This is a genomic window from Rhodopseudomonas parapalustris (genome assembly GCF_053772255.1).
Map to the genome: position 1 here is coordinate 56,761 of NZ_JAMKBZ010000020.1, position 41,542 is coordinate 98,302.

Sequence of the window (41,542 nt, forward strand, 5' to 3'; positions counted from 1 at the left end):
GTCGCCGGCACGGCGAGCAGCAGCGGAAGCAGCCAGATACGAGCGAGACGGCTACGGCTCATCGCAGCGGCTCCGCTCAGTATTTGGTACGCAGCGGGCGCTGGTCGGCGCCATACGGCACCCAGCGGCAGGCGAACGAGACGTAACCGCCGTAATTGGCCTGAACGCCGAGCAGTTTCACCACCTTGCCGTAGCGGGCGCAGTGGTCGATCGCCATCGCGCGGATGTCGGCGTGGCCGATCAGATTGGTGGAGATGATGCCGCCGGTATCATTGCCCGTGAACGGCGGGACGTAGTCGGCGCGTGCCGCCGTGCTCGCCAGCACCGCACCCAGAATGGCCCAGCCCGCGGCCCCCATCAATCGCATCGCAATCTCCTCATGTCGTTGCATTCGAGTCTAGAACGCCCCTGCGAGAATGAAAAGAACGCGCGGCTGTTCCGCATCGGGTTGTGCGGAAGGTGTGGCCGCGCCGCACTTGACCTCGGCATGGCTTCGCGGCACCGTCCGCCGCATCGAATTCCGGTGGATGACCCATGCGATTCATTTCGACGTTGAAGACGCCCATCGCCGCGGTCGCGGTTCTGCTCGGCCTGTTTGCGCTGGCGCCAGTCGCGCAGGCGGCCAACCCGCTCGAGATGAACTTCTGGCTGTCCGGCCCGCGTTACGACGGAAATCTGCCGCCGTGCGAAGCGGCGCTGCCGTCGATCACCCACCAGTTCGCCGAGAAGGAAGGCACCTTCTGGAATTCGGAGCTGCGGATCACCGCCTACGGCAAGATTCGCGACATCGCGTTCCGGCCCTGGCAGAGCGACAACATTCCGCGCCGCTATTGCGCCGGCGAGGTTGTGCTGAACGATCACACCACGCGGCCGGTGTATTTCTCGATCGTCGAGGATGGCGGTCTGGCCGGCTTCACCGATGGCGTCGAATTCTGCGTTGTCGGGCTCGATCGCGACTGGGCTTTCAATCCGGCCTGTAAGGCTGCAAAGCCCTGAGCCGGGTGACGCTGCCACGCCGCGGCGTCATCGACCTTAGAGGTTCTTGAAACGTTCCTGAGCCCTGGTAGGCTTTTCGCATTCCAGCAGCAGGGCCTTGTCACATGCTTGGATTTGTTCGTCGACGACGGTCGCTGATCGCCGCCTGCGCGGCAATCGCGGCTCTGTTTGCCGCCACTGCGAAGGCGCAGGACCATCGCCAGAACGCGCCCGGCGAGTTCGACTTCTACGTGCTGGCGCTGTCGTGGTCGCCGTCTTATTGCGCGCAGGCCTCCGAGCGAGGCCTTACCGGCCGCTCCCAGCAGTTGCAGTGTGGCGGCCGGCCGTTCGCCTTCGTGGTGCACGGGCTGTGGCCGCAATACGAGCGCGGCTTTCCGGAATATTGCGAGCGCCCGGCGCCGCGGCTCGATCGCCGCATCGTCGATTCGATGCTCGATCTGATGCCGGCGCCAGGGCTGATCTACAACGAGTGGGACAAGCACGGCACCTGCGCGGGGCTGTCGCAGCGCGGCTATTTCGAGCAGATCCGCAAGGCTCGCGCCGCGGTGCGGATTCCGCCGGAGTTCATCGACGCCAAGGAGCCGCGCACCGTCACCCCCGACGAGGTCGAGGACGCCTTCATCAAGGTCAATCCGGGGCTGTCGAATGCGGCGATTGCGGTGATGTGCGATCGCAAGCGGGTCAGCGAAGTGCGGATCTGCATGAGCAAGGATCTGCAGTTCCGGGCCTGCCAGGAGATCGACCGCCGCGCCTGCCGCCGTGACCGGCTCGAAGTGCCGCCGCTGCGCGGTGGCTGAGGGGCGGCTCCCTGCTTCGGGGCCTTTTTCGGAACGTCGGCCTTGGTCGCGCAACGGCTTGACACCGTGCGCGCCTCCGCGTCACGGTCCGGGTCCCTCCTGAAAGCGATGAACTGAATCCGAAATGACAGGCTTTGCCGTAATCCGCGACGACACGCCGACGGCCGCGATCCCGAAAGGCGCGGTGGTGGCGATGGGCAATTTCGACGGCGTCCACCGCGGCCATCGCGCCGTGATCGGCGCCTGCCTCGACATGGCGCGGATCAAGAAGGCGCCGGCCCTGGCAGTGACGTTCGAGCCGCATCCACGCAAGTTCTTCAGCCCCGACGTCCCGCAATTCCGCCTCACCGACGAGACCGCCAAGCTGCGGCTGCTCGCCGGCACCGGGCTCGACGGCGCGGTGATCCTGAGCTTCGACGCGCGCCGTGCCGCGACCACGGCGCACGACTTCATCCAGCACGAGCTGATCGGCCGGCTCGGGGTGCAGGGCATCGCGATCGGGTATGATTTCCACTTCGGCAAGGGCCGCGGCGGCTCGCCGTCGATGCTGGTGGCCGAGGCGCCGTCGCTCGGCATCGAGGTCGACGTACAGCCGCATGTCGATTTCGGCGACCATCCGGTGTCGTCGAGCGCGATCCGCAAAAGCCTGGAGGAAGGCCACATCGCCGCCGCCACCGAAATGCTCGGCGGGCCGTGGTTCGTCACCGGACAGGTGATCCATGGCGACAAGCGTGGCCGCGACCTCGGCTATCCGACCGCCAATATCCGGCTCGATCCAGAGTGCAGCCTGAAGCACGGCATCTATGCGGTGCGGGTCGGTCGCGGCGGAAAACACTACGACGCGGTGGCGAATTTCGGCCGCCGCCCGACCTTCGACAACGGTGCGCCGCTGCTCGAAGTGTTCGTGTTCGATTTCAATGAACCGCTGTACGGCGAGACGCTCGACATCGCCTTCATTGCCTTCATCCGCGACGAGGAGAAGTTCGAGAGCATCGAGGCGCTGATCCGGCAGATGGACGACGACTCGTCCCGCGCCCGGGCCGCGCTCGCCGCCGACCACGGCGCCTTCCCGAAGCTCGGAACGCTGCGATGAGCCGGACCGAGAAGGAGAAGATGCTGGCGGGCGAACTGTATCGCCCCGGCAGCCCGGAGCTCGCCGCCGACGAGGCCGCCAACAAGGCCTGGATCGTCCGCTACAACGCGTCCGGCGCGCAGCCTGCTGCGGAGCGCCATGCGCTGCTGTCGGAGCATTTCGGCCACGTCGGCAAAAGCGCGGTGGTGCGGCCGCCGTTCTTCTGCGACTGCGGCTACAACATCTTCCTCGGCGACAATGTCTTCCTGAATTTCAACTGTGTGATCCTGGACATCATGCCGGTCCGGATCGGCGACCGCACCCAGATCGGTCCGGCCGTGCAGATCTATGCTGCCGATCACCCGCGCGACGCCGCCACCCGCCGCGAGGGCCTGGAATTCGGCCGCCCGGTGACGATCGGGGCCGACGTCTGGATCGGCGGCGGTGCCATCATCCTGCCCGGCATCAGCATCGGCGACGGCGCCGTGATCGGTGCCGGCAGCGTGGTCACCCGCGACGTCGAACCCCACGTCATCGTCGGCGGCAATCCGGCCAGGCCGCTGGGGAAGGGCTGAAACAGCTCTATTCGCCGATCAGTCGCAGATCGAACGGGGCACGGATAATCTCCGCGATCGTGATGTCTGCCGCGTCGGGGTGAGCCGGATTGAGCAGGTAGTTGACGGCCTGCGGCACGATGACTGAGGGCACCCGGAGCAACGGGCGCGACCCGTGATCGAGCCAATTGTCGCCGACCCGGCGACTCACTTCGAGCTGATCGGCCCAATCCAAAGGCAGCTCGTCAGACGTGATGACATCCGTTTCGACCGAGCTCGGGATCGCGATGCGGAGCAGTTGGTAGGTCTGCGGTAGAAACTCGCGATCCATGTGGACGAGCATTTCCAGCACCGCGCTCGACGGATGATCGGCCAGATAGACGATCCGCCGCCCGCGGCTGTGCCATCGGCCGCTGGCTCTGAGGCCGCCTGTTCCGGTCAGGTCTGCATAATTCGAGATCCGCCAGAGCTCCACGGCAGGGGACTCAGGCGAAGATTCCGTGGTCGATCTGCTCCAGCTCTTCGCGAACGACCGCAGCGCCGAGTTCGTCACGCAGCAGGTCCACGGGACGCTGTCCGTTCAAACTGCGGTTCGGACGGTTGAGCCAGCCCTCTGCCTTGGCAGGATCGGCAAAGACCCGGTCCGCCAGGGCACGGATTTCGAGTGTGCGGATCAGGCTGATGGTGGAGTCGGCCGGTCCCCGAAGTGCCTGTCGGGCATCGTCCAGCAATTGGTCGAGCGGCGGGCTGTCCCCCTCGCGGCGAAGCCTCTTCAATTCTTCAAAGACTTCCGCAGGCGGCCTGACCGACATGGAATTCCTCCATCGATCAATAGATTAGTCTTTTGGAGGGCGGCTGCAACCGGCACCTTGCGGGCATGCCGCAAACGGCGCATCTCGGGGCAAATTCGACCGCCGGGACAGTTCAATCGGGTTTCCGAAGCCCTCCAAAACCGCTATTCACGCCGCCATGACCGACACGCCCGCAAAAGACGCCGCCCAGGGCGGCAACGACTATTCCAAAACCCTCTTCCTGCCGCAGACGGAATTTCCGATGCGTGCCGGGCTGCCGCAGCGCGAGCCGGAGATGCTCAAGCGCTGGGAGGAGATGAACCTCTACGGCAAGCTGCGCGAGAGCGCGAAGGGGCGCGCCAAGTTCGTGCTGCACGACGGCCCGCCCTACGCCAACGGTCACATCCATATCGGGCACGCGCTCAACAAGATCCTCAAGGACGTCGTGACCAAGAGCCAGCAGATGCTCGGGTTCGACTCCAACTACGTGCCGGGCTGGGACTGTCACGGCCTGCCGATCGAGTGGAAGATCGAGGAAGAGAATTACCGCTCCAAGGGCAAGCCGAAGCCGAACTTCAAGGACTCGGCCGCGATGGTGGCGTTCCGCAAGGAATGCCGCGCCTATGCGCAGAAATGGCTCGACGTTCAGCGCGAGGAGTTCAAGCGGCTGGGCGTGATCGGCGACTGGGAGCATCCCTACGCCACCATGAACTACTTCGCCGAGGCGCAGATCGCCCGCGAACTGATGAAGTTCGCCGCCAACGGCACGCTGTATCGGGGCAGCAAGCCGGTGATGTGGAGCGTGGTCGAAAAGACCGCGCTGGCCGAAGCCGAGGTCGAGTACGAGGACTACACCTCGGATACGGTGTGGGTGAAGTTTCCGGTGAAGACCGGCGATGCGTCGACCAAGGACGCCGGCGTCGTGATCTGGACCACGACGCCGTGGACCCTTCCGGGCAACCGCGCGATCAGCTTCTCGTCGAAGATCGGCTACGGTCTCTACAAGATCACCGATGCGCCGGCTGATAACTGGGCCAAGACCGGCGACCTGCTGATCCTGGCGGATGGGCTCGCCGAGAGCGTATTCAAGCAGGCGCGCGTCGTCGCGTATGAGAAGGTTTCGGACGTCAGTGCCGACGTGCTGAAGGCGAGTGAGTGCGCCCATCCGCTGCGCGGCCTCGCCGGCGGCTACGAGTTCACCGTGCCTCTGCTCGACGGCGACCATGTCACCGACGACACCGGCACCGGCTTCGTCCACACCGCGCCGGGCCACGGCCGCGAGGACTTCGATATCTGGATGCACAATGCGCGCGCGCTCGAAGCGCGCGGCATTTCGTCGGTTATTCCCTACACCGTCGACGAGAACGGCGCGCTCACCGAGCAGGCGCCGGGCTTTGTCGGCAAGCGGGTGATCAACGACAAGGGCGAGAAGGGCGATGCCAACGAGGCGGTGATCGGCGCGCTGGTCGAGCGCGGCATGCTGCTGGCGCGCGGCAAGCTGAAGCACCAGTATCCGCATTCGTGGCGCTCGAAGAAGCCGGTGATCTTCCGCAACACGCCGCAATGGTTCATCGCGATGGACAAGGACATCGTCGATGACGGCGTGGCCAAGCCCGGCGACACGCTGCGGGCCCGCGCCCTGCAGGCGATCTCGGTCACCCAATGGGTGCCGCCGGCCGGCCAGAACCGCATCAACGGCATGATCTCCGGCCGTCCCGACTGGGTGATCTCGCGGCAGCGCGCCTGGGGCGTGCCGATCGCGGTATTCATCAAGGACAAGGGCGACGGCTCGGTCGACATCCTGCAGGACGAGATCGTCAACCAGCGCATCGCCGAAGCCTTCATGCAGGAAGGCGCCGACGCCTGGTACGCCGACGGCGCTGCCGAGCGTTTCCTCGGCGCGCGCGCCGCGGAGGGCTGGCAGAAGGTCGACGACATTCTCGACGTCTGGTTCGACTCCGGTTCGACCCACGCCTTCGTGCTGGAAGACGCGCAGAACTTCCCCGGCCTCGCCGGCATCCGCCGCAAGGTCGACGGCGGCGCCGACACGGTGATGTATCTCGAAGGCTCGGACCAGCATCGCGGCTGGTTCCATTCGTCGCTGCTGGAGAGCTGCGGCACCCGCGGCCGCGCGCCCTACGACGTCGTGCTGACCCACGGCTTCACGCTCGACGAGCAGGGCCGCAAGATGTCGAAGTCGCTCGGCAACACCACCGATCCGGCCAAGGTGATCGCGTCGTCCGGCGCCGACATCCTGCGGCTGTGGGTGTGCGCCACCGACTATGCCGACGATCAGCGCATCGGCCCCGAGATCCTCAAGAACGTGGTCGAGACCTACCGCAAGCTGCGCAACTCGATCCGCTGGATGCTCGGCACGCTGCATCACTATCACCGCGACGAGGCGGTGGCGTTTGCCGACATGCCGGAGCTGGAGCGGTTGATGCTGCATCAGCTCGCCGAGCAGAGCGCCGTCGTGCGCGCCGCGTATGCCGAGTTCGACTACAAGACCGTGGTGTCGTCGCTGGCGGCGTTCATGAACACCGAGCTGTCGGCGTTCTATTTCGACATCCGCAAGGACACGCTGTATTGCGACCCGCCGTCGTCGCTGGCCCGCAAGGCGGCGCTGACCACGATCGACATCATCTGCGATGCGATCCTGAAATGGCTGGCGCCGGTGCTGTCGTTCACCGCGGATGAAGCCTGGACCATGTACCGGCCCGACGCCGAGCCGAGCGTGCACCTGACGCTGTTCCCGCTCGATCTCGGCGAGTATCGCGACGACGCGCTGGCCAAGAAGTGGACGCTGATCCGCGCGGTGCGCCGCGTCGTCACCGGCGCGCTGGAAGTCGAGCGCGCGGCGAAGCGGATCGGCTCGTCGCTCGAAGCCTCGCCGATGATCTATCTGCCGGAAGCGTTCATGGGCGACATCTTCGACGTCGACTGGGCCGAGATCTGCATCACCTCGAATGCGATGGTCGAAATCCTGCGCGGCAACGACATGCCGCCCGCGGATGCGTTCCGTCTGCCGGAGCTGGCGGATGTCGCAGTCGTGGTCGAACGCGCCCAGGGCACCAAATGCGCCCGCTCCTGGAAGATCCTGTCCAGCGTCGGCAGCGATGCCGACTACCCCGACGTCTCCCCCCGCGACGCCCAGGCGCTGCGCGAATGGAAGGCGCTGGGGGCTCCGGTCTAAAGCTCTCGTCGTCCCCGCGCAGGCGGGGACCCATAACCCCTGGCGCCTGCGTTCGAGGCCAAGCCCATGACTGATGCCTCGTCTCAACCGAACCGACACGGCGTATGGGTCCCCGCCTGCGCGGGGACGACGCTTCGTGACAGGGCGGCGGCATCATGACCCCCGTCCGCCTCGGCATCCTCGCCGCCGTCGTCGCTCTGGCGCTCGATCAGGCCACCAAGCTGTGGCTGCTGTACGGGTTCGAGCTGGCACGGAAGGGCGTGGTGCCGGTGACCTCGTTCTTCGATTTGGTGCTCGCCTGGAACACCGGCATTTCCTACGGCTGGTTCGCCGGGCAGGGGCCGACCGGGCAGATGCTGATGCTGGCGTTCAAGGCGGTGGCGATCGTGGCGCTGGCGATCTGGATGGCGCGCTCCACCACCAGGCTTGCGACGATCGGTCTCGGGCTGATCATCGGCGGCGCGATCGGCAATGCGATCGATCGGCTGGCCTATGGCGCGGTGGTCGATTTCGCGCTGTTTCACGTCGAAATCGCCGGAAAAACCTACAACTGGTACGTGTTCAACATCGCCGACGTCGCGATTGTTGTCGGGGTGGCGGCCCTGCTGTATGACTCCCTCATAGGGCTACCCGCCGCAAAAGCGCCCTGATCCCGGCCGATACCGACCGCGCGGAATTGGGGCGCCTTCCGGGTTGCGGCCAGACCGCAAGACGTGAATAGGATCAACGCCATGCGCCAGACCGACAGCCGCCTTTCGACGCCGGAGACGTCCACCGCCGCGTTGCTCCGCACCGCCCGGGTCGCCGCCGTTGCCCTCGGGGTCGGCATCGTGCTGACGGCCGGGATCGCCCGCGCTCAGGAAGAGCAGGACGACTCCACCTTCGAGGAAAAGATCATCAAGGGCCTGATGTCCGGCATCGGCGCCACCAACATGGACAATTCCGGCATCAACTATCGCGAGCGCTCGCCGCTGGTGGTGCCGCCGAAGCTCGATCTGCCGCCGCCTGAAACCGCTTCGACGGCGGCGCCTGCGCCGAACTGGCCGAAGGACGCCGATCTGCAGCGCCGCAAGGAGATCAAGGCGGCCGAGGCCAAGTCGAAGCCGACGCCGTGGGAAGCCGCCCAGCCGCTCTCTCCGTCGCAGCTCAAATCGGTTCGCGCCGATTCCAACAAGGGCGGCAACGATCCGATGCAGCCCGGCAACCAGCAGAACAATCCGATGCTGAGCCCGTCGCAGCTCGGCTTCAACGGCTCGCTGTGGAGCGTGTTCGGCGGCAACAAGACCGAAACCGCGACCTTTACCGGCGAACCGCCCCGCGAGAGCCTGACCGAGCCGCCGGTCGGCTATCAGACGCCGTCGTCGAACTTCGCTTACGGCACCGGGCCGAAGGAAGCGCTCGGCAACAAGCGGATCGACATCATGACGGGCAAAGAAACCAGCAATTGAGTCTGGTTGCCGTCCGTCACGCTCCAATTCGGCCCGCCGCCTCGCGCGGCAACTCCGTGTCTCGTGTCGTCGAAAGCGCGCACGTCCGTGCCGCCGCGGACGCGTCGCGCCCGTTTCAGTCGGGCGCGCGTCCGGCTTGATCCGTCCTCCAGCCAGGATGATGCCTGATATGAACGCATCCGCCGTCTCGCGCCGCCGCCCGCTCGCAGCACTCGCCGTTCTCGCCGCCCTGCTGGTCGGTGCGCCGGCTGCTGCGCAGACCGTCACCGCCGTACCGCCGACGACCTTCACGCTGCAGAACGGGCTGCGGGTGGTGGTGATCCCGGATCACCGCACCCCGGTGGTGACACAGATGATCTGGTACAAGGTCGGCTCGGCCGACGAGACTCCGGGCAAATCGGGGCTGGCGCATTTCCTCGAACATCTGATGTTCAAGGGCACCGAAAAGCATCCGGCCGGCGAGTTCTCGCAGACCGTGCTGAAGATCGGCGGCAACGAGAACGCCTTCACCTCCTACGACTTCACCGGTTACTTCCAGCGGGTGCCGCGTCCCTATCTCGAACAGATGATGGCGTTCGAAGCCGACCGCATGACCGGCCTGGTGTTGAAGGACGAGAACGTGCTGCCCGAGCGCGACGTCGTGCTCGAAGAATACAACATGCGCGTCGCCAACAGTCCGGATGCCCGGCTCACCGAGCAGGTCATGGCGGCGCTGTATCTCAACCATCCCTACGGCCGGCCGGTGATCGGCTGGCATCAGGAGATCGCCAAGCTCGATCGCGACGACGCGCTGACGTTCTATCGCCGGTTCTACGCGCCGAACAACGCCACGCTGGTGATCGCTGGCGACGTCGAGGCCGACGAGGTCCGTCCGCTCGCTGAACGGATCTATGGGGTGATCCCGGCGCAGCCGGCGATCCCGGCGCAGCGAATTCGCCCGCAGGAGCCGACGCCGGCCGGACCGCGCACGGTGACGCTGGCAGACCCGCGCGTCGAGCAGCCTGCTGTGCGCCGCTATTATCTGGTGCCGTCGGCCCATACCGGCGCCAAGGGCGACAGCGCCGCGCTGGAAGTGCTGGCGCAACTGCTCGGCCAGGGCAGTAATTCGTATCTGTACCGCGCACTGGTGATCGACAATCCGCTGGCGATCTCGGTCGGCGCCAACTACCAGGGCAATGCGCTCGACGACAGCTACTTCATCGTCGCCGGCACGCCGAAGCCGGGGGTCGAATTCTCGGCGATCGAGAAGAAGATCGACGAGGTGATTGCCGATCTCGTCACCCATCCGGTCCGCTCCGAGGATCTGGAGCGGGTCAAGACCCAGCTCATCGCTGCCGCGGTCTACGCCCAGGACAATCAGACCACCCTGGCGCGCTGGTACGGCCAGGCGCTGACCACCGGGCTGAGCGTGCAGGACGTGCAGAGCTGGCCCGCGCGCATCCGCGCCGTCACCTCCGACGACGTCCGCGCGGCGGCCAAACAATGGCTCGACCGCAACCGTTCGGCCACCGGCTATCTGATCAACGGACCTGCCGCCAAGCAGGAGGAGAAGCGCTCGTGAGCATCGACCTGACTTCGGCGCGGCGCCTCGCGCTCTCCGCCTGCGTCGGCCTCGCGGTCGCGCTGTCCGCCGCGCCTTCCTACGCCGCCGCGAAGATCCAGCGCCTCGTCACCCCCGGCGGGCTGGTGGCGTGGTTCGTCCAGGACGCCACCGTGCCGCTGATCTCGATGGAGATCTCGTTCGACGGCGGCTCCAGTCAGGACCCCGCCGACAAGCCGGGCGTCGGCCACATGGTCGCGAACCTGATCGACGAAGGCTCGGGCGATATGGATTCGGCGACCTTCCACGAACGGCTGGATCGCCGCGCCATCCAACTGTCCTATTCGGTGAATCGCGATCACTTCCGCGGCTCGCTGCGGATGCTGAAGGAGGATCGCGACGAGGCGTTCGGCCTGCTGCGGACCTCGCTGACCAAGCCGCGGTTCGAGCCGAAGGATGTCGAGCGGATCCGCGCCCAACTGATCTCGACGCTGCGCCGCCAGTCGCTCGATCCGAACAATCTGGCGAGCCGCAAGTTTCTCGAAGTCGCGTTCGGTGACCATCCCTACGGCCGGCCTTCGACAGGCACGCTGGAAAGCCTGCCCAAGGTGACGATCGACGACATGAAGGCCTATGTCGGCCATGTGCTGGCGAAGGACACGCTGAAGATCGCGGTGGTCGGCGACATCGACGCCGATGCGCTCGCCAAGCTGCTCGACGATACCTTCGGCAGCCTGCCGGCCAAGGCGCAGCTCACGCCGGTGCCGGACGTGGTTGCCACCAAGCCGCCGGAGCGGACCAATGTCACGCTCGACGTGCCGCAGACTGTGGTGATGTTCGGCGGGCCCGGCATCAAGCGGCACGATCCGGACTTCATGGCGGCCTACGTCGTCAATCACATCCTCGGCGGCGGCTCGCTGTCGTCGCGGCTGTACAGCGAAGTGCGCGAGAAGCGCGGGCTGGCCTACTCGATCTACGAGCAGCTGCTGTGGATGCAGCATTCGGCGCTGTTCATCGGCTCGACCGGCACCCGCGCCGACCGCGCCACCGAAACCATCGACGCCGTTACCGCCGAGGTGAAGCGGATCGCGGGCGAGGGGCCGAGCGAGAAGGAGCTGGCCGAAGCCAAGTCCTATATCAACGGCTCGCAGATGCTGTCGCTCGACACCTCCGCCAAGCTGGCTCAGGCGCTGCTGCAGTATCAGAACGACGGCATGCCGATCGACTACATCGACAAGCGCAGCGACATCGTCAATGCGGTCACGCTCGCCGACGCCAAGCGCGCCGCGCAGCGGCTGTGGTCGAACGGCCTGCTCACCGTCGTGGTCGGCCGCCAGCCGCAGGCCGCCGCCCAGCCCAACATGGTGAAACCCGCCGGCGCCCCGCCTCCGGCGCGGGCCAATTAGCAACACGCTCAGACTCGCATTCGCCGCAACCTCTCCCCGAGGCACAGTTGAACCTCTCCCCGCGCGCGGGGAGAGGGGGCGGAAGCGGCGCGACCGTGCTACACAGCGGGCCGCCGTGCGGTCCGCGCGGCATCAACCGTTTTGGTGCCCCATGCTGCGGATCAGCCGCAACCTCGTGATCGAGGACGACGACATCGAGATCAGCTTCATCCGCGCCTCCGGGCCGGGCGGGCAGAACGTCAACAAGCTCGCCACTGCGGCGCAGCTTCGGTTCGACACCGCCAGGATCGCGCTGCCGGAAGACGCGGCGGCGCGCCTCGTCGGTCTGGCCGGCCAGCGCATGACCAAGGACGGCGTCATCGTCATCCGCGCCGACCGCTATCGCACCCAGGAACGCAACAAGGCCGACGCGCTGGAGCGGCTCGAAGAGCTGCTGAAAGCCTCGCTGGTCCGCCCGATTCCCCGCCGCGCCACCCGGCCGACGCTCGGCTCGAAGAAGCGCCGCCTCGAAGGCAAGAAGCGCCGCGGCGATATCAAGGCCGGGCGCAGCGGCAAGAGCTTCGACGATTGAGTGAAAGTTCCCCTCCCCCTTGCGGGGAGGGTGGCCGGCCGTAAGGCCGGTCAGGTGGGGGTAAGCCCCAAGCGCAGTGCCCGGGGCCCCCCCCCACCCCGGCCTCCGCTTCCGCTCGGCCGACCCTCCCCGCTGGGGGGGATCGGCAGCGCTAGCGTCGCAATTCCTCCTTCGCTCCCCTAAAGTCCGCGCTCTGCCAACCGAGTCGCCGCATGCCCGTTCGCCAGCTTCCCGAAACCATCGTCAACCGCATCGCTGCCGGCGAGGTGGTGGAGCGGCCGGCGAGTGTGGTGAAGGAGCTGGTCGAGAACGCGATCGATGCCGGCGCCAGCCGGATCGACATCTTTTCGGACGGCGGCGGGCGGCGGAAGATCGTGATTGCCGACGACGGCTCCGGCATGACGGCAGCCGATCTCGCCCTCGCGGTCGATCGCCATGCCACCTCCAAGCTCGACGACGAGGACCTGCTGGCGATCCGCACCCTCGGCTTTCGCGGCGAGGCGCTGCCGTCGATCGGCGCGGTGGCGAAGCTGTCGATCACCACGCGGCACGCCGCCGAGCCGCACGCCTGGAGCCTGCGCGTCGAGGGCGGCGACAAGAGCCCCATCGCGCCGGCGGCGCTGACGCAGGGAACGCGGGTCGAGGTCGCCGATCTGTTCTTTGCCACGCCGGCGCGGCTGAAATTTCTCAAGACCGACCGCACCGAGGCCGAGGCGATCCGCGAAGTGGTGCGACGGCTCGCCATGGCGCGGCCGGACGTTGCCTTCACGCTCGCCGGCGAAGAGCGTGCGCCGGTGACCTGGGGGGCAGCGCTGCCCGGTGCGCCGGGGCAATTGATCCGGCTCGGCGATATTCTTGGCGCGGATTTCCGCGCCAATGCCATCGAGGTCCGCGCCGAGCGCGAGGGCGTGGTGGTCGAAGGCTTCGCGGCGTCGCCGGCGCTGACCAAGGCCAATGCGCTCGGCCAGTATCTGTTCGTCAACGGCCGCCCGGTGCGCGACAAGCTGATCTTGGGAGCGGTGCGCGCCGCCTATTCGGATTACTTGCCGCGCGACCGCCATCCGGTGGTGGCGCTGTTCGTCACGCTGGATAGCCGCGAGGTCGACGCCAACGTGCATCCGGCCAAGACCGAGGTGCGGTTCCGCAATGCGGGCCTCGTCCGCGCGCTGATCGTGCACGCGCTGAAGGAAGGCCTCGCGCGCGAAGGCCGTCGCACCGCCGCCAACAGCGCCGGCAGCGTGATCTCGACGTTTCGCCCCGCTTCGATGCCGCCGGCGAATTGGGACTGGCGCTCGTCGCCGTCCTATCCAGTCGGCGGCAGCGCGGCGCCGTCGTTCGCCGAGCGCGCGCAGGCGGCGTTCGATGTCGGCGCGCCGAGCGCCGACATCCGCCCGCAGGAAATGACGCCGGATCTGCTCGACCGGCCGCTCGGCGCGGCGCGCACCCAGATCCACGAGACCTACATCGTGTCGCAGACCCGCGATGGCTTGATCGTGATCGATCAGCACGCGGCGCACGAGCGCATCGTCTATGAGCGGCTCAAAGCCTCGCTCGACGCCAACGGCGTGCAGCGGCAGATCCTGCTGATCCCCGACATCGTCGAGATGGACGAAGCGACGGTCGAGCGTCTGGTCGCGCGGGCCGAGGAGCTGGCGAAGTTCGGCCTCGTGATCGAGAGCTTCGGCCCCGGCGCCGTGGCGGTGCGCGAAACGCCGTCGCTGCTCGGCAAGACCGATGCGTCAGGTCTGCTCCGCGATCTCGCCGAGCACATGGCCGAGTGGGACGAAGCGCTGCCGCTGGAGCGCCGCCTGATGCACGTCGCCGCCACCATGGCCTGCCACGGCTCGGTGCGGGCAGGGCGCGTGCTCAAGCCCGAAGAGATGAACGCGCTCTTGCGCGAGATGGAAGCGACGCCGAACTCCGGCCAATGCAACCACGGCCGCCCGACCTATGTCGAACTGACGCTGACCGATATCGAGAAGCTGTTCGGGCGAAGGTAGTTGCCGTCTGTGCGTCCGCGTATTGCCTGTGCCCCGAGCCCCGCGCGCTCCCTCTCCCGCCTGCGGGAGAGGGTTGGGGTGAGGGCGCCCCAGGCAGTGAGTCAGCGGTCCGCGGAGAGGAGTGCCCTCACCCGGATCGCTGCGCGATCCGACCTCTCCCGCAAGCGGGAGAGGTTGCGCTGCGGTCGGGTCTGAAGGTTGTTCCTAAAGAGATTCCGGGTTCGCTGACTTCGTCAGCGCCCCGGAATGACTCGTGACAAGGTGCCTCAGAACACCTTCTTGATCCAGCCGTGCTTGTCCTCGGCGCGGCCGTATTGGATGTCGACGAGCTGTTTGCGCAGGCCCATCGCCACTTCGCCGGCCTGGCCGCCGTTGATGGTGAAGTCGCCGTGGTTCGAGCACACCTTGCCGATCGGCGAGATCACCGCGGCGGTGCCGCAGGCGAACGCTTCCTTGAGCTTGCCGCTGGCGGCGTCGGCGCGCCACTGCTCGATCGTGTACGGCTCCTCGCGCACGGTGCGGCCGGCGGCGCGCGCCAGCGTGATGATCGAGTCGCGGGTGATGCCGGGCAGGATGGTGCCGAGCGGCGGCGTGGTCAGCGAGCCGTCGTCGAACACGAAGAACACGTTCATGCCGCCGAGCTCTTCGACGTAGCGGCGCTCCAGCGCATCGAGGAACACCACCTGATCGCAACCGCGTTCGATCGCTTCGGCCTGGGCGCGCAGGCTGGCCGCGTAGTTGCCGCCGCACTTGACGCCGCCGGTGCCGCCGACCGCCGCGCGGGTGTAATTCTCCGACACCCAGATTGACACCGGCGCCGGGCCGCCCTTGAAGTACGAGCCGACCGGCGAGGCGATCACCGCGAAGATGTACTCCGCCGACGGCTTGACGCCGAGGAACACTTCGCTGGCGATCATGAACGGGCGCAGATACAGGCTGCCTTCGCCGCCCGGAATCCAACTCCGGTCGATCTTGACGATCTGTTCCACCGCTTCGATGAACACCGTCTCCGGCAGCTGAGCCATCGCCATGCGGTCGGCCGAGTCGCGGAAGCGGCGGGCGTTGGCGTCGGGGCGGAACAGATTCACGCCGCCGTCGTCGCGCTTATAGGCCTTGAGGCCTTCGAAGATTTCCTGCGCATAGTGCAGCACCGCGGTCGCGGTGTGCAGCGGGAAGTTGGACCGAGCCTCGACCCGCGCGCCGTTCCAGCCGTTGGTCTGGTCGTAGCGGACCACGGCCATGTGGTCGGTGAAGACGCGGCCGAAGCCGGGGTTGGCCAGCTTGGCGGTGCGATCGGCGTCCGGCGTCGGGCTGGTCGTGGGCTGCACCTCGAAATCCAGCCAGAGCGAGCCGTCCATCTTGTCGAACGAAACTCCCATCGATCCTCTCCTCGATCGGCGCGCCTGCGGGTGGCCGTGGTTGTGGCGGATCCGGCTACGCGAGCCGGCCGCAAGGGTGGTTATCGGTCCCGGCGGTGGCCGGGAGATGTTTTGGCGGAATTGCCGAACTCCGCTAATGTTTCGGCCGAGCCGTCCGACCATCGCATGCAGGCCGCCGGGCAGCTTCCTTTATCGGACTGCACGGGCACGGGTCGCAAGCGGAATAGTCGATTATTTCGTCTTGGTCGGCGGTTTTGTAACATAAAGACCTGATATGTCAACATGGCTGACATAAATTTCAACGAGATGATCCGACCGTCCGGCGACCGCTCGGCTGAGCCGGCGGCGGGGACCGATCCGCGGCCGCCACGCTGGGATATCGTCGAGCTGCTGTTCTTCGCCTATCGCGACTTCGTCGGCGACGCCGACCATGTGCTGGAGGCGTTCGGCTTCGGCCGCGCCCATCACCGCGTGGTGCATTTCGTCTGCCGCTATCCCGGCCTGACGGTGGCCGATCTGCTCGACGTGCTGCGGATCACCAAGCAGTCGCTCAGCCGGGTGCTGAAGCAACTGCTGGACGAGGGCTACATCGTGCAGAAGGCCGGCGACAGCGACCGCCGCCAGCGCCTTCTTTTCGCCACCGCAAAGGGCGAGGCGCTGGTGGAGAAACTGGCCCGGCTGCAGACCGAACGGATCGATCGCGCGCTGCGCGACCTCGGTCCCGGCGGCGCCGAGACGGTCGGCAAATTCCTCCGCGCCATGATCGATCGGGATGATCCGGACAAGGTGCTCCAGACCATCCTGCACGGCGGCGCCATCGCAAAGGATGTGACGTGATCCAGCTCGCAACATTGGCGAAGAAACCGGTCCGGCCCGCCGACGATGCGCCGCATCTGTTGCTGGTCGACGACGACCGCCGCATCCGCGATCTGCTGTCGCGGTTTCTCGCCTCCGAGGGCTATCGCGTCACCACCGCGCAGAGCGTGCGCGACGCCCGTGCCAAGCTGGCCGGACTCGATTTCGATCTCTTGATCCTCGATGTGATGATGCCGGGCGAGACCGGTTTCGATCTCGCCCGTTCGATCCGCCTGACGTCCGACGTGCCGATCGTGATGCTGACCGCCCGGCACGAGGCGGAGAGCCGGATCGAGGGCCTGCAGATCGGCGCCGACGACTACGTCGCCAAGCCGTTCGAGCCGCGCGAATTGCTGCTGCGGATCGGCAACATCCTCAAGCGCACCGCGCCCGCTCCCGCCGCCAAGGCCGAGACGGTGGCGTTCGGGCCGTATGTGTTTCACATCGAGCGCGGCGAACTGCGTCAGGGCGAGGAGATCGTCCACCTCACCGACCGCGAGCGCGACATGCTGCGGATGCTGGCGGCGGTCCCCGGCGAGACAGTGCCGCGCGGCGATCTGTCCGGCGCCGGCAATGCCAACGAGCGCGCCGTCGACGTCCAGATCAACCGCCTTCGCCGTAAGATCGAACGCGATCCCGCCAACCCGCTGTTCCTCCAAGCCGTCCGCGGCATCGGCTACCGCCTGGTGGCGGCGCCGTAGCTCCTGATTAGTTTCGTGATGAGCAGAGCTTTGCCCCAGGCACCGTGCAACCTCTCTCCGCCCTGCGCGGGGAGAGGTCGGCGCGCGTTCGCGCGCCGGGTGAGGGGCCGGGCAGGGCGCTTGTCACAGGCTCGGCGTTTCTTGGAGAGGCAGCAGCCCCTCACCCCAACCCTCTCCCCGCAAGGGCGGGGCGAGGGAGCTCGCCGTGCGCGGGGCGAGGGCATTGCTTTCAGCATTGACGCTGAAAACGGCGTTGCGCGTTCTATCCAGCGGGCCGCGTCATGAGTACGCTCGACACCGGGCTGACGCTGATCCGCTCCGCCTATGGGCGGGTGTCGGCGGCCAATGGTTACTTGGGCCAGCGCTTCAACGACTTCATGCCGAAGGGGCTGTATGCCCGTGCGCTGCTGATCATCATCGTGCCGATGGTGCTGTTGCAGTCGGTGATCGCCTTCGTGTTCATGGAGCGGCACTGGAACACGGTGACGCAGCGGTTGTCGGCGGCGGTGGTGCAGGACATTGCGACGCTGATCGACGTCTACAAGAGCTATCCGCAGGACAAGGACAAGGCGGTGCTGCGCCGGATCGCGCAGAGTCGGCTCGGCCTGGTGGTGGATTTCCTCGGCCCCGGAGAGATGCCGCCGCCGGGCCCGAAACCGTTCTTCTCGCTGCTCGATCAGTCGATCAGCAAGCAGATCAGCAAGCAGATCGCGCGGCCGTTCTGGATCGACACTGTCGGCCGCTCCAATCTGGTCGAGATCCGGATCCAGCTCGACGACGCGGTGATGCGGGTGTTCGCCCTGCGCAGCGCCGCCTACGCGTCGAATTCCGAGATCTTCCTGTTGTGGATGGTCGGCACCTCGACCGTGCTGCTGATCGTCGCGGTGCTGTTCCTGCGCAATCAGATCCGCCCGATCCTGCGCCTCGCCGACGCCGCCGAGAGCTTCGGCAAGGGCCGCGACGTGCCGAACTTCCGGCCGCGCGGCGCGCGCGAAGTGCGGCGGGCCGCCCACGCCTTCATCGAGATGAAAGCCCGCGTCGAGCGCTCGATCGAGCAGCGCACCGCGATGCTGGCCGGCGTCAGCCACGATCTGCGCACGATCCTCACCCGCTTCAAGCTCGAGCTCGAACTGATCGGCGAAGCGCCGGAGACCGAGGGCATGCGCAAGGACGTCGATGAGATGTCGGCGATGCTCGAGGCCTACCTGGCGTTCGCCCGCGGCGACAGCGGCGAGCCGTCGCTGCCGACCGACATGGCGGCGGCGCTCGAAGAGCTGCGCTCCGACGCCGAACGTCACGGCCATCTCGTCAGCGTGGCCTTCACCGGCCAGCCGGTGGTGACGGTGAAACCGGCATCGTTCAAGCGCTGCCTCGCCAATCTGGTGTCGAACGCCGCGCGCCATGCCCACACCATCGCCATCACCGGGCAGCGCGATCACCGCTATCTGACGGTGACAATCGATGACGACGGTCCCGGCATTCCGACGGCGATGCGCGAGGAAGTGTTCAAGCCGTTCCTGCGGCTCGACGACGCCCGCAACCAGGACGAAGGCGGCACCGGCCTCGGCCTCGCCATCGCCCGCGACATCGCCCGCTCGCACGGCGGCGACATCACGCTGGGCGACAGCCCGATGGGCGGCCTGCGCGCGATCGTGCGGGTGCCGGTGTAGTTCTATTCGTGTAGTTCGTCGGCGTCTCCCTATCCTCAACCGTCATCACCCGCGCATGCGGGTGATCCAGTATTCCAGAGCGCCAGTTATTTCACACGAGCGCTCTTCAATACTGGGTCGCCCGGACAAGCCGGGCGATGACGTGGGTGTGTGTGGAAGCGCCCTGCCTACTTCGCCAATTCCTTCGACCGCTTCGTTGCTGCAGCGACCGCGCGGGTCAGCAGCGGGCGGAAGCCATCCTCCGCCATCAGCACGTCGAGCGCGGCGGCGGTGGTGCCGCCGGGGGAGGTGACGTTCTTGCGCAGCGTTGCGGCGTCGAGGTCGGAGCGGTGCAGCAGTTCGCCGGAGCCGGCGACGGTGGCGCGCGCCAGCGTCATCGCGAGCTCTTCCGGCAGGCCGGCTTCGACGCCAGCGCGGGCGAGTTCTTCGGCGAGCAGGAACACGTAGGCCGGCCCCGAGCCCGACACTGCGGTAACGGCATCGATCAGCGCCTCGTCCTCGACCCATTCGACGCCGCCGGTGGCGCGCAGCAGTGCATCGGCAATGCCGCGCTGGGCGGGCGTGACGTTAGCGGCCGCGACTGCGACGGTGATGCCGCGCCCGATCGCGGCCGGCGTGTTCGGCATCGCGCGGACGACGTGGCCGCCGAGCTGGGCGGACAGCGCAGCGATCGGCTTGCCGGCCATGATCGACACCACCAGGGTCGACGGCCCGACATAGCCGCGCAGCGCGGTGGCGGCTTCGGCGAACATCTGCGGCTTCACCGCGACCACCAGCGTCGACACCGCGCCGACATCGGCCGCGGAGGCGTTGAGGCGGACACCGCGCGCGCTCAGCGCCGCGATGTCGTCTGTGGGATGCGGCTCGATCACCACGACGTCGCCGCCGTCCAGCCCTTGCGCCAGCCAGCCGGTGAGCAGTGCGCCGCCCATCTTGCCGGCGCCGGCCAGTACCACGGTGCCGCCGAGCTGTTGCAGGGGAGATTTCGAGGACGTGATCATCGCAAGCATCCATCCGCACCGCGACGGCGGTGCGTTCTGACCGGGTTTTATGGGATGCGCGAAGGGGTCACAAGCGCCGTGCGCAGCCGCCTGCGCCGGCCCGAACGATCACAGCGTCTTCATGAAGAACAGGCGCTGCGAGCCGCGCGGATGGTCCGCGATGCGACCGAACTCCTGATAGCCGTGCTTGCGATAGAAGTCCGGCGCCTGGAACTGATAGGTGTCGAGCCACACCCCGGCGCAGCCACGCTCTTTCGCGAGCTGTTCGGCGCGGCCGAGCAGCTCGGTGCCGAGCCCGCCGCGGCGCGCCGTGTCCGGCAGCGCGAGCAGTTCGACGAACAGCCAATCGTAGACGATCCGGCCCCACAGGCCGCCGACGGTCTCGCCGGTGTCCGGGTCTTCGACGACTAAGCAGACTTGCTGAAAGCCGGAAGGTCCACCGGCCTGCTCATTGTAGGCGATCAGCGCGCGCAGGATCGCGGCGCGGTCGAGCTCTGAGGCATCGTCGCGGACGACGATACGCAGCTCTTGGCTCACGCCTCGCCCTGAGTGTCGAACATCGCCGCGCTCATCGCTTCGGCGGCAGTCTTGCCGGCCCACACCGTAAACTGGATCGCCGGATAGTAGCGTTCGCAGGCGTGGATCGCGCTGACCAGCATGGTCTCGCACTGCGCTTCGGTGGCGGCCAGACCGCCCGGCAGCACCAGTGCCTGGCGGTACATCACAGTACCGGTGTGATTCCACACGTCGAAATGTCCGACCCAGAGCTGTTCGTTGACCGCTGCGATCAGTCGCAGCGTTTCATTGCGCCGCGCCGCCGGCACCTTCATGTCGAAGGCGCAGGCCAGATGCAGCGCTTCGATTTCGTGCATCCAGGTGAACGACAGCGTGTAGTCGGTCCACTGGCCCTTGGCGACGATAGTGATTTCATCTTCGCCGGAGCGCTCGAAAGCGAGGTCGTTCGACGCGGCGATGTCTTCGACCACCGCGAGCGGATTGTTTCGTGACTCGATGATGCCTTCGAGCAAGGGCATGCCGTCTCGACCTTACGTTGGAATATGCTGATACGCATGAGGCAGGCCGGTACGCGCCTGTACCCGTGCTCGCGTCGGATGGATTAGTTCCGGACGAACCGAGGTTGCACAGATGAAATGATGTGATTTGCGGAATCCGTGCAATCCCGCGCTTCGCCAATTCCACAACCAAAGAGTAACCCGTCCACAGCCCAGCGAGCAGCACGAGAACAAAACGGAATCGGATTCGCGTTAGCCGAGTCCGGGGCGTGGAATTCGCTCCACACGAGTCTTTCGACGCATGGGCAACCTTTGATTCGTGGCGGTGCGCTGGTAGCCTGGACCCGACCTTCAGACCACAGCCGAGTGAGACTGCCGATGAACGACTCCGTCACCGATACCGCCGAGACTGCGCCGCCGCCGGCCGAGCGGTCGTATCCGCGCTTTGCCAAGCCGCAGCGCGTCGCCTTCGTGCAGTCGTCGTGGCATCGCGACGCGGTCGGCGCCTGCTGGGAGTCGTTTCTGCGCGAGATCGTCGCGCGCGGCATCGCCGACCAGCAGGTCGACCTGTTCGAAGTGCCGGGCTCGTTCGAGATTCCGCTGCACGTCCAGTTGCTCGCCAAGACAAGGCGCTACACGGCGATCGTCGCCGCCGGACTCGTGGTCGACGACGGGCTCACCGGCTTCGTCGCCCAGACGGTGATCCAGGCGTTGATGGAGGTGCAGCTCAAGACCGAGGTGCCGGTGTTCTCGGCGGTGGCGACGCCGCACAGCTTCGAGCGCGGCGAGGCCGATACCGAGCGCTTCCGCCAGCACTTCGCCGCCAAGGGCGCCGACGTCGCCCATGCCTGCGCCGACACCCTGCTCAGCCTCGAACGCCTCCGCGGCCAGGTCGCGGCTGGGATCGTGTAGTCGAACGACTCCGTCATTCCGGGGCGCGAGCGAAGCTCGCGAACCCGGAATCCAGAGATTATTGAAATACTGCTGGTGCCTTGAACGTCGAGATTCCGGGTTCGCTCACTTCGTGAGCGCCCCGGAATGACGACTTTCTTGTCGACGAAGAGATTCCGGGTTCGCGCTTCGCGCGCCCCGGAATGACGAAAGAGAGGTGAGGAAAGCTCAGTCGAACAGGCTCGACACCGACTCTTCCGCCGCGGTGCGGCCGATTGCTTCGCCGATCAGGGAGGCTATCGAGAGCGTGCGGATGTTCGGCGCGTTGCACACCGCCTCGGTCGGCTGGATCGAGTCGGTGATCACCAGCTCCTTGAGCTTGGAATTGGTGATCCGAGCGCAGGCGCCGCCGGACAGCACGCCGTGGGTGATGTAGGCGTAGACGTCGGTGGCGCCGTTGGCGATCAGCGCTTCGGCGGCGTTCACCAGCGTGCCGCCGGAATCGACGATGTCGTCGAGTAGGATGCAGGTGTAGCCAGCGACGTCGCCGATCACGTTCATCACTTCGGATTCACCGGCGCGCTCGCGGCGCTTGTCGATGATCGCCAGCGGGGTGTTGAGGCGCTTGGCGAGGCCGCGGGCGCGGACCACGCCGCCGACGTCGGGCGACACCACCATCACCTTCGACAGGTCGAAGCGCTCCTTGATGTCGCGCACCATCACCGGCGAGGCGTAGAGGTTGTCGGTCGGGATGTCGAAGAAGCCCTGGATCTGGCCGGCGTGCAGATCCAGCGTCATGACCCGGTCGACGCCGGCATGGGTGATCAGATTGGCGACCAGCTTGGCCGAGATCGGCGAGCGCGAGCCGACTTTGCGGTCCTGCCGGGCGTAGCCGAAATACGGGATCACCGCGGTGATGCGGCGCGCCGAGGCACGGCGCAGCGCGTCGGTGATGATCAGAAGTTCCATCAGATGGTCGTTGGCCGGAAACGACGTCGACTGGATGATGAAGACGTCCGAACCGCGGACGTTCTCCTGAATCTCGACGAAGACTTCGTTGTCGGCGAAGCGGCGGACGCTCGCTTTGGTCAGCGGCATGTTCAGCCACTGGGCGATGTCGCGGGCCAGTGCCGGATTGGAGTTGCCGGCGACCAGTTTGACCGATCCGTTCTTGCCCGACATCGACGCGTCCCCCCTCGGCGCGGTGGATACTACGTTCAGCATATCGGTTGACTCGCGAAATCGGACACTTTTGCGAGCGAGGTGATAACAGTCGGCCGCCAGCGATGGCAACCCATCGTGACGGTTTTCCGATGCGGATTCGACCTATGTCGCGTGCAATTGCAGCAATCAGCGTGCAGCGTAACTCAGGGCTGCAGAGGACGCATCGCTGCTCGCCGCCGGTGTCGGCTCGGCGCTTGCGATCGCCGGGCCGCTCGCCGTCGGCGCCGAAGGCTTGGCGGGCTCGGCTGGTAACCCGCCGTTCACCAAGCCGCTGAGGCCGGTGAAGCCGGCTTGTGCGATCCGGCGCAGCACGACGTCGTCGGCTTGCGACCAAGCATCGCGGCCGTTGCCGGCCGGTTCCTCGCCGGACAGCCGCAGCGCGCGCTGTTGGTTGCGATCGTAGACGTCCCAGACCCAGGCGATGTTGGTGCGGTTGCCGCGGACCTGCGCCGACAGGTAGCTGCGAACCCGATAGGCCGCGCCGCCTTCGCGGGAGACCACCGGGATGTGGCGCAGCTTGGATTCGCTGTCGAGCACCGCGACCATGCGGTCGAACACCTGCGGCGGCGGTCCGTCGATCGACTCGAATGCAACGCCAGTTCCGCCTGCCGAAGCCATCGGGCCGGCGCCGGGGCCGCCTTCGGTGACACAGCCGGCGAGGCCGGTCAGCAATGCGAGCAGGAGGGCGGTGTGCGTCGTGCGCGAAGCGATCTGGCGGGGCAGGCGAGCCGACATGCAGGGTCCCGTCGAAGGCGCGGCACAGCGGCCGCCGAACGAGGCAAGCGATATCGTTAAAATGCATTAAGGTCTAGGGTGCGGCGCCCGCCCGGTTAACCTTTTGCCGCCGCTGCGCAACAATTTCTCTAAAAGTTTCAGTGAATTGTCCCGATCGGCCGGGTCCGATCCGTAAACCAACGTGGTTAATCCACGTTTACCTTTGGCCCTGCGGGCTCACTCCAGAACGATCGCGTGGACGTGGCGGCCGTAGTCAGGCTCGCTGCGATGGGTGGTGCGCCGGTAGGAGAAGAACCGCTCGTCCGGATAGGTGTCGATGCCGAGATCGTCGATCATGCCGACGCCGGCGGTTTCCAGCCGCATCCGGATGAAACCACCGAGGTCGAATTGCGCATGACCGGGCCGGCCGGCCGCGGCGAAGAACGCCGCGTAAGCCGGATCGGCGGCGGTGAAGCGGGCAACGAACTCGTCGCCGACCTCGTAGGACGGCTGCCGGATCAGCGGGCCGATCGCGGCGATCACGCGGCTGCGGTCGGCGCCGAGCCGCTCCATCGCCGCCAGGGTGGACTCCAGCACGCCGGTCAGTGCGCCCTTCCAGCCGGCATGGGCGGCGCCGATCACTCGCGCAGCCGGATCGGCGAACAGGATCGGACCGCAATCGGCGGCCGAGGCTCCGATCGCCAGACCCGGCGTGCGGGTGACGATGGCGTCGGCCTTTGGCCGGTTTGCCGCATCCCACGGCGTCTCAGCCACCGCGACGTCCGGCGAATGGACCTGGTGGACGGTGAGGAAGTGCTCCGGCGTGACGCCGAGCGCCTCGGCCATGCGCCGCCGGTTCTCGGCGACTTTGGCCGGGTCGTCGTTCGAGCCGACGCCGGCGTTCAGCCCGGCATAGATGCCTTCGGACACGCCGCCCTCGCGGGTGAAGAACGCATGACGCAGGCCCGGCGCGGCGCCGAGCAGCGGCGAGGTGATCATCATCCGTGGGTCCCTTGCCGGCGCTCGGCGGCGCGGTCGGTGTCATCGCTGAGCGCGACCAGGGTCTCGATCTTCGGGTCGGATACGCCGATCACCTTGAACATCGAGCCCATCGCGCCGCGGCCTTCGCCGGTCAGGCGCTGCAGCGCGCCGGCGATGTCTTCCGACACCTGCGCGGTCGCTTTCGCCATCAGCGACAGCGCGCGGGTTTCGATGCCGAGCCGCTTCAGGAAAGTGCCCTGGGTCACCGGGCCGTGGGCGCGGGCGCCGATGCTTTCGGCGGCGCGGCCGAGCGCGTCGAAGTCGACATGGGCGGTGAGGTCGGCGCGGCCGGGATGCTGCAGCGGATCGGCATAGCTGTGGCTGGCGATCGCCTGGAAGGTGTCGCCGACGTCGCTGCGCAGATGGCCATAGTCGATGATCAGCGCCGCGCCGCCCTGGTCGCGCACCCGGCTGGCGATTTTCAGAATCTCGGTGTCGGGCCGCCATTCGAACACGGCGCCGGGCGGCGCCAGCCGCACCAGCGGCGGCAGCAGCGCCTCGAAGCCGGGAATCGGATCGGCGGCGACACCGAACACCAGTTCGCCCGACTCGCCGATCTCGATCACCCGCTCGTGCCATCCGGTCTCGCGCTTGATCGCCTGATGGATCGGCAGCACGTCGAAATACTCGTTGGCGAGAATGACGGCGGGGCCTTCCGGCACGTCGTCGAAGCTGTCGTGCCAATGGATGTTGCGGATGCCGGCCAGCGTGGCTTCCTGCTTCTGTCGCAGCACCGGGTTGACCTCGACCAGATGCACGCTGAGCGACTGGTACAGGATCGGCAGCACCCGCAGCGCCCGGAGCGCGTCGGCCATCATGGTGCCGCGGCCGGGGCCGATCTCGATCAGCCGCAGCTCCTGCGGTTCGTCGGCCGCCTTCCACACCGAGGCCGACCACAGCCCGAGCAGTTCGCCGAACATCTGGCTGATCTCGGGCGAGGTGGTGAAGTCACCCTCACGGCCGAGCGGGTCGCGGGTGATGTAGTAGCCGTGCTGGGGATGGCCGAGACACAACTCCATGTAGCGCCACACCGGCATCGGGCCGGCGGCCTTGGTCAGCCGCTTGATCTCGGTGGCGAGCGCGGTCTGGTCGATCATGAGGCGGACTCGCTCGGATGGGTCGAGGCCGCAGGCGAGGTCACCTGTCCACGGCGCCAGGTGGTGATCGTCACGCCGATGCCGACGATCACCATCGGCACCGACAGCAGCATCCCCATCGTCAGCCCGCCCCACAGGAAGCCGAGCTGCGGATCGGGTTCGCGGAAGAACTCGCCGGTGATGCGGGCGAGGCCATAGAAGGTGAGGAACGCGCCGATGATCAGGCCCGGCCGCTTCAGCGCGCCGGCGCGGATCATCAGCGCCAGGATCACGAACAGCGCGATGCCTTCGAGCCCGGCTTCATAGAGCTGGCTCGGATGCCGCGGCAACGGCCCGGCATGGGGAAACACCATTGCCCAAGGCACCGAGGCGTCGGCCGGCCGGCCCCACAATTCGCCGTTGATGAAGTTGGCGATGCGGCCGAGGAACAGCCCGATCGGGCCGACCGCGCAGGTGATGTCGCCGAGCGACAGGATCGGCACCTTGCGCTTCCAGCCGAACAGCACGACCGCCAGCACGCAGCCCATGAAGCCGCCGTGGAACGACATCCCGCCTTTCCACAATTCGAAGATCTCCGCCGGATTCCGGATGAAGAAGTCGAGATTGTAGAACAGCACGTAGCCGGTGCGGCCGCCGAGGATGATGCCGATGGTGACCCAGAGGATGAAGTCGTCGAACGCTTCCAGCGAGATCGGCGATGGACCGCCCCACAGCCGCTGACGCTGCAGCAGCATCCGGGCATACAGCCAGCCGATGACGATGCCGGCGATATAGGCCAGCGCGTACCAGCGGATCGCGAACGGACCGATCGCGACGGCCACCGGATCGAACACGGGAAAGGCGACGGCGAAGAATGGCATTGTTCGTTTGGCTTATCTCCAAAGCCCGCAACGGTACAGCGTCAATTGCCGCGATGCGCGCTCCAGGAACTGTCGACTGATGCTTAAATCGACCTTGCGACGTGGGTGCGAACGTCGCAAGGAGAGGCGAAACCGGCCGGGCCGGCTCGGGTCGCGGCTTCGCGGCCTTGAAGGACGCCCGTTCCATCGCCATTGTCACCGCAATGCCCGTGTGGCTTGCAACCGCGCACGACGCGCGACGGAGATCTCGACCATGACCCAGACCAACAACCGGCTTTTCGACGAGATCGGCCGCCTGATGAACGACGCCGCCGGCGCGGCCCAGGGCGTCAAGCGCGAGATCGACGGCGTGGTGCGCAGCCAGGCCGAGAAGATTCTGCGCGACCTCGATCTGGTGAAGCGCGAGGAGTTCGAGGCGTTCAAGGAGATGGTTCGCCTCACCCGCGAAGAGAACGAAGCCCTGAAGGCCCGCATCGCCGCGCTGGAAGCCCGCCAGGGCGGCGGCTCGGAGCCCCCGACCGCGCTGGCGTGAGGACGGCGAACAGGCGCCAGTTTGCCCTGCTCGAGTCCCTCATGGTGAGGAGGCCGCGAAGCGGCCGTCTCGAACCATGAAGGCCGATGAGGCTCAGCCTACACCCGGTCGCGTCCTTCGAGACGCCCGCCGCCGCCTAGCGGGCGGCGCGGGCTCCTCAGGATGAGGCCGTGCTCGGGAAGACTTGATTTCCTTGTCATTTGCGGCCTTTGCGGCTAGAAACCCGCCACGTCTGCGGCCCCCGCACCCCTGGAGGCTTGCCGCGGCGTGTGCAAATGGGCCGCTTTGCGGCCTTTAACTTTTTACAGATCAAGGACTTAAACAGATGACGAGCGTCTTGGAACTGAAGGCGACCGCGCGTCCGAAGAGCGGCAAGGGGGCCGCCCGGGCCGAGCGTCGCGCCGGCCGCGTGCCCGGAGTGATCTACGGTGACAACCAGCCCCCGCTGCCGATCTCGGTCGAAGAGAAAGAGCTTCGCCTGCGGATCCTGGCAGGCCGGTTCCTGACCACGATTTTCGACGTCGTCCTCGACGGCCAGAAGCATCGCGTCATCCCGCGCGACTATCACCTCGATCCGGTGAAGGACTTCCCGCTGCACGTCGACTTCCTGCGGCTCGGCGCCGGTGCGACCATCCGCATCAGCGTGCCGCTGCACCTGAAGGGTCTCGACGTCGCTCCGGGCGTGAAGCGCGGCGGCACCTTCAACATCGTCACCCACACCGTCGAGCTGGAAGCGCCGGCCGACAACATCCCGCAGTTCATCGAAGCCGACGTGTCGAACCTCGACATCGGCGTGTCGCTGCATCTGTCGGACATCGCGCTGCCCAAGGGCGTCAAGTCGGTGTCGCGTGAGGACGTCACGCTGGTCACCATCGTGCCGCCGTCGGGCTACAACGAAGACAAGGCTGCGGCGGGTGCCGCGCCTGCGGCCGCTGCCGCGCCGGCTGCTGCGGCGAAGGCTCCGGCTGCTGCTGCCAAGGCTCCGGCCGCGGCTGCTCCGGCGGCCAAGAAGAAGTAATCCGGCGCGGGGTCCCGCGTCATGCGGCTGTTCGTTGGGCTCGGCAATCCTGGTGCGAAGTACCAGGGCAACCGGCACAACATCGGCTTCATGGTCATCGACGAAATCGCGCGGCGTCATGGCTTCTCGCCATGGCGCCGTCGTTTTCAGGGCGAGACCGCCGACGGCGTACTCGACGGGGTGCGCATCACGCTGCTCAAGCCGACGACCTACATGAACGACTCCGGTCGCGCCGTGCAGGAGGCCGCCGGCTTCTACAAGATCGGGCAGGACGAGGTCGCCGTGTTTCACGACGAGATCGAACTGCCGCCGGCGAAAGTTCGCGTGAAGGTCGGCGGCGGCATCGCCGGGCACAACGGCCTGCGCTCGATTTCGGCGCATATCGGCAACGATTATCTGCGCGTCCGTCTCGGCGTCGGCCATCCGGGCGTAAAGGATCTGGTGCACAATCATGTGCTCGGCGACTTCGCCAAGAGCGAGCGGCCCTGGGTCGAAGCTTTGTGCGAGATCGCCGCCGACAATGCCGGCCTGATCGCCAAGGGAAAAGACGCCTCCTTCGCCAACAAGGTGCATCTGGCGATGCAGGCGAAGGGATTTTACGACAACGACAAGGGCGACAAAGTCGCCAAGTAACACACCGTCATGGCCGGGCTTGTCCCGGCCATCCACGCCTTCGCCGAGCGGCAACGCCGTAAGGCGTGGATGCCCGGCACAAGGCCGGGCATGACGAACTCTGGATCGAGGACGACATGGGCTTCAAATGCGGGATCGTCGGGCTGCCGAATGTCGGCAAGTCGACGCTGTTCAACGCGCTGACCGAGACCGCGGCGGCGCAGGCGGCGAACTATCCGTTCTGCACCATCGAGCCGAATGTCGGCGAGGTCGCGGTGCCGGATCCGCGGCTCGACAAGCTGGCGGAGGTCGGCAAGTCGCAGCAGATCATTCCGACCCGGCTGACGTTCGTCGACATCGCCGGCCTGGTGAAGGGCGCCTCCAAGGGTGAAGGCCTCGGCAACCAGTTCCTCGCCACCATCCGCGAGGTCGACGCGATCGCGCACGTCGTGCGCTGCTTCGAAGACAGCGACATCACCCATGTCGAAGGCAAGGTCGCGCCGCTCGCCGACATCGAGACGATCGAGACCGAGCTGATGCTCGCCGATCTCGAGAGCCTGGAAAAGCGCGTCGACAACCTGACCAAGAAGGCGAAGGGCGGCGACAAGGATTCCAAGGAGCAGCTCGAGCTGGTCACCCGCGCGCTCACGCTGCTACGCGACGGCAAGCCGGCGCGTTTCCTCGAGCGCAAGCCGGAGGAAGAACGCGCGTTCCGGATGCTCGGCCTGCTCACCTCCAAGCCGGTTCTGTACGTCTGCAACGTCGAGGAAGGCTCGGCCGCCGAAGGCAATGCGTTTTCCGAAGCGGTGATGGCGCGCGCCAAGGAAGAGGGGGCGGTCGCGGTGGTGATCTCGGCCAAGATCGAATCCGAAATCGCGACGCTGTCGAAGGAGGAGCGTACTGATTTTCTCGACACGCTGGGCTTGCACGAGGCCGGTCTCGACCGGCTGATCCGCGCCGGCTACGAGCTGTTGCACCTGATCACTTACTTCACCGTCGGCCCGAAGGAGGCTCGTGCCTGGACCATCACCAAGGGCACCAAGGCGCCGCAGGCCGCAGCCGTGATCCACACTGATTTCGAGAAGGGCTTCATCCGCGCCGAAACCATCGCCTATGACGACTACATCCGTCTCGGCGGCGAAGCCGGCGCCCGCGACGGCGGCAAGCTGCGGCTGGAAGGCAAGGAATACGTCGTCGCCGACGGCGACGTGATGCACTTCAGGTTTAATACCTGAGGGCGGGAGCGCGATTCTTCGCGCGCCTGCCTTTCACCGAGTCATTCCGGGGCGCGCGAAGCGCGAACCCGGAATCTCTGGTCGCAACAATCTCGGGATTCCGGGTTCGCGAACTATGTTCGCGCCCCGGAATGACGGTCTCTTTGTTATCTGAATCCCTGCTGATCGCGGATCGCGCCGAGGTGTTCGTTGATGCGGAACACGATCAGCACGAACTCTGCGACGATGCGCGAGAACACGATCCCGACCAGGATCGAGGCGAGGCTGGACAGCACCAGGATGAAGCCGCTGAACGGGCTCACCGCCATCGCCGCAAGTCCGGAAAACACGCCGGAAATTCCGAACAGCACCGTCAACGCGATCACCAGCCAATAGAAGGTCTTGATGATGGTCGGCGTGATGAAACGGTCCCATTGAAACAGGTCCCGAAAGTTGAACATCGGTGGTCTCCCCCAACAAACCGAATGATGGGCTTGTGATCGACCGCAATAACGGCCACAATCGGGCTCTCCTACCAGCAAATGCCATGACAGCCCTGTTCTTCGAAAATTTCGCGCCCGGCCATTTCGGCCGCTATGGACCTCGCCGTGTGACGCGCGAGGAGATCATCGCTTTCGCTTCGGAATACGATCCGCAGCCGATGCATCTGGACGATCACGCCGCCAACGCATCGATGCTGAAGGGCATGTCGGGCTCCGGCTGGCACCTGTCGTCGCTGATGATGCGGATGATGTACGACGGTTTCATCAAGGACACCGCTTCGCTCGGCTCGCCCGGCGTCGACGAGATGCGCTGGATGTCGCCGCTGCGGCCCGGCGACGATCTGATGCTCGACGTCGAAGTGATCGAAGCGCGGGTGTCGAAGAGCCGGCCCGAGACCGGGATCGTCACCTTCAAGTGCTATGTCCGCAACGGCCGCGGCCAGATGCTGAGCGAGATGGTGTCGCCGATCATCGTCAAGCGCCGTGACGCGGACGCCGCGCCGGTCGCCGCCGGCAGCAACGGATAGCGATCACCATGCGTTTTCTCGAAGACATGACGATCGGCGACCGCCGCGAGGTCGGCACGTTCACGTTCACGGCGGACTCGATCAAGACGTTCGCGGCGCAGTTCGATCCGCAGCCGTTCCATCTCGACGAGGAGGCCGGCAAGCAGTCGCTGTTCGGCGGGCTGGCGGCATCCGGCTGGCACATCGCCGCGGTGTGCATGAAGCTGATGGTCGCGGACGCCCAGCGCGAGGCGGTCGAGGCCGCCAAGCGCGGCGATCAGGTGGCGGTCGGCGGCCCGTCTCCGGGCTTCCGCGAGCTGCGCTGGCTGAAGCCCGTGCTGGCCGGCGACACCATCACCTACTACAAGCAGGTCGAGAATCTGCGGCCTTCTGATTCGCGCCCGCAATGGGGAATCATGCAGGCGCGCAACACCGGGATCAATCAGCGCGGCGAGGAGGTGTTCTCGTTCCTCGCCACGGCGTTCGTGCCGAGGCGACCGCACGCCGAGTGAGGCGCAGCGGACACAGCCGGTCGCATTTTAACCAAATGCGAGGCTTTTCCGCGAGACGGCGCCGGAACGCGGGGGATATTAGGAAGTTGTGAACCCTGCGGGCGTCACGTTCGACGAACGCAGGGCTGAGGGAATCGAACACAATGGCTGACCAAGTTGGACTGAAATGGGTGGGCGTGATTTTCGCCACCGTGACCCTGGCGGTGATGATCACCACCGGAATGATCGTGAAGGGCTACGCCGTGGGCTCCTATAGCCTCGAGACGCCGGCCGCTCTCTCCGACCGCTGAGCGGTCACCGGCCGGCGATCAAGCCGGCCTCGACATCTTCGATCCGAGCGAGTTTCGAGATCGACGACAAAAAAGCAGCCACCTCGCGATGGCTGCTTTTGTCGTTTTGAACCGATGATTTGTTGAACCGGGTTGTTCACCAGTTCGGCTGGGCCGCCGCCTAATCCGGCCGCGGCCGCCGGTTGGGCGAATCAGCCGTGACGCAGGCTGTCGGCGGTGCGCTTCCACTGCGCGACGTTGTCGGCGATCATCCGGGTCGACTTCATTGCCGCCTGGCTGAGCTGGGCGTAGCTGGAGATCTCGCGCTGCACCCGCTGGCCTTCGGCGTGCAGCAGGTCACGCAGCGTCTCCAGTTCGCCGATCAGGTTCTCGATCTCGCCGAGCGAGGTGCCGGCGACGCGCTGGATTAGCGAATTGACGTTGTTGACCGCGGCTTCAGCACCGCCTTCGAGGCCCAGCGTCGAGGCGGGAGCCGCTGCGGTGTCGGTGGTGGAAGCGGTCGCCGACGGGCGGCGCAGATAGGCGATGTCGTTGCGGACGAAGTCGCGGATGCCCGCTTCCACCTCGGAGACGGCGGCGAGGTTCTCGTCGGCTTCGGCGGTTTCGATCTTCTCGGAAGGAATGGCGTTCATTCGGTTGGTCCCCTGTTTGAGCGTCACGCCGCGCGGGGATCGCCCGCACGCATTCTGTCGCCGCATGACTCCAGCGCAATTTGACCGCATCGCGGCCGTTCTGCGGCGTCCCCTCGGTGTTTCGGCGACAATCCTCAACGTCGGATTAACGGCGGTTCCGTGGCGCCTTTCGGCAGACCGTCGCCGGAGGGCCCGATCAGGCGATCTTCGGCAGATGGATCGGGCGGCCGAGCGCCTGTTCGACCAGGTCGAAGGTGTCGAGCACCATGCGCAGATTGGTCAGCCGGCCGTTCTGGAACTGGGTGAACAGCGCCATCCGCACGCTGATCGGCCGGTTGGTGTCGGTCGCGGTCAGCGAGTATCGCACCATCGAGGCGGCGGAATCGAGGCCGAGCATCACCGACTCGCGGTGGTAGCGATAAATCCGGACGCAATCGGCAATCTGCCGACAGACTTCGAGCACCGCCTCCTTGCCGTGGCGGGCGCCGAAGAACGGAAACATGTCGATCGGCCCGTAAATCGCCCAGTCGATGTTGTCGTCGATCAGTGCGGCGAGGTCTTCTTGCTGGCGGTCGGTAACAGCGCGATGCAATGCGCGCGAGAACCGCCAGAGACTATGCTCTGTCATTGGCAATCCCGTTTGAGATTTATGTCGAGGCAAGCAGCGGCACCTGGGGCATCGCTGACGATGCCGTGCCTTTCGCGATTTGCTGCGCGGATGCAGCCCAATTAGTTACAATGCGAATTAAATGCAATCGATTTCTTGTGCGATGCACAAAATTCCGCAATGCGCAACTGGCGCGCGGCCCGCTCACCTGCCCGCAGCCTAATCAATTGTTCTCATATGTGATTTTGGTTCCCCATCGCCGCTGCGCAGGGCTTCACCAAGCCGCGCACAAGACTCACATCGTCGTGACGACATGGCGGATGTTTAACGAAACGTTAGCGTGCCGCGCCGCGTTGGCCTGCCGTCCCCCAGCCGCGAGCGGCTCGGCGTGTCCGCTGATCGCTCGCTCCGGGGCCTATCGAACCGAACGAAAGGAGGGAGTCCATGAAGCAGCATCTCTCGATCATCCTGGCGAGCGCTTTGGCGTTCACGGGCGCATCCGCAGCGTTCGCGGGCAGCATGTCCCAGAATAACGCCGCGACCGGGATGGAGCGCGGCGAAGCGTCCAGTCCGATGAAGCGCAACGACCGCATGGAGCACGCCACCACTGGCTCCACGGCGCCGCAGGGCAAACTCGCGCTGACCGACACGCAGAAGCAGAAGTTGTGGAGCGAGCTGAGCGGCAGCGCGCAGCGCCAGACGCCGCCGGCCAGCTTCGTCGGCAATGTCGGCGAGGCGGTGCCGAAGGGCCTCGACACGCGGGCGCTGCCGTCCCAGGCGGCGAGCGAGGTCCCGGTGATCCGCAACTATCACTATGCGATGCTGAGCGATCGGATCGTGCTGGTGAACCCGCGCACCAATAAGGTCGCAGGGGTGATCCGCCAGCAGTAAGTCTGTCGGCGCAGGCCAAGGCGCCGATCGTTTCGATCAGCGGCCGGTCGGCGAGCCGGATCGACGGCTCCGCGCAACGTGCGTCACGGCTGATCGCCCCACGCGGATGCGGCGGTTCTCTCCAGCGCCGCCGCATCCCGCGGAGCGGGCCGGTGACGGTCGAGCCGATCGGATTTTAGCTTCGGGACCCAGCCTCAGGATTTTGCCTTGGCCTTCTTCTTCGGCTTGGCGGCAGCCTTCTTGGCCGAGCCCGCCTTGCCGGCGGGAGGCGCTTTGCCGACCGGCGCGGCCTTTGCCGCATCCTTCGGCGCCTTGTCTTTCACCTCTTTCACTGCCTTTTCCTTCGCCGCGACTGCGGCGGCGTCCTCGGCCGCCTTGCGCATCGCCCTGGCGTAGGAATCCGCAGCGTTGTCGGCGGCCATCTGCAACCGCTTGATCGCGGCCTGGCCCTGCTCGGTGGCGGCGGTCACCAGCGCCTTGGCCTGTGCCTTGCCGGCGGCGTCCTTGGCCTTGGCGACGCGCGTCAGCAGCGCGGCGCGGCGCTTCTTCACAGCGGCGGTGAGCGCCTTGGTCTGTTGTTTCGCGAGCTGCCGGATGATCGCGTCGAGATCGGCCTCGGCCATGATTGGTAGTCCCCCAAAGTAACGTCGATTGCGCGCGACTATGCAGAGGCGCACCTCGCTTGGCAATTCGTCAGTTCCGCCGCGCGGCATAAGTCGCGCCCGCGCCACAGATTGCATGGTGCGGTATCGCCGCTGCGGCTTGACTTCGCCCGCGTCTCGGACAATCTCGCCGCCAAGCCCCAAACAAACCGCAAACAACATCGGGAGAAGAACAAGATGGCAGACGCCTATATCATCGACGCAGTCCGCACCCCCCGCGGCATCGGCAAGGTCGGAAAGGGCGCTCTGGCCGACATGCATCCCCAGCACCTCGCCGCCACCGTGCTGAAGGCGATCGCCGAACGTAACAAGCTCAACACCGCCGACGTCGACGATATCATCTGGTCGACCTCGACCCAGCGCGGCAAGCAGGGCGGCGACCTCGGCCGCATGGCCGCGCTCGACGCCGGCTACGACATCAAGGCCTCCGGCACCACGCTCGATCGCTTCTGCGGCGGCGGCATCACGGCGGTGAACTTCGCCGCGGCGCAGATCATGAGCGGCATGGAAGACGTGGTGATCGCCGGCGGCACCGAGATGATGTCGCTGACCGCATCGATGGCCGCCGAGGACATGGCGGCCGGCAAGCCGCCGCTCGGCATGGGCGCGGGCAACGCGCGCCTCGCCAAGGTGCATCCGCAGTCGCACCAGGGCATCTGCGGTGACGCCATCGCCAGCATGGAAGGCATCAGCCGCGAGACGCTCGACGCGCTCGGCCTCGAAAGCCAGCGCCGCGCCGCGATCGCCATCAAGGAAGGCCGCTTCGACAAGAGCATCGTTCCGGTGGTCGACGACGAGCGCAAGGTGGTGCTGGGCAAGGACGAGTATCCGCGCCCTGAGACCACCGCCGAAGGCCTCGCCGCGCTGAAGCCGGCCTTCACCGCGATGGCCGACTATCCGCTCGACGACAAGGGCACGACCTATCGCAAGCTGATCAACCAGAAGTACCCGGACCTCGAGATCAAGCACATGCATCACGCCGGCAACTCGTCGGGCGTGGTCGACGGCGCCGCGGCGCTGCTGCTGACCTCGAAGGAATACGCCGACAAGCACGGCCTGAAGCCGCGGGCGAAGATCGTGGCGATGGCGAACATCGGCGACGATCCGACCCTGATGCTGAACGCGCCGGTGCCGGCCGCCAAGAAGGTGCTGCAGAAGGCCGGTCTGACCAAGGACGATATCGACCTCTGGGAGATCAACGAGGCGTTCGCGGTGGTCGCCGAGAAGTTCATGCGCGACCTCGACCTCGACCGCTCCAAGGTCAACGTCAACGGCGGCGCGATTGCCCTCGGTCACCCGATCGGCGCCACCGGCGCGATCCTGGTTGGCACCGTGCTCGACGAACTCGAACGCCGCGGTCTGAAGCGCGGCCTCGTGACGATGTGCGCCGCCGGCGGCATGGCCCCGGCGATCATCATCGAGCGGGTGTGAGGCGAGAGGACGCGTAGGATGGGTTGAGCGTCAGCGAAACCCATCAATCCCGCGCACCAGAGCTGAAGTAGTTAAAAAGGGCGGCGCCACAAGCGCCGCCCTTTGTCTGTGTCGACCACCGCCGTCCCTCATGGTGAGGAGGCGCGCAGCGCCGTCTCGAACCATGAGGCCGTGAGGCCGCCGCCATCCTTCGAGACGCCCGGATGCGCCGGGTTCCTCATGATGAGGTCCGTGGATGGAGCAAGAATTCGTAGGATGGGTTGAGCGCAGCGAAACCCATCATTCACGCCCATGGAGTTGGATGGGTTTCGCTGCGCTCAACCCATCCTACGTGGCCCGATCGTTCCTATATGACGATCATGCCCACCAAATCCTCCCTCCCCATCGCCCGCCCCAAACGCCCGCCGCCGGTGCTGATCTGCGGCAAATGCCTGTCGAAAATCGACGGCGGCAAGAAGCTGAAGCAGGCGCTGAAGGCCCAGCTGAAGCGCGCCGCCGCCGCGCAGGGCGGCAAACGCCCCAAGCTCGTCACCACCGGCTGTCTCGGCATCTGCCCTAAGCGCGCGGTGGTCACGGCGAGCGCGGTGACGCTGGGACGCGGGGAGTATGTATTGGTGGGAGATCGGAAAGAGGCGGAAGAGGCGGTGAGGGGGCTGATCGGCGACTGAGGCATCCTTGACGACGGGCCGCGCTGAGCGGCCGGCCCGATGTCGTCAGAACTTCTTCGGCAGTCCGGCCTGCTTCAAAATTCCGTTCGCCGTGTGCCGCGACTTGATCTTGGAATCGACGGGAAAACTCTTGCCGCTGATCGGGCTTCGCCACATCTCGTGATCGCCTTTGCCCTGCCGAATGAACTCACACCCGTGCTGTCGGAGAAGGTCCTTCACAGCAGGTGCGTAGTCGGTCATCTACGCCACTTGAAAACGCGGAGTGGCATGACTGGACGTGACGAGTTCGAACGGCACGTCCTCACCCGCGCGCGGGTCGCCGTTCTCGGCGAGGACGTCCTGGATCAGGTCCGGCATCTTCCGATACAGGACTTCGTAGGTTTCGGCTTCGGTCACCAGCGGGATGTCGTCGCTTTGCGCGACCCAGACGCCAGCTTCTTCGTCGAACGCCACCTGAATGACCAGTGCGACCACAGCGGATCTCCTGACGTAGCCCGTCGAACGCTTCCGATAGATTAGCTGATCTCAGTCAGCGTTGGAACCGGGGGGCAGCTACCTCTTCTTCCACCCGCCCCTCTTTCCCGGCGCGCCGCCGGTCGAGCGCGGGGAGGGGCCGAATTCGGGGCCGGCTTCGCGGCTGGAGGTCGGCTGATAGATCTTGCTCTCCGTGCCCGGGCCCATTTCGTCGAGTGTCGGCTTGCGCGGCTTGTCGCGCTGGACTTTCTTGAATTCGTGCCAGCCGGCGATGCCCATCTCGTCGAGGTCGGGTTTGTGGACCTTTGACGTCGTGCTCGGGGCACCCCCACCCCGGCCTTCGGCCGCCCCTCCCCGCAAGGGGGAGGGTGAAGCGGCGGCGGCGCCTCGTGATCCCGATTTGCCGCGTCCGCCTTTCCCCGTTTCCGCCGGCAGGTTCGCGGCTGCGCCGTAGCGCTTGGCGCCGGCGTAAGCACCGGCTTTGTCGGCGACCTTGCGCTGCTTCACCGTTGGATCGTCGATCACCGCGAGCTCGGTGGCGCGCAGGCGTTTGACTTCGTCGCGCAGACGGGCGGCTTCCTCGAAGTTCAGGTCGGCGGCGGCTTCGCGCATCCGGGTTTCGAGATCGGCCAGCACCGCCTCGAAATTGTGGCCGATCACAGCGGCGTCGTCGGTGAAGCCGGCGCCCTTGCCGTCGCCGATCTCGACCAGCACATGGTCGCGCTCGTACACGCTGTTCAGGATGTCGCCGATCGACTTCTTCACGCTCTCCGGCGTGATGCCGTGCGCGGTGTTGTATTCGATCTGTTTCTCGCGGCGGCGATTGGTCTCGTCGATCGAGCGCTGCATCGAGCCGGTCATTTGATCGGCGTAGAGGATCACCTTGCCGTCGACGTTGCGCGCGGCGCGGCCGATGGTCTGAATGAGGGAGGTTTCGCTGCGCAGGAAACCTTCCTTGTCGGCATCGAGGATCGCGACCAGCGCGCATTCCGGGATGTCGAGGCCTTCGCGCAACAGGTTGATGCCGACCAGCGCGTCGAACACCCCGAGCCGCAAATCGCGGATGATCTCGATCCGCTCGATGGTGTCGATGTCGGAGTGCATGTACCTGACACGGATGCCTTGCTCGTGCAGGAACTCGGTGAGATCCTCGGCCATCCGCTTGGTCAGCACGGTGATCAGCGTGCGATAGCCGCGCGCCGCAGTGGCGCGGACCTCGCCGACGAGGTCGTCGACCTGGGTGCGGGCCGGGCGGATGTCGACCGGCGGATCGATCAGCCCGGTCGGGCGGATCACCTGCTCGACGAACACGCCGCCCGACTCGTTCAGCTCCCACGCCGCCGGCGTCGCCGACACCGCGACCGTCTGCGGCCGCATCATGTCCCACTCTTCGAACCGCAGCGGCCGGTTATCCATGCAGGACGGCAGGCGGAAGCCGTATTCGGCCAGTGTCGCCTTGCGGCGGAAGTCACCTTTGAACATCGCGCCGATCTGCGGGATCGAGACGTGGCTTTCGTCGGCGAACACCAGCGCGTTGTCGGGCACGTATTCGAACAGCGTGGGCGGCGGCTCGCCCGGCCGGCGGCCGGTGAGATAGCGTGAGTAGTTCTCGATGCCGGCGCAGGAGCCGGTCGCTTCCATCATCTCGATGTCGAAGGTGGTGCGCTGCTCCAGCCGCTGTGCTTCCAGCAGGCGGCCTTGTGCATGCAGCTGATCGAGCCGCCATTTCAACTCGGTCTTGATCGACTGAATCGCCTGGATCAGCGTCGGCCGCGGCGTCACATAGTGCGAATTGGCGTAGATCTTGACGAATTCCAGCTCGTCCTGCTTGTGGCCGGTGAGGGGATCGAACTCCTCGATGCCCTCGATCTCGTCGCCGAACATCTTCACCCGCCAGGCGCGATCCTCGTAGTGCGCCGGGAAGATGTCGATGACGTCGCCGCGCACCCGGAAGGTGCCGCGCGAGAAGTCAGCCTGGGTGCGCTTGTACTGCAGCGCTACCAGATCGGCGATCAGCTGGCGCTGATCGATCCGTTCGCCGCGCTTCAGCGCGAAGGTCATCGCCGTATAGGTCTCGACCGAGCCGATACCGTAGATGCACGACACCGAGGCGACGATGATGACGTCGTCGCGCTCCAGCAGCGCGCGGGTCGCGGCGTGGCGCATCCGGTCGATCTGTTCGTTGATCGACGAATCCTTCTCGATATAGGTGTCGGTGCGCGGAACGTAGGCTTCGGGCTGGTAGTAATCGTAATACGAGACGAAGTACTCGACGGCGTTGTCGGGGAAGAAGTTCTTGAACTCGCCGTAGAGCTGCGCCGCCAGCGTCTTGTTCGGCGCCAGGATGATCGCCGGGCGCTGCGTCGCCTCGATCACCTTGGCCATGGTGTAGGTCTTGCCCGAGCCGGTGACGCCGAGCAGCACCTGGGTGCGATCGTTGCGATCGATACCTTCGACCAGTTCCTTGATCGCCTGCGGCTGGTCGCCGCGCGGCTGGTAATCGGATTTCAGCACGAACCGCACGCCGCCTTCGGATTTCTCCGGTCGCGGCGGACGGTGCGGCACCCACAGCTTGACGCCGCCGTCCTCGCCTTTGAACTCGGGGCGGCCTTCGCGGATCAGGCTCTCCAGCGCGTCGGCGGTGGCCTTGACGCCGAGCGCCTCCATCTTGCTGCGCGGCGGCCGCGCCAAGGCTTCGGCGTCGTCCTCCTCGGTCGGCAGGCCGAGCTGCCGCGCCAGTTCCGGATCGAGCGTCGGGATGGTGGCGGCGGTGCCGTAATTGGCCTGCGGCGCTTCGTTGAGGCCGCCGCGGCTGGCGCCCGGCGGCTGCGGATAGGGCTGCAGCGCGGTCGGCCGCGGCGTCGCGCCGTCGCCGGCCTTCGGCGTCGAAGCGCGGCCACGATGCACCGCCGCCTCGCCACCACGGCGGTCGTGCGAATTGTCCGGCGGCGGCTGCAAGCCGGTGCCGGAGCCGAGGCCCGCATCGCCGCGATTCAGCGCCGGATTCAAAAGCTCGGCCAGCGCCGGACCGATCGGCTGCACGTCGGGCCGATGCGCCTTGGATTTCGGCGTTTTCGCTGCAGCGGATTTGGCCCTCGCCGCGCGCGCGGGCTTGTCGGAAGAGTCGGGGGATTTCGCCATACGCCGAATATGGGCCCGAAGCCGCAGCGAGAAAAGGGCGGCTGCGGCCACGGGCTGTGCACGCCAGCCCCGCAGCAAAGCCGCCGCGTTCCCGCGCGTCACACGGGCTGTTGATCGGCGCCGGGCATTGACTTCGCGCTCGGTTCCGGCAGATTGAATGCAGTTGCATGAATCTGCGGCGATCGTTCCATTCGGCGCGGTCGAGGCGACAGACGCGACCATGGCAGCAGGACACGCCACATGATCGATCTCTACTACTGGACCACGCCGAACGGCCACAAGATCACGATGTTTCTCGAAGAGGCCGGGCTCGACTACAACATCGTGCCGGTGAACATCGGCGCCGGTGACCAGTTCAAGCCGGACTTTCTGGCGATCGCGCCGAACAACCGGATGCCGGCGATCATCGATCATGCGCCGGCCGGCGGCGGCAAGCCGCTGTCGGTGTTCGAATCCGGCGCGATCCTGCTGTATCTCGCCGACAAGACCGGCAAGTTCCTGCCGAAGGATCTGTACGGCCGCAACGACGCGCTGCAATGGCTGTTCTGGCAAATGGGCGGGCTCGGGCCGATGGCCGGGCAGAACCATCATTTCAACGTCTACGCGCCCGAGAAGATTCCCTACGCCATCAATCGCTACGTCAACGAGACCAACCGGCTGTACGGCGTGCTCAACAAGCGGCTGGCGGATCGCGAATTTCTCGCCGGCGACTATTCGATCGCCGATATGGCGTCGTATCCGTGGATCGTGCCGTACAAGAACCAGAGCCAGAACATCGACGACTTCCCGCATCTGAAGCGCTGGCTGGAGGCCATCGCGGCCCGGCCCGCCACCGAGCGCGCTTATGCCAAGGCCAAGGAGGTCAATCCGAGCTTCGGCCAGCCGACGATCCGCACCGAGGAAGAAAAGAAGATGCTGTTCGGCCAGACCGCTGCGGTGGTGAAGTAGTTCGATCCGTCGGTCATTCCGGGTTCGCCGCTGCGCGGCGCCCCGGAATGACGAGCGTGATACTGACCAATTCCGTCATGCGCGGGC

At 66.2% G+C, this 41,542-nt stretch carries 46 protein-coding genes (1 of these 46 cut by a window edge); 26 read left to right on the top strand and 20 right to left on the bottom strand.

The window, feature by feature from the left end; all coding sequences use genetic code 11:
* Together M9H71_RS17340 and M9H71_RS17345 are read right to left on the bottom strand one after the other, a co-directional pair.
* A protein-coding gene (locus M9H71_RS17340; protein ID WP_455406198.1) for a DUF3617 domain-containing protein crosses the window boundary here: on the bottom strand, positions 1 to 62 show its 5' portion. It extends 478 nt beyond the left edge of the window; 62 of the gene's 540 nt are visible here — the first part of the coding sequence; the start codon lies at positions 60 to 62; the stop codon falls past the left edge of the window.
* 14 nt (positions 63 to 76) lie between these two features.
* Positions 77 to 367 carry a hypothetical protein gene (locus M9H71_RS17345; RefSeq protein ID WP_455406199.1) on the bottom strand — a complete coding sequence of 97 codons (291 nt, stop codon included), beginning with the start codon at positions 365 to 367 and terminating at the stop codon, positions 77 to 79.
* A 167-nt stretch (positions 368 to 534) separates the two neighbouring features.
* Here M9H71_RS17345 and M9H71_RS17350 point away from each other — a divergent pair, with 167 nt between their 5' ends.
* From M9H71_RS17350 to M9H71_RS17365, 4 genes are all read left to right on the top strand, one after another.
* Complete coding sequence (locus tag M9H71_RS17350) at positions 535 to 996, top strand: hypothetical protein (protein ID WP_455406200.1); 462 nt, start codon at positions 535 to 537, stop codon at positions 994 to 996.
* Positions 997 to 1,100: 104 nt separating this feature from the next.
* Entirely contained in the window at positions 1,101 to 1,793 is a 693-nt protein-coding gene (locus M9H71_RS17355) for a ribonuclease T2 family protein (RefSeq protein WP_455406201.1), read from the top strand.
* Between the two features lie 124 nt (positions 1,794 to 1,917).
* Positions 1,918 to 2,886 carry a bifunctional riboflavin kinase/FAD synthetase gene (locus M9H71_RS17360; RefSeq protein ID WP_455406202.1) on the top strand — a complete coding sequence of 323 codons (969 nt, stop codon included), beginning with the start codon at positions 1,918 to 1,920 and terminating at the stop codon, positions 2,884 to 2,886.
* Positions 2,883 to 3,440, top strand: coding sequence for a sugar O-acetyltransferase (locus M9H71_RS17365; RefSeq protein ID WP_455406203.1), 558 nt, complete (start codon positions 2,883 to 2,885; stop codon positions 3,438 to 3,440). Before M9H71_RS17360 ends, M9H71_RS17365 begins: the two co-directional genes overlap by 4 nt.
* A 7-nt stretch (positions 3,441 to 3,447) precedes the next feature.
* On the opposite strand, the gene M9H71_RS17370 is transcribed toward M9H71_RS17365, so the two are convergent.
* Together M9H71_RS17370 and M9H71_RS17375 are read right to left on the bottom strand one after the other, a co-directional pair.
* A complete protein-coding gene (locus M9H71_RS17370; protein WP_455406241.1) occupies positions 3,448 to 3,894 on the bottom strand; it encodes an RES family NAD+ phosphorylase in 447 nt (148 codons plus the stop codon).
* Between the two features lie 10 nt (positions 3,895 to 3,904).
* Positions 3,905 to 4,231: an antitoxin Xre/MbcA/ParS toxin-binding domain-containing protein gene (locus M9H71_RS17375; RefSeq protein WP_455406204.1), complete on the bottom strand. Its 327-nt coding sequence runs from the start codon at positions 4,229 to 4,231 to the stop codon at positions 3,905 to 3,907.
* A 157-nt stretch (positions 4,232 to 4,388) separates the two neighbouring features.
* On the opposite strand from M9H71_RS17375, the gene ileS reads away from it, so the two are divergent.
* From ileS to mutL, 7 genes are all read left to right on the top strand, one after another.
* Positions 4,389 to 7,403, top strand: coding sequence for an isoleucine--tRNA ligase (gene ileS, locus M9H71_RS17380; RefSeq protein ID WP_455406205.1), 3,015 nt, complete (start codon positions 4,389 to 4,391; stop codon positions 7,401 to 7,403).
* Between the two features lie 155 nt (positions 7,404 to 7,558).
* Positions 7,559 to 8,053 carry a signal peptidase II gene (lspA, locus tag M9H71_RS17385; RefSeq protein ID WP_455406206.1) on the top strand — a complete coding sequence of 165 codons (495 nt, stop codon included), beginning with the start codon at positions 7,559 to 7,561 and terminating at the stop codon, positions 8,051 to 8,053.
* Positions 8,054 to 8,134: 81 nt separating this feature from the next.
* Positions 8,135 to 8,851, top strand: coding sequence for a hypothetical protein (locus tag M9H71_RS17390; protein WP_455406207.1), 717 nt, complete (start codon positions 8,135 to 8,137; stop codon positions 8,849 to 8,851).
* A 169-nt stretch (positions 8,852 to 9,020) separates the two neighbouring features.
* A complete protein-coding gene (locus tag M9H71_RS17395) occupies positions 9,021 to 10,412 on the top strand; it encodes a M16 family metallopeptidase (protein WP_455406208.1) in 1,392 nt (463 codons plus the stop codon).
* Positions 10,409 to 11,797, top strand: coding sequence for a M16 family metallopeptidase (locus M9H71_RS17400; protein WP_455406209.1), 1,389 nt, complete (start codon positions 10,409 to 10,411; stop codon positions 11,795 to 11,797). Before M9H71_RS17395 ends, M9H71_RS17400 begins: the two co-directional genes overlap by 4 nt.
* A gap of 151 nt (positions 11,798 to 11,948) precedes the next feature.
* Positions 11,949 to 12,368, top strand: a complete 420-nt coding sequence (arfB, locus tag M9H71_RS17405; protein ID WP_013504239.1) for an alternative ribosome rescue aminoacyl-tRNA hydrolase ArfB — start codon at positions 11,949 to 11,951, stop codon at positions 12,366 to 12,368.
* Positions 12,369 to 12,580: 212 nt separating this feature from the next.
* Positions 12,581 to 14,368, top strand: a complete 1,788-nt coding sequence (mutL, locus tag M9H71_RS17410; protein ID WP_455406210.1) for a DNA mismatch repair endonuclease MutL — start codon at positions 12,581 to 12,583, stop codon at positions 14,366 to 14,368.
* Between the two features lie 266 nt (positions 14,369 to 14,634).
* Here mutL and M9H71_RS17415 read toward each other — a convergent pair whose 3' ends face one another.
* Positions 14,635 to 15,747: a branched-chain amino acid aminotransferase gene (locus tag M9H71_RS17415; RefSeq protein WP_455406211.1), complete on the bottom strand. Its 1,113-nt coding sequence runs from the start codon at positions 15,745 to 15,747 to the stop codon at positions 14,635 to 14,637.
* A gap of 282 nt (positions 15,748 to 16,029) precedes the next feature.
* Between M9H71_RS17415 and M9H71_RS17420 the strand changes: the two genes are divergently transcribed.
* From M9H71_RS17420 to M9H71_RS17430, 3 genes are all read left to right on the top strand, one after another.
* Positions 16,030 to 16,584 (top strand): MarR family winged helix-turn-helix transcriptional regulator, encoded by a 555-nt coding sequence (locus M9H71_RS17420; protein ID WP_455406212.1) that lies wholly within the window; start codon positions 16,030 to 16,032, stop codon positions 16,582 to 16,584.
* The gene (locus M9H71_RS17425; protein ID WP_455406213.1) at positions 16,581 to 17,303 is read left to right on the top strand and encodes a response regulator; all 723 of its coding nucleotides are present in this window, start codon (positions 16,581 to 16,583) and stop codon (positions 17,301 to 17,303) included. Before M9H71_RS17420 ends, M9H71_RS17425 begins: the two co-directional genes overlap by 4 nt.
* Before the next feature lie 281 nt (positions 17,304 to 17,584).
* Positions 17,585 to 18,973, top strand: coding sequence for an ATP-binding protein (locus M9H71_RS17430; RefSeq protein ID WP_455406214.1), 1,389 nt, complete (start codon positions 17,585 to 17,587; stop codon positions 18,971 to 18,973).
* A 167-nt stretch (positions 18,974 to 19,140) separates the two neighbouring features.
* Here the strand turns inward: M9H71_RS17430 and proC are convergent, their stop codons facing one another.
* The 3 genes from proC to M9H71_RS17445 all read right to left on the bottom strand — a co-directional run bounded on the left by proC (position 19,141) and on the right by M9H71_RS17445 (position 21,008).
* A complete protein-coding gene (proC, locus tag M9H71_RS17435) occupies positions 19,141 to 19,983 on the bottom strand; it encodes a pyrroline-5-carboxylate reductase (RefSeq protein WP_455406215.1) in 843 nt (280 codons plus the stop codon).
* A gap of 99 nt (positions 19,984 to 20,082) precedes the next feature.
* The gene (locus M9H71_RS17440) at positions 20,083 to 20,511 is read right to left on the bottom strand and encodes a GNAT family N-acetyltransferase (RefSeq protein WP_455406216.1); all 429 of its coding nucleotides are present in this window, start codon (positions 20,509 to 20,511) and stop codon (positions 20,083 to 20,085) included.
* Positions 20,508 to 21,008 carry a YbjN domain-containing protein gene (locus tag M9H71_RS17445; protein ID WP_455406217.1) on the bottom strand — a complete coding sequence of 167 codons (501 nt, stop codon included), beginning with the start codon at positions 21,006 to 21,008 and terminating at the stop codon, positions 20,508 to 20,510. The genes M9H71_RS17440 and M9H71_RS17445 overlap by 4 nt, the downstream gene beginning before the upstream one ends.
* 357 nt (positions 21,009 to 21,365) lie before the next feature.
* Between M9H71_RS17445 and M9H71_RS17450 the strand changes: the two genes are divergently transcribed.
* Positions 21,366 to 21,899 carry a 6,7-dimethyl-8-ribityllumazine synthase gene (locus M9H71_RS17450; protein WP_455406218.1) on the top strand — a complete coding sequence of 178 codons (534 nt, stop codon included), beginning with the start codon at positions 21,366 to 21,368 and terminating at the stop codon, positions 21,897 to 21,899.
* A gap of 207 nt (positions 21,900 to 22,106) precedes the next feature.
* On the opposite strand, the gene M9H71_RS17455 is transcribed toward M9H71_RS17450, so the two are convergent.
* The 5 genes from M9H71_RS17455 to lgt form a co-directional block, all read right to left on the bottom strand.
* Positions 22,107 to 23,060: a ribose-phosphate pyrophosphokinase gene (locus M9H71_RS17455; RefSeq protein ID WP_455406219.1), complete on the bottom strand. Its 954-nt coding sequence runs from the start codon at positions 23,058 to 23,060 to the stop codon at positions 22,107 to 22,109.
* A 168-nt stretch (positions 23,061 to 23,228) separates the two neighbouring features.
* Positions 23,229 to 23,837, bottom strand: coding sequence for a hypothetical protein (locus M9H71_RS17460; RefSeq protein ID WP_455406220.1), 609 nt, complete (start codon positions 23,835 to 23,837; stop codon positions 23,229 to 23,231).
* Between the two features lie 216 nt (positions 23,838 to 24,053).
* Entirely contained in the window at positions 24,054 to 24,818 is a 765-nt protein-coding gene (gene pgeF / locus M9H71_RS17465; protein WP_455406221.1) for a peptidoglycan editing factor PgeF, read from the bottom strand.
* Entirely contained in the window at positions 24,815 to 25,954 is a 1,140-nt protein-coding gene (locus tag M9H71_RS17470; protein WP_455406222.1) for a class I SAM-dependent methyltransferase, read from the bottom strand. The genes pgeF and M9H71_RS17470 overlap by 4 nt, the downstream gene beginning before the upstream one ends.
* Positions 25,951 to 26,814, bottom strand: a complete 864-nt coding sequence (gene lgt, locus M9H71_RS17475) for a prolipoprotein diacylglyceryl transferase (RefSeq protein ID WP_455406223.1) — start codon at positions 26,812 to 26,814, stop codon at positions 25,951 to 25,953. Before lgt ends, M9H71_RS17470 begins: the two co-directional genes overlap by 4 nt.
* A 253-nt stretch (positions 26,815 to 27,067) precedes the next feature.
* Between lgt and M9H71_RS17480 the strand changes: the two genes are divergently transcribed.
* The 4 genes from M9H71_RS17480 (at position 27,068) to ychF (ending at position 30,211) form a co-directional block, all read left to right on the top strand.
* Positions 27,068 to 27,346 (top strand): accessory factor UbiK family protein, encoded by a 279-nt coding sequence (locus M9H71_RS17480; RefSeq protein ID WP_011159891.1) that lies wholly within the window; start codon positions 27,068 to 27,070, stop codon positions 27,344 to 27,346.
* Positions 27,347 to 27,671: 325 nt separating this feature from the next.
* The gene (locus M9H71_RS17485) at positions 27,672 to 28,364 is read left to right on the top strand and encodes a 50S ribosomal protein L25/general stress protein Ctc (protein ID WP_455406224.1); all 693 of its coding nucleotides are present in this window, start codon (positions 27,672 to 27,674) and stop codon (positions 28,362 to 28,364) included.
* Between the two features lie 21 nt (positions 28,365 to 28,385).
* Complete coding sequence (gene pth, locus M9H71_RS17490; protein ID WP_455406225.1) at positions 28,386 to 28,997, top strand: aminoacyl-tRNA hydrolase; 612 nt, start codon at positions 28,386 to 28,388, stop codon at positions 28,995 to 28,997.
* Between the two features lie 116 nt (positions 28,998 to 29,113).
* Positions 29,114 to 30,211: a redox-regulated ATPase YchF gene (gene ychF, locus M9H71_RS17495; protein WP_455406242.1), complete on the top strand. Its 1,098-nt coding sequence runs from the start codon at positions 29,114 to 29,116 to the stop codon at positions 30,209 to 30,211.
* Between the two features lie 146 nt (positions 30,212 to 30,357).
* On the opposite strand, the gene M9H71_RS17500 is transcribed toward ychF, so the two are convergent.
* Positions 30,358 to 30,651 (bottom strand): DUF4282 domain-containing protein, encoded by a 294-nt coding sequence (locus M9H71_RS17500; protein WP_455406226.1) that lies wholly within the window; start codon positions 30,649 to 30,651, stop codon positions 30,358 to 30,360.
* An 86-nt stretch (positions 30,652 to 30,737) separates the two neighbouring features.
* On the opposite strand from M9H71_RS17500, the gene M9H71_RS17505 reads away from it, so the two are divergent.
* The 3 genes from M9H71_RS17505 to M9H71_RS17515 all read left to right on the top strand — a co-directional run bounded on the left by M9H71_RS17505 (position 30,738) and on the right by M9H71_RS17515 (position 32,001).
* The gene (locus tag M9H71_RS17505) at positions 30,738 to 31,220 is read left to right on the top strand and encodes a MaoC family dehydratase (protein WP_455406227.1); all 483 of its coding nucleotides are present in this window, start codon (positions 30,738 to 30,740) and stop codon (positions 31,218 to 31,220) included.
* 8 nt (positions 31,221 to 31,228) lie between these two features.
* Positions 31,229 to 31,711 carry a MaoC family dehydratase gene (locus tag M9H71_RS17510; protein WP_455406228.1) on the top strand — a complete coding sequence of 161 codons (483 nt, stop codon included), beginning with the start codon at positions 31,229 to 31,231 and terminating at the stop codon, positions 31,709 to 31,711.
* A 143-nt stretch (positions 31,712 to 31,854) separates the two neighbouring features.
* Positions 31,855 to 32,001 carry a hypothetical protein gene (locus M9H71_RS17515; protein WP_205512618.1) on the top strand — a complete coding sequence of 49 codons (147 nt, stop codon included), beginning with the start codon at positions 31,855 to 31,857 and terminating at the stop codon, positions 31,999 to 32,001.
* A gap of 191 nt (positions 32,002 to 32,192) precedes the next feature.
* Here M9H71_RS17515 and M9H71_RS17520 read toward each other — a convergent pair whose 3' ends face one another.
* Positions 32,193 to 32,633, bottom strand: coding sequence for a hypothetical protein (locus M9H71_RS17520; RefSeq protein WP_455406229.1), 441 nt, complete (start codon positions 32,631 to 32,633; stop codon positions 32,193 to 32,195).
* A gap of 196 nt (positions 32,634 to 32,829) precedes the next feature.
* Complete coding sequence (locus M9H71_RS17525) at positions 32,830 to 33,261, bottom strand: nuclear transport factor 2 family protein (protein WP_164607517.1); 432 nt, start codon at positions 33,259 to 33,261, stop codon at positions 32,830 to 32,832.
* A 423-nt stretch (positions 33,262 to 33,684) separates the two neighbouring features.
* Between M9H71_RS17525 and M9H71_RS17530 the strand changes: the two genes are divergently transcribed.
* Positions 33,685 to 34,131 carry a DUF1236 domain-containing protein gene (locus M9H71_RS17530; protein ID WP_455406230.1) on the top strand — a complete coding sequence of 149 codons (447 nt, stop codon included), beginning with the start codon at positions 33,685 to 33,687 and terminating at the stop codon, positions 34,129 to 34,131.
* A 194-nt stretch (positions 34,132 to 34,325) separates the two neighbouring features.
* Here the strand turns inward: M9H71_RS17530 and M9H71_RS17535 are convergent, their stop codons facing one another.
* Positions 34,326 to 34,754: a hypothetical protein gene (locus M9H71_RS17535; protein ID WP_455406231.1), complete on the bottom strand. Its 429-nt coding sequence runs from the start codon at positions 34,752 to 34,754 to the stop codon at positions 34,326 to 34,328.
* Between the two features lie 216 nt (positions 34,755 to 34,970).
* Between M9H71_RS17535 and M9H71_RS17540 the strand changes: the two genes are divergently transcribed.
* Positions 34,971 to 36,224 (top strand): acetyl-CoA C-acetyltransferase, encoded by a 1,254-nt coding sequence (locus M9H71_RS17540; protein WP_455406232.1) that lies wholly within the window; start codon positions 34,971 to 34,973, stop codon positions 36,222 to 36,224.
* A gap of 350 nt (positions 36,225 to 36,574) precedes the next feature.
* Complete coding sequence (locus M9H71_RS17545) at positions 36,575 to 36,892, top strand: (2Fe-2S) ferredoxin domain-containing protein (protein ID WP_455406233.1); 318 nt, start codon at positions 36,575 to 36,577, stop codon at positions 36,890 to 36,892.
* 45 nt (positions 36,893 to 36,937) lie between these two features.
* On the opposite strand, the gene M9H71_RS17550 is transcribed toward M9H71_RS17545, so the two are convergent.
* The 3 genes from M9H71_RS17550 to uvrB all read right to left on the bottom strand — a co-directional run bounded on the left by M9H71_RS17550 (position 36,938) and on the right by uvrB (position 40,507).
* Positions 36,938 to 37,132 (bottom strand): type II toxin-antitoxin system HicA family toxin, encoded by a 195-nt coding sequence (locus tag M9H71_RS17550; RefSeq protein ID WP_455406234.1) that lies wholly within the window; start codon positions 37,130 to 37,132, stop codon positions 36,938 to 36,940.
* Complete coding sequence (locus M9H71_RS17555) at positions 37,133 to 37,366, bottom strand: DUF1902 domain-containing protein (RefSeq protein ID WP_455406235.1); 234 nt, start codon at positions 37,364 to 37,366, stop codon at positions 37,133 to 37,135.
* Positions 37,367 to 37,444: 78 nt separating this feature from the next.
* A complete protein-coding gene (uvrB, locus tag M9H71_RS17560; RefSeq protein WP_455406236.1) occupies positions 37,445 to 40,507 on the bottom strand; it encodes an excinuclease ABC subunit UvrB in 3,063 nt (1,020 codons plus the stop codon).
* Positions 40,508 to 40,747: 240 nt separating this feature from the next.
* Between uvrB and M9H71_RS17565 the strand changes: the two genes are divergently transcribed.
* Positions 40,748 to 41,455, top strand: coding sequence for a glutathione binding-like protein (locus M9H71_RS17565; protein WP_455406237.1), 708 nt, complete (start codon positions 40,748 to 40,750; stop codon positions 41,453 to 41,455).
* The last annotated feature ends 87 nt before the right edge of the window (positions 41,456 to 41,542 follow it).

Excerpts from the sequence above, each read along its gene's own strand:
- M9H71_RS17345 (WP_455406199.1), bottom strand. The coding sequence starts at position 367 with ATGCGATTGATGGGGGCCGCGGGCTGGGCCATTCTGGGTGCGGTGCTG.
- M9H71_RS17350 (WP_455406200.1), top strand. The coding sequence starts at position 535 with ATGCGATTCATTTCGACGTTGAAGACGCCCATCGCCGCGGTCGCGGTT.
- M9H71_RS17355 (WP_455406201.1), top strand. The coding sequence starts at position 1,101 with ATGCTTGGATTTGTTCGTCGACGACGGTCGCTGATCGCCGCCTGCGCG.
- M9H71_RS17360 (WP_455406202.1), top strand. The coding sequence starts at position 1,918 with ATGACAGGCTTTGCCGTAATCCGCGACGACACGCCGACGGCCGCGATC.
- M9H71_RS17365 (WP_455406203.1), top strand. The coding sequence starts at position 2,883 with ATGAGCCGGACCGAGAAGGAGAAGATGCTGGCGGGCGAACTGTATCGC.
- M9H71_RS17375 (WP_455406204.1), bottom strand. The coding sequence starts at position 4,231 with ATGTCGGTCAGGCCGCCTGCGGAAGTCTTTGAAGAATTGAAGAGGCTT.
- ileS (WP_455406205.1), top strand. The coding sequence starts at position 4,389 with ATGACCGACACGCCCGCAAAAGACGCCGCCCAGGGCGGCAACGACTAT.
- lspA (WP_455406206.1), top strand. The coding sequence starts at position 7,559 with ATGACCCCCGTCCGCCTCGGCATCCTCGCCGCCGTCGTCGCTCTGGCG.
- M9H71_RS17390 (WP_455406207.1), top strand. The coding sequence starts at position 8,135 with ATGCGCCAGACCGACAGCCGCCTTTCGACGCCGGAGACGTCCACCGCC.
- M9H71_RS17395 (WP_455406208.1), top strand. The coding sequence starts at position 9,021 with ATGAACGCATCCGCCGTCTCGCGCCGCCGCCCGCTCGCAGCACTCGCC.
- arfB (WP_013504239.1), top strand. The coding sequence starts at position 11,949 with ATGCTGCGGATCAGCCGCAACCTCGTGATCGAGGACGACGACATCGAG.
- mutL (WP_455406210.1), top strand. The coding sequence starts at position 12,581 with ATGCCCGTTCGCCAGCTTCCCGAAACCATCGTCAACCGCATCGCTGCC.
- M9H71_RS17415 (WP_455406211.1), bottom strand. The coding sequence starts at position 15,747 with ATGGGAGTTTCGTTCGACAAGATGGACGGCTCGCTCTGGCTGGATTTC.
- M9H71_RS17420 (WP_455406212.1), top strand. The coding sequence starts at position 16,030 with ATGGCTGACATAAATTTCAACGAGATGATCCGACCGTCCGGCGACCGC.
- M9H71_RS17430 (WP_455406214.1), top strand. The coding sequence starts at position 17,585 with ATGAGTACGCTCGACACCGGGCTGACGCTGATCCGCTCCGCCTATGGG.
- proC (WP_455406215.1), bottom strand. The coding sequence starts at position 19,983 with ATGCTTGCGATGATCACGTCCTCGAAATCTCCCCTGCAACAGCTCGGC.
- M9H71_RS17445 (WP_455406217.1), bottom strand. The coding sequence starts at position 21,008 with ATGCCCTTGCTCGAAGGCATCATCGAGTCACGAAACAATCCGCTCGCG.
- M9H71_RS17450 (WP_455406218.1), top strand. The coding sequence starts at position 21,366 with ATGAACGACTCCGTCACCGATACCGCCGAGACTGCGCCGCCGCCGGCC.
- M9H71_RS17455 (WP_455406219.1), bottom strand. The coding sequence starts at position 23,060 with ATGTCGGGCAAGAACGGATCGGTCAAACTGGTCGCCGGCAACTCCAAT.
- M9H71_RS17460 (WP_455406220.1), bottom strand. The coding sequence starts at position 23,837 with ATGTCGGCTCGCCTGCCCCGCCAGATCGCTTCGCGCACGACGCACACC.
- pgeF (WP_455406221.1), bottom strand. The coding sequence starts at position 24,818 with ATGATGATCACCTCGCCGCTGCTCGGCGCCGCGCCGGGCCTGCGTCAT.
- M9H71_RS17470 (WP_455406222.1), bottom strand. The coding sequence starts at position 25,954 with ATGATCGACCAGACCGCGCTCGCCACCGAGATCAAGCGGCTGACCAAG.
- lgt (WP_455406223.1), bottom strand. The coding sequence starts at position 26,814 with ATGCCATTCTTCGCCGTCGCCTTTCCCGTGTTCGATCCGGTGGCCGTC.
- M9H71_RS17480 (WP_011159891.1), top strand. The coding sequence starts at position 27,068 with ATGACCCAGACCAACAACCGGCTTTTCGACGAGATCGGCCGCCTGATG.
- M9H71_RS17485 (WP_455406224.1), top strand. The coding sequence starts at position 27,672 with ATGACGAGCGTCTTGGAACTGAAGGCGACCGCGCGTCCGAAGAGCGGC.
- pth (WP_455406225.1), top strand. The coding sequence starts at position 28,386 with ATGCGGCTGTTCGTTGGGCTCGGCAATCCTGGTGCGAAGTACCAGGGC.
- ychF (WP_455406242.1), top strand. The coding sequence starts at position 29,114 with ATGGGCTTCAAATGCGGGATCGTCGGGCTGCCGAATGTCGGCAAGTCG.
- M9H71_RS17500 (WP_455406226.1), bottom strand. The coding sequence starts at position 30,651 with ATGTTCAACTTTCGGGACCTGTTTCAATGGGACCGTTTCATCACGCCG.
- M9H71_RS17505 (WP_455406227.1), top strand. The coding sequence starts at position 30,738 with ATGACAGCCCTGTTCTTCGAAAATTTCGCGCCCGGCCATTTCGGCCGC.
- M9H71_RS17510 (WP_455406228.1), top strand. The coding sequence starts at position 31,229 with ATGCGTTTTCTCGAAGACATGACGATCGGCGACCGCCGCGAGGTCGGC.
- M9H71_RS17515 (WP_205512618.1), top strand. The coding sequence starts at position 31,855 with ATGGCTGACCAAGTTGGACTGAAATGGGTGGGCGTGATTTTCGCCACC.
- M9H71_RS17520 (WP_455406229.1), bottom strand. The coding sequence starts at position 32,633 with ATGAACGCCATTCCTTCCGAGAAGATCGAAACCGCCGAAGCCGACGAG.
- M9H71_RS17525 (WP_164607517.1), bottom strand. The coding sequence starts at position 33,261 with ATGACAGAGCATAGTCTCTGGCGGTTCTCGCGCGCATTGCATCGCGCT.
- M9H71_RS17530 (WP_455406230.1), top strand. The coding sequence starts at position 33,685 with ATGAAGCAGCATCTCTCGATCATCCTGGCGAGCGCTTTGGCGTTCACG.
- M9H71_RS17535 (WP_455406231.1), bottom strand. The coding sequence starts at position 34,754 with ATGGCCGAGGCCGATCTCGACGCGATCATCCGGCAGCTCGCGAAACAA.
- M9H71_RS17540 (WP_455406232.1), top strand. The coding sequence starts at position 34,971 with ATGGCAGACGCCTATATCATCGACGCAGTCCGCACCCCCCGCGGCATC.
- M9H71_RS17545 (WP_455406233.1), top strand. The coding sequence starts at position 36,575 with ATGACGATCATGCCCACCAAATCCTCCCTCCCCATCGCCCGCCCCAAA.
- M9H71_RS17550 (WP_455406234.1), bottom strand. The coding sequence starts at position 37,132 with ATGACCGACTACGCACCTGCTGTGAAGGACCTTCTCCGACAGCACGGG.
- uvrB (WP_455406236.1), bottom strand. The coding sequence starts at position 40,507 with ATGGCGAAATCCCCCGACTCTTCCGACAAGCCCGCGCGCGCGGCGAGG.
- M9H71_RS17565 (WP_455406237.1), top strand. The coding sequence starts at position 40,748 with ATGATCGATCTCTACTACTGGACCACGCCGAACGGCCACAAGATCACG.